62 protein-coding genes (2 of these 62 cut by a window edge) are annotated in these 57,671 nt (G+C 38.5%); 19 read left to right on the top strand and 43 right to left on the bottom strand.

Going from position 1 to position 57,671, the window contains the following annotated elements; all coding sequences use genetic code 11:
• From DV434_RS06310 to DV434_RS06345, 8 genes are all read left to right on the top strand, one after another.
• Window positions 1-1,951, top strand: partial view of a hemagglutinin repeat-containing protein gene (locus DV434_RS06310; RefSeq protein ID WP_118811556.1) — the end only. The gene continues 2,117 nt to the left of window position 1, outside the view; only the last 1,951 of its 4,068 coding nucleotides appear in the window; its start codon lies beyond the left edge, outside the window; the stop codon is at window positions 1,949-1,951.
• On the top strand, window positions 1,948-2,289 hold the full coding sequence (locus tag DV434_RS06315) for a stage III sporulation protein AF (RefSeq protein WP_118785665.1): 342 nt from the start codon (window positions 1,948-1,950) through the stop codon (window positions 2,287-2,289). Before DV434_RS06310 ends, DV434_RS06315 begins: the two co-directional genes overlap by 4 nt.
• A 128-nt stretch (window positions 2,290-2,417) precedes the next feature.
• Window positions 2,418-2,789: an SMI1/KNR4 family protein gene (locus DV434_RS06320; RefSeq protein WP_118785666.1), complete on the top strand. Its 372-nt coding sequence runs from the start codon at window positions 2,418-2,420 to the stop codon at window positions 2,787-2,789.
• A 1-nt stretch (window position 2,790) separates the two neighbouring features.
• Entirely contained in the window at window positions 2,791-3,336 is a 546-nt protein-coding gene (locus DV434_RS06325; RefSeq protein ID WP_114892258.1) for an RNA 2'-phosphotransferase, read from the top strand.
• A 247-nt stretch (window positions 3,337-3,583) separates the two neighbouring features.
• Window positions 3,584-3,778: a TreTu family toxin gene (locus tag DV434_RS11115; RefSeq protein ID WP_118785667.1), complete on the top strand. Its 195-nt coding sequence runs from the start codon at window positions 3,584-3,586 to the stop codon at window positions 3,776-3,778.
• Window positions 3,778-4,074, top strand: a complete 297-nt coding sequence (locus DV434_RS06335; protein ID WP_118785668.1) for a hypothetical protein — start codon at window positions 3,778-3,780, stop codon at window positions 4,072-4,074. The genes DV434_RS11115 and DV434_RS06335 overlap by 1 nt, the downstream gene beginning before the upstream one ends.
• The gene (locus DV434_RS06340) at window positions 4,064-4,603 is read left to right on the top strand and encodes a macro domain-containing protein (protein WP_118785669.1); all 540 of its coding nucleotides are present in this window, start codon (window positions 4,064-4,066) and stop codon (window positions 4,601-4,603) included. Before DV434_RS06335 ends, DV434_RS06340 begins: the two co-directional genes overlap by 11 nt.
• 287 nt (window positions 4,604-4,890) lie before the next feature.
• Window positions 4,891-5,391 carry a helix-turn-helix domain-containing protein gene (locus DV434_RS06345; protein WP_118785670.1) on the top strand — a complete coding sequence of 167 codons (501 nt, stop codon included), beginning with the start codon at window positions 4,891-4,893 and terminating at the stop codon, window positions 5,389-5,391.
• A 342-nt stretch (window positions 5,392-5,733) separates the two neighbouring features.
• On the opposite strand, the gene DV434_RS06350 is transcribed toward DV434_RS06345, so the two are convergent.
• Together DV434_RS06350 and DV434_RS06355 are read right to left on the bottom strand one after the other, a co-directional pair.
• Complete coding sequence (locus tag DV434_RS06350; RefSeq protein ID WP_239992773.1) at window positions 5,734-6,540, bottom strand: IS3 family transposase; 807 nt, start codon at window positions 6,538-6,540, stop codon at window positions 5,734-5,736.
• The gene (locus DV434_RS06355; RefSeq protein ID WP_118785672.1) at window positions 6,537-6,911 is read right to left on the bottom strand and encodes a transposase; all 375 of its coding nucleotides are present in this window, start codon (window positions 6,909-6,911) and stop codon (window positions 6,537-6,539) included. Before DV434_RS06355 ends, DV434_RS06350 begins: the two co-directional genes overlap by 4 nt.
• Window positions 6,912-7,135: 224 nt before the next feature.
• On the opposite strand from DV434_RS06355, the gene pntA reads away from it, so the two are divergent.
• Window positions 7,136-8,674, top strand: coding sequence for a Re/Si-specific NAD(P)(+) transhydrogenase subunit alpha (gene pntA, locus DV434_RS06360; protein WP_118785673.1), 1,539 nt, complete (start codon window positions 7,136-7,138; stop codon window positions 8,672-8,674).
• 10 nt (window positions 8,675-8,684) lie between these two features.
• Window positions 8,685-10,109, top strand: coding sequence for a Re/Si-specific NAD(P)(+) transhydrogenase subunit beta (pntB, locus tag DV434_RS06365; protein ID WP_118785674.1), 1,425 nt, complete (start codon window positions 8,685-8,687; stop codon window positions 10,107-10,109).
• A gap of 60 nt (window positions 10,110-10,169) precedes the next feature.
• Here the strand turns inward: pntB and DV434_RS06370 are convergent, their stop codons facing one another.
• Window positions 10,170-11,087 carry a LysR family transcriptional regulator gene (locus DV434_RS06370; RefSeq protein ID WP_118785675.1) on the bottom strand — a complete coding sequence of 306 codons (918 nt, stop codon included), beginning with the start codon at window positions 11,085-11,087 and terminating at the stop codon, window positions 10,170-10,172.
• Between the two features lie 95 nt (window positions 11,088-11,182).
• Here DV434_RS06370 and topA point away from each other — a divergent pair, with 95 nt between their 5' ends.
• A complete protein-coding gene (topA, locus tag DV434_RS06375; RefSeq protein ID WP_118785676.1) occupies window positions 11,183-13,789 on the top strand; it encodes a type I DNA topoisomerase in 2,607 nt (868 codons plus the stop codon).
• Between the two features lie 70 nt (window positions 13,790-13,859).
• Here the strand turns inward: topA and DV434_RS06380 are convergent, their stop codons facing one another.
• Window positions 13,860-14,444 (bottom strand): FMN-dependent NADH-azoreductase, encoded by a 585-nt coding sequence (locus DV434_RS06380; protein WP_118785677.1) that lies wholly within the window; start codon window positions 14,442-14,444, stop codon window positions 13,860-13,862.
• A gap of 284 nt (window positions 14,445-14,728) precedes the next feature.
• Here DV434_RS06380 and thrS point away from each other — a divergent pair, with 284 nt between their 5' ends.
• Entirely contained in the window at window positions 14,729-16,660 is a 1,932-nt protein-coding gene (gene thrS / locus DV434_RS06385; protein ID WP_118785678.1) for a threonine--tRNA ligase, read from the top strand.
• A gap of 122 nt (window positions 16,661-16,782) precedes the next feature.
• On the opposite strand, the gene DV434_RS06390 is transcribed toward thrS, so the two are convergent.
• The 6 genes from DV434_RS06390 to ttcA form a co-directional block, all read right to left on the bottom strand.
• Window positions 16,783-19,563, bottom strand: coding sequence for a M16 family metallopeptidase (locus DV434_RS06390; protein ID WP_118785679.1), 2,781 nt, complete (start codon window positions 19,561-19,563; stop codon window positions 16,783-16,785).
• A 103-nt stretch (window positions 19,564-19,666) separates the two neighbouring features.
• Window positions 19,667-21,973, bottom strand: a complete 2,307-nt coding sequence (locus DV434_RS06395) for a TonB-dependent receptor plug domain-containing protein (RefSeq protein ID WP_118785680.1) — start codon at window positions 21,971-21,973, stop codon at window positions 19,667-19,669.
• Window positions 21,948-22,115 (bottom strand): hypothetical protein, encoded by a 168-nt coding sequence (locus DV434_RS10805; RefSeq protein WP_192881501.1) that lies wholly within the window; start codon window positions 22,113-22,115, stop codon window positions 21,948-21,950. Before DV434_RS10805 ends, DV434_RS06395 begins: the two co-directional genes overlap by 26 nt.
• A 241-nt stretch (window positions 22,116-22,356) precedes the next feature.
• Window positions 22,357-22,566, bottom strand: a complete 210-nt coding sequence (locus DV434_RS06405) for a TOBE domain-containing protein (RefSeq protein WP_005631673.1) — start codon at window positions 22,564-22,566, stop codon at window positions 22,357-22,359.
• Between the two features lie 115 nt (window positions 22,567-22,681).
• Window positions 22,682-23,011: a TusE/DsrC/DsvC family sulfur relay protein gene (locus DV434_RS06410; protein ID WP_118785682.1), complete on the bottom strand. Its 330-nt coding sequence runs from the start codon at window positions 23,009-23,011 to the stop codon at window positions 22,682-22,684.
• Between the two features lies 1 nt (window position 23,012).
• Window positions 23,013-23,954 (bottom strand): tRNA 2-thiocytidine(32) synthetase TtcA, encoded by a 942-nt coding sequence (gene ttcA, locus DV434_RS06415; RefSeq protein WP_005634611.1) that lies wholly within the window; start codon window positions 23,952-23,954, stop codon window positions 23,013-23,015.
• Window positions 23,955-24,103: 149 nt separating this feature from the next.
• On the opposite strand from ttcA, the gene mukF reads away from it, so the two are divergent.
• The 7 genes from mukF to ftnA (DV434_RS06450) all read left to right on the top strand — a co-directional run bounded on the left by mukF (window position 24,104) and on the right by ftnA (DV434_RS06450) (window position 34,927).
• Window positions 24,104-25,438, top strand: coding sequence for a chromosome partition protein MukF (gene mukF / locus DV434_RS06420; RefSeq protein WP_118785683.1), 1,335 nt, complete (start codon window positions 24,104-24,106; stop codon window positions 25,436-25,438).
• A gap of 148 nt (window positions 25,439-25,586) precedes the next feature.
• Window positions 25,587-26,321 (top strand): chromosome partition protein MukE, encoded by a 735-nt coding sequence (gene mukE / locus DV434_RS06425; RefSeq protein ID WP_048953190.1) that lies wholly within the window; start codon window positions 25,587-25,589, stop codon window positions 26,319-26,321.
• Complete coding sequence (mukB, locus tag DV434_RS06430; RefSeq protein ID WP_118785684.1) at window positions 26,321-30,853, top strand: chromosome partition protein MukB; 4,533 nt, start codon at window positions 26,321-26,323, stop codon at window positions 30,851-30,853. Before mukE ends, mukB begins: the two co-directional genes overlap by 1 nt.
• A 70-nt stretch (window positions 30,854-30,923) precedes the next feature.
• Entirely contained in the window at window positions 30,924-31,799 is an 876-nt protein-coding gene (locus tag DV434_RS06435; RefSeq protein ID WP_118785685.1) for an EamA/RhaT family transporter, read from the top strand.
• Between the two features lie 12 nt (window positions 31,800-31,811).
• Window positions 31,812-33,233, top strand: a complete 1,422-nt coding sequence (sbcB, locus tag DV434_RS06440; protein ID WP_118785686.1) for an exodeoxyribonuclease I — start codon at window positions 31,812-31,814, stop codon at window positions 33,231-33,233.
• Window positions 33,234-33,926: 693 nt separating this feature from the next.
• On the top strand, window positions 33,927-34,412 hold the full coding sequence (gene ftnA / locus DV434_RS06445) for a non-heme ferritin (RefSeq protein WP_005634630.1): 486 nt from the start codon (window positions 33,927-33,929) through the stop codon (window positions 34,410-34,412).
• 17 nt (window positions 34,413-34,429) lie between these two features.
• Window positions 34,430-34,927 carry a non-heme ferritin gene (gene ftnA, locus DV434_RS06450; protein ID WP_005637808.1) on the top strand — a complete coding sequence of 166 codons (498 nt, stop codon included), beginning with the start codon at window positions 34,430-34,432 and terminating at the stop codon, window positions 34,925-34,927.
• 122 nt (window positions 34,928-35,049) lie between these two features.
• On the opposite strand, the gene DV434_RS10810 is transcribed toward ftnA (DV434_RS06450), so the two are convergent.
• The 33 genes from DV434_RS10810 to DV434_RS06615 form a co-directional block, all read right to left on the bottom strand.
• Window positions 35,050-35,193: a hypothetical protein gene (locus tag DV434_RS10810; RefSeq protein WP_192881502.1), complete on the bottom strand. Its 144-nt coding sequence runs from the start codon at window positions 35,191-35,193 to the stop codon at window positions 35,050-35,052.
• Window positions 35,194-35,704: 511 nt separating this feature from the next.
• On the bottom strand, window positions 35,705-36,364 hold the full coding sequence (locus tag DV434_RS06455; protein WP_118785687.1) for a hypothetical protein: 660 nt from the start codon (window positions 36,362-36,364) through the stop codon (window positions 35,705-35,707).
• A complete protein-coding gene (locus DV434_RS06460; protein WP_118785688.1) occupies window positions 36,364-36,690 on the bottom strand; it encodes a hypothetical protein in 327 nt (108 codons plus the stop codon). Before DV434_RS06460 ends, DV434_RS06455 begins: the two co-directional genes overlap by 1 nt.
• Before the next feature lie 174 nt (window positions 36,691-36,864).
• On the bottom strand, window positions 36,865-37,266 hold the full coding sequence (locus DV434_RS06470; protein ID WP_239994345.1) for a hypothetical protein: 402 nt from the start codon (window positions 37,264-37,266) through the stop codon (window positions 36,865-36,867).
• Window positions 37,199-37,483 carry a DNA helicase UvrD gene (locus tag DV434_RS06475; protein WP_118785691.1) on the bottom strand — a complete coding sequence of 95 codons (285 nt, stop codon included), beginning with the start codon at window positions 37,481-37,483 and terminating at the stop codon, window positions 37,199-37,201. The genes DV434_RS06470 and DV434_RS06475 overlap by 68 nt, the downstream gene beginning before the upstream one ends.
• A complete protein-coding gene (locus DV434_RS06480; RefSeq protein WP_118785692.1) occupies window positions 37,462-38,076 on the bottom strand; it encodes a hypothetical protein in 615 nt (204 codons plus the stop codon). The genes DV434_RS06475 and DV434_RS06480 overlap by 22 nt, the downstream gene beginning before the upstream one ends.
• Window positions 38,073-39,323, bottom strand: coding sequence for a tail fiber protein (locus DV434_RS06485; protein WP_239992775.1), 1,251 nt, complete (start codon window positions 39,321-39,323; stop codon window positions 38,073-38,075). The genes DV434_RS06480 and DV434_RS06485 overlap by 4 nt, the downstream gene beginning before the upstream one ends.
• Before the next feature lie 9 nt (window positions 39,324-39,332).
• Window positions 39,333-39,908: a DUF2612 domain-containing protein gene (locus DV434_RS06490; RefSeq protein WP_118785693.1), complete on the bottom strand. Its 576-nt coding sequence runs from the start codon at window positions 39,906-39,908 to the stop codon at window positions 39,333-39,335.
• Window positions 39,908-41,050: a baseplate J/gp47 family protein gene (locus DV434_RS06495; RefSeq protein ID WP_118785694.1), complete on the bottom strand. Its 1,143-nt coding sequence runs from the start codon at window positions 41,048-41,050 to the stop codon at window positions 39,908-39,910. The genes DV434_RS06490 and DV434_RS06495 overlap by 1 nt, the downstream gene beginning before the upstream one ends.
• Window positions 41,051-41,093: 43 nt before the next feature.
• Window positions 41,094-41,612 (bottom strand): phage antirepressor N-terminal domain-containing protein, encoded by a 519-nt coding sequence (locus DV434_RS06500; RefSeq protein ID WP_118785695.1) that lies wholly within the window; start codon window positions 41,610-41,612, stop codon window positions 41,094-41,096.
• A gap of 148 nt (window positions 41,613-41,760) precedes the next feature.
• A complete protein-coding gene (locus DV434_RS06505; protein WP_338142009.1) occupies window positions 41,761-42,591 on the bottom strand; it encodes a P22AR C-terminal domain-containing protein in 831 nt (276 codons plus the stop codon).
• A gap of 353 nt (window positions 42,592-42,944) precedes the next feature.
• Window positions 42,945-43,406 carry a type II toxin-antitoxin system YafO family toxin gene (locus DV434_RS06510; RefSeq protein WP_118785697.1) on the bottom strand — a complete coding sequence of 154 codons (462 nt, stop codon included), beginning with the start codon at window positions 43,404-43,406 and terminating at the stop codon, window positions 42,945-42,947.
• Window positions 43,390-43,920, bottom strand: a complete 531-nt coding sequence (locus DV434_RS06515; RefSeq protein WP_118785698.1) for a hypothetical protein — start codon at window positions 43,918-43,920, stop codon at window positions 43,390-43,392. The genes DV434_RS06510 and DV434_RS06515 overlap by 17 nt, the downstream gene beginning before the upstream one ends.
• Before the next feature lie 234 nt (window positions 43,921-44,154).
• Window positions 44,155-44,508 carry a contractile injection system sheath initiator gene (locus DV434_RS06525; RefSeq protein WP_118785700.1) on the bottom strand — a complete coding sequence of 118 codons (354 nt, stop codon included), beginning with the start codon at window positions 44,506-44,508 and terminating at the stop codon, window positions 44,155-44,157.
• Window positions 44,509-44,762: 254 nt separating this feature from the next.
• Window positions 44,763-45,407 carry a Gp138 family membrane-puncturing spike protein gene (locus DV434_RS06530; RefSeq protein ID WP_118785701.1) on the bottom strand — a complete coding sequence of 215 codons (645 nt, stop codon included), beginning with the start codon at window positions 45,405-45,407 and terminating at the stop codon, window positions 44,763-44,765.
• On the bottom strand, window positions 45,404-46,288 hold the full coding sequence (locus DV434_RS06535) for a phage protein (RefSeq protein ID WP_118785702.1): 885 nt from the start codon (window positions 46,286-46,288) through the stop codon (window positions 45,404-45,406). The genes DV434_RS06530 and DV434_RS06535 overlap by 4 nt, the downstream gene beginning before the upstream one ends.
• 14 nt (window positions 46,289-46,302) lie before the next feature.
• Window positions 46,303-46,428: a hypothetical protein gene (locus DV434_RS11070; protein WP_275045295.1), complete on the bottom strand. Its 126-nt coding sequence runs from the start codon at window positions 46,426-46,428 to the stop codon at window positions 46,303-46,305.
• Window positions 46,429-46,466: 38 nt separating this feature from the next.
• Window positions 46,467-46,775, bottom strand: coding sequence for a phage baseplate plug family protein (locus DV434_RS06540; RefSeq protein WP_118785703.1), 309 nt, complete (start codon window positions 46,773-46,775; stop codon window positions 46,467-46,469).
• A 5-nt stretch (window positions 46,776-46,780) separates the two neighbouring features.
• On the bottom strand, window positions 46,781-47,557 hold the full coding sequence (locus DV434_RS06545) for a phage baseplate protein (protein ID WP_118785704.1): 777 nt from the start codon (window positions 47,555-47,557) through the stop codon (window positions 46,781-46,783).
• A 5-nt stretch (window positions 47,558-47,562) separates the two neighbouring features.
• Complete coding sequence (locus DV434_RS06550; RefSeq protein ID WP_118785705.1) at window positions 47,563-49,653, bottom strand: phage tail tape measure protein; 2,091 nt, start codon at window positions 49,651-49,653, stop codon at window positions 47,563-47,565.
• 150 nt (window positions 49,654-49,803) lie between these two features.
• Window positions 49,804-50,214 (bottom strand): phage tail assembly chaperone, encoded by a 411-nt coding sequence (locus DV434_RS06555; protein ID WP_042600671.1) that lies wholly within the window; start codon window positions 50,212-50,214, stop codon window positions 49,804-49,806.
• Entirely contained in the window at window positions 50,214-50,645 is a 432-nt protein-coding gene (locus DV434_RS06560) for a phage structural protein (RefSeq protein ID WP_118785706.1), read from the bottom strand. Before DV434_RS06560 ends, DV434_RS06555 begins: the two co-directional genes overlap by 1 nt.
• Before the next feature lie 59 nt (window positions 50,646-50,704).
• Window positions 50,705-51,298, bottom strand: coding sequence for a DUF4236 domain-containing protein (locus DV434_RS06565; protein ID WP_118785707.1), 594 nt, complete (start codon window positions 51,296-51,298; stop codon window positions 50,705-50,707).
• Window positions 51,299-51,359: 61 nt separating this feature from the next.
• Window positions 51,360-52,868, bottom strand: a complete 1,509-nt coding sequence (locus DV434_RS06570; RefSeq protein WP_118785708.1) for a DUF3383 domain-containing protein — start codon at window positions 52,866-52,868, stop codon at window positions 51,360-51,362.
• 115 nt (window positions 52,869-52,983) lie between these two features.
• On the bottom strand, window positions 52,984-53,376 hold the full coding sequence (locus DV434_RS11015; RefSeq protein ID WP_239992776.1) for a phage neck terminator protein: 393 nt from the start codon (window positions 53,374-53,376) through the stop codon (window positions 52,984-52,986).
• Complete coding sequence (locus DV434_RS06580) at window positions 53,300-53,671, bottom strand: hypothetical protein (RefSeq protein WP_118785709.1); 372 nt, start codon at window positions 53,669-53,671, stop codon at window positions 53,300-53,302. The genes DV434_RS11015 and DV434_RS06580 overlap by 77 nt, the downstream gene beginning before the upstream one ends.
• On the bottom strand, window positions 53,668-54,114 hold the full coding sequence (locus DV434_RS06585; protein ID WP_118785710.1) for a hypothetical protein: 447 nt from the start codon (window positions 54,112-54,114) through the stop codon (window positions 53,668-53,670). The genes DV434_RS06580 and DV434_RS06585 overlap by 4 nt, the downstream gene beginning before the upstream one ends.
• The gene (locus tag DV434_RS06590) at window positions 54,115-54,477 is read right to left on the bottom strand and encodes a DUF4054 domain-containing protein (RefSeq protein WP_118785711.1); all 363 of its coding nucleotides are present in this window, start codon (window positions 54,475-54,477) and stop codon (window positions 54,115-54,117) included.
• A 9-nt stretch (window positions 54,478-54,486) separates the two neighbouring features.
• Complete coding sequence (locus tag DV434_RS06595; protein ID WP_118785712.1) at window positions 54,487-55,401, bottom strand: major capsid family protein; 915 nt, start codon at window positions 55,399-55,401, stop codon at window positions 54,487-54,489.
• 10 nt (window positions 55,402-55,411) lie between these two features.
• Window positions 55,412-55,852: a structural cement protein Gp24 gene (locus DV434_RS06600; protein ID WP_118785713.1), complete on the bottom strand. Its 441-nt coding sequence runs from the start codon at window positions 55,850-55,852 to the stop codon at window positions 55,412-55,414.
• 12 nt (window positions 55,853-55,864) lie between these two features.
• Window positions 55,865-56,965: a DUF2213 domain-containing protein gene (locus DV434_RS06605; RefSeq protein WP_118785714.1), complete on the bottom strand. Its 1,101-nt coding sequence runs from the start codon at window positions 56,963-56,965 to the stop codon at window positions 55,865-55,867.
• 60 nt (window positions 56,966-57,025) lie between these two features.
• Window positions 57,026-57,382 carry a DUF2513 domain-containing protein gene (locus tag DV434_RS06610; RefSeq protein WP_118785715.1) on the bottom strand — a complete coding sequence of 119 codons (357 nt, stop codon included), beginning with the start codon at window positions 57,380-57,382 and terminating at the stop codon, window positions 57,026-57,028.
• Window positions 57,379-57,671 carry the 3' portion of a hypothetical protein gene (locus DV434_RS06615; protein WP_118785716.1) on the bottom strand. The gene runs 16 nt beyond the window's last position, so 293 of the gene's 309 nt are visible here — the last part of the coding sequence; the start codon falls outside the window, past its right edge; it ends in the stop codon at window positions 57,379-57,381. The genes DV434_RS06610 and DV434_RS06615 overlap by 4 nt, the downstream gene beginning before the upstream one ends.

Here is a 57,671-nt window from a genome sequence, read left to right on the forward strand (position 1 = left end):
TATGGATGCCCATATCCACAACCATACCCAACTGAATGGTGCCATTATTGAAAGTGACGCTGATGCAAGTAAAAACCACTTCAAAACAAAATCGCTCACGCATACCGATATTGAAAATAAAAGCGAGATTAAAACCGAAAGTGCGAGCATGGGGGCAGGCACGGGAGGCATTAACCCGATGCAAGCGATAAGCAGTGCCTTGAGCTTATTGGGCAACACCAATGAAAGCGCGCGCAGCACCACCCAATCAGCTATCAGCGGCAATATTCAGATAGAGACCGAAACACCGGAAAAACTGACCGCACTTTCACGTGACACCAAAAATGCGAATCAACGTGTTGAAAAGCAAGATTTACAAAAAGTGCAAGAGCGCCAAGAAATGGCTAAGGTGATAGGTGATATCAGCAACAACGCGATAAGCATCGCCACGTATAATGAGCGTGAGAAAATTAACAAGCTAGGGCTTGAGAAGTTTAAGCTGGAAGAGCAAGAAAAAGCCTTGAAAGGACAAGCGGGTAATGAACAACAGCTTGAAGCCATTAAGCAACAGCTAACAAATGTTCAAGCCGAAATCACGAAAACGCAAGATAAAATCGACCGCACTTACGGCATTGGTAGTGAAAAAGGCATGGCGATTCGAGCAGTGACAGCAGCATTACAAGCGGCAGCACAAAACGATACCGCAGGCAGTCTTGTTGCGCTGGCTTCGCCTTATCTCAATAAAACCATTCACGAGATGACGGCAGGTGACACGGCAAAAGACAAAGCTGCGAATCTCATGGCACATGCTCTGCTTTCTGCGGTGGAGTTCCAAGTGACAGGCAAAGACCCATTGACGGGCGCAATTGCTGGGGTGACAGGAGAAGTGACTGCACAAATCCTCACGCAGGCAATCTATAATAAAACGCCAAATCAACTTACGGCCAATGAGAAGGAAAACATTAGCACGTTAAGTCAATTGGCGGGCGGATTGGCTGCAGCATTGACAGCGAAGGCGAATGGCACCACAACAGAACAAGGTGGTAATTTCCTTGCGGTGACTTCTGGAGCTGAGACGGCTAAAAGGGCGGTGGAGAATAATTATCTAAGTATTGCAGATGTTCAGAACTTCATTCGAGAACTGAGTAAAGCGCAAAAAGAGGGCCGTGATACTAAACCGATTTTAGAGAAATATAAAGGGATTAGTGAAGAAAACCGTCAGCAACTCATAGCGTGTAAGGGTAATGTGGCTTGTGAAACGGCACATTTACATGAAATGAACACAGGGGCTGAAGAGCTTGAGAGAAATTTAGGGTTCTTTAGTCGTATGACGGTGTATTATCCAAATGATTTAAATACAGCGAATCGTATTGCATTATCTAATTTAGTTGAAAGTGAGAATGCAGAAAGTTTTAGCAAGCTTTCGGATAAAACAAAATTTGGTTTGAATTTGATGGAAGCTGGTACAGCAATGGGTTTGGGTGCAGCAACAGGCTATGCAAAAGTTGGATTTAGCAATGTTAAAAGTTTAATTAGTGGAAAAAATAAAGCTTATCCGACATCGGGAATGGATGGGTATAAGCGTACTAATGTTGGGGATGAGGATTATCCTTCTACAAATAATATTTCTCGCTCATTACTCAGGACTGAATTAGCATTTAAGGATGCTCGAATTTTAGATCATAATGGCTTTCTAACTCAGAATGCAATTGAAAGATCTAAAGTGTTAAAATTAAAAGATGGGTATATTCGCAATCCAGAGATTATTAGAGTTTTAACTAAAGATGGCTCAAGAATAGAAGATTGGGAGAAAATGACTACGGAGTCAATAAAATTACCTAATGGACAGTCTAATCAGATCCATTTTTATAAAAACTCTAAAACAGGAAAAATTGATTATGAGACAAAAGATTTTAAAGTTAAGGGGGAAGTTAATGACTTTAAATTTAAAATGGAGGAAAATAAGAGATGATATTGGAATCTAAAAAAACAGATTTTGAATTCAAAGTTGGTGAGATGTATTTTGGTTTTGGATTGTTTATTAATTTATATTTAAATAAAATTTATGTATTAATAAGGAGGCCGTCAGACTTAACTCCTGTTTTAGAGGAGCTGTCTCAATTTAATGTAATAAATTCAAATGATATTTTAAATTGGGATAAAAGAATTGAAAGTAATGGATTGTATATAAATATTCAACCAATGGAATTAAATGATTTTGATTGGGAACTTTATCATAGCGGAGATGAAGAAATTAATAATATTTTTGAGGAAATATATAAAAATATTAAAGATAAGTATGGTGAATGATAATTTTTATAAAATATTAATAAATTAAATTCTATAACTTTATTTTATAGGGTTGATAAGAGCTGGTCTGCTAAGTTATCGCATGGTTCCCGGTATGATCCAAAAGTCATAAAATAAAGGAAGTGATTATGCAAACTAAATTTAATTTATATCCTAAAGAACAATTACCTGAAAAATTTAAATTTCCCCAGTCTTATATTGATTTATCGAGTAATATGGAAAAGATAAATGAATTGGAATATTTTCCTTGGTGGTTTGAGGATTCTGAGTTTGAGGATAATGTTTATCTTTATAGTAAGGCTATTGAAGAGCTTACAGGTGTGGCTGATTTAATTGCATTTGCTAGAGATGGCGATTGGGCAGCTTGTTTCAAATTAACGGATTACTCTGGAAATCTGAGAGTTTATGTTCATGATCTTGGTAATGAAGCCAATAAATATGAATGTAAGGATTTTGATGAGTGGTTAGCAGAAGAAATTAAAAGTGCAAAAGAGTATTAAAATGGACTATTTAAATTTAAGTAAAGAAGTTTCCTATGCGCTTCGTCATGCGCCATGGGAATATGAATTAGAACTGGATTCTGAAGGTTGGGTTTCCGTCGGGCAATTAATTTCATCATTTAGAAATAGTGATGAAAAATGGAATACGTTAACCGAAGACGATTTAGTTAAAATGATCAACCTATCAGAAAAGAAAAGACATGAGATTAAAAATGGAAAAATAAGAGCTTTCTATGGTCATTCAATTCCAATGAAAATTTCTAAAGAAATTGGTTATCCACCAAAGTATTTATACCATGGGACAAGTATAAATTATTTAGATGATATTAAATCAAATGGATTGAAGCCGATGTCTCGTCAATATGTACATTTATCTGAGGATATTGAGACAGCAAAATTGGTCGGGGATAGAAAAAAAGGAGAGACAATTCTTTTGACTATTGATACAGAATTAGCTCAATCTAAAGGCATTAAGTTTTATATAGGTAATGAGAAGGTATGGTTATCAGATGGTATTCCAGCTGAATTTATTAAAGATAACTTCTAAATGAAACCAATAAAGTGCGGTTAATTTTCAAAGAGTTTTTAAAACTCTCAAAATTGACCGCACTTTTTGTATTTTCAATGATGCGTATTTTAAGCAAATTTTGATATCCCCCCAGATAGCGCGCGTCTCCTGACGCGTGCTTATATCTATCTAAAAATAAACAAAATGAAGTTGTTAATGAAAATAGTATAAATCTGAATTAAATGAAATTGATGCTTTGGGCACGCGTCAGGAGACGCGCGCCATCTTGGGGGCAGCAAAGCCAGGCAGTGTTTATGTGGAGTTTAATGTTCCTAAAACTAGTCTTTTACAAGGAGGAAAGGAAAGATGGTTTAAAATGGTAAATGATGATGTTAGTAATAGTCAAAAGGACTTCTTACAAAAGAAAGGTGGAATATTATCCCCAGATGTTAATGATATAAGAGTGTTAGGAGAGAAGTAATGGATATATTTAATTTCTTTGAAAATGTTGTTTATCCAAGAGTTATAGAAAATTTTGGAGTTGTTCAAGTTGATTTTGATAAAGAGGGAGATTTTGGTTATTTAACTAGATTTGACTTATATTCAAATAAAAAAACAGCAACTATTGAGCTCTGGAGTAGTCATTGGGTAGGATTGGAAATATATAAATTAGAAAATAGAGATATAGATATTATATATAACAAAATGATTTCTCCTGAGGAAGTATCAGAAAAAGATTTTTTTGAATTTATGGAGGTTTTATTTAATGGTAATTAGTGAAAATCTGTTTTTATACCTTGGAGATATTACTGAAATTAAAACTGAAGCATTAGTTAATCCAGCCAACACATCTTTATTAGGTGGTGGTGGAGTTGATGGATTAATTCATAGGAAGGGAGGGGGGCAGATTTTAGATGATTGTATGAAAATTAGAGCTCGTCAGGGAGGGTGTAAAGTGGGTGAGGCTGTGATTACCAGAGCAGGAAATTTACCCGCTAATTATGTTATTCATACCGTTGGGCCTGTTTGGAATAATGGTAAACATGATGAGAAAAAATTATTAGAGAAGACGTATTTTTCATGTTTAGAGCTTGCTGAGAAGAATGATATTAGTGAAATTTCTTTCCCTAATATATCAACAGGTAGGTATAGATTTCCTAAAAAGTTAGCAGCGGAGATAGCTATAAAAACAGTTATAAGTTATTTGTCAATCCATGATGTTATAAAGAAAGTTAATTTTGTATGTTATGATTCCGAAGATTATCGTTTTTATCAAGATTACTTAGCAGTATTAAAGGTGTATTAAATCATTCCTTTTGAAAATTTCAGACTTTCAGACACTTTTGATTTCTATGATCCCCCATAGATGACACAAGCGTCCACGCTTGTGCTATCGTGTGGGTGAGTAAGCCGAAAAGCTAGAAAATAAGCCTAAAAATAAAAATTATAGGAATGTAAATAAATAATTATTCATTATAAATCAATTATTTAATAAATTTCTATGTGCTTAAATCAATATATTAACTTCCTGTATATTGATTTTCCCCATTAGGGAGAGTATTATTCACTTAAGAGTAGGAGGGGGAAAGAAATATGGGGACTAAGAAAATAACAAAATTTACGACAATTCTACTACTTATACTTAAAGAATGTCGATTAGAAAGGAATATACATCAAGCTGTAATTGCTGATGGAATGGGAAAATCAGCTAATGCATTTACGAAAATAGAAACAGGAAGTACAGCATTACAAATGGATACTTTCTTATCTTATTGCAAGACTTTGAATGTAAGCCCTTCTGCTGTAATGGCTACAGCTGAAAGATATGTAGTTTTATTTTCTAGTTTAGGTTGGTATATTTCAGGAACTTCTGAAGCTGTTACTGAGGATGGAGATGCTTTATTGATACATTCTCAACAATACTATATTTCTGATTTATTTAAAAATCGTTCTATGCAAGACCTATGGGTTCTTAATAGTCCAATTTATCAATATGATCAATTGGGGAAAACTATTGTTAATGGAGCAAAAGTATTTTTATCTGCCCTTTATCCAGAACACTATCCTTTAAAACAACCTTTACTCATAGCTTAATAAAAAAGGTATTAGAAGTAACTAATACCTTTTGGGAGTCTGAATTAAGGTTTAAAGAGTGTCTTAATTCATAAATGCTTTTAATTAATTCAAGCATTTGTTGTTTCCTGGCCGAAACATACATAGTTTAAATCAATTATTGCATATAGACAATCTCACTCTCTTAATATAGGAGAATATGCGATGATTTCTTGTAATTGCATAAAACCCATTCATGTACGACCTTACCGAAGATTTCGTTTAGGTAAGTGGGAGCTAGTATGCGAACATTGTCGTTCATATCCTAAAATTTAATTTAGGATAAAAAATTATGATCTGTCCCCCAAAAGTTGGATAGGTTAGTTAACTTAAATATTGAGCTCGGTATTGCACTGGGCTCAATTCTTTGAACGCTAGTTTAATTCGTTTTTGGTTGTAATACACTAAATATTCTTCAATTTCAGCCTGTAATTCAGCAATTGAATGATAAGTCCGAGAGTAAAAGCACGCTGATTTTAATATTGCAAAAAAACTTTCAATCACCGCATTATCATAGCAATTTCCTCGGCGGCTTATACTTTGCACCGCTTTACCCTCCAACATATTTACCCATTCCGCCGAGCCATACAATACACCTTGGTCACTATGAATAATCGGGCATTCTGTCGGGTTAAGCCGACTAAGCCCTTGTTCTAACATCTTTTTTACCAATGAAAACTTCGGGCGTGTCGAAAAGTTATAGGCAATAATTTCTCGGTTAGCCAAGTCCATCAACGGTGAAAAATAAAGCTTTTCTTGCCCAACATGAAATTCCGTTACATCCGTTACCCATTTTTGATTGAGTGCCGTTGCTGTAAAATCACGATTCAGCAAATTCGGAGCAATATGCGATATTTTTCCACGTTTTCCATGTCTTTTCTTGCGTAAAATGGAATGAATACCTAACTCGTTCATCAGCTTTAACACCGTTTTATGATTCAAATTAAAACCCATTTGGCGTAATTTAAACGTCATGGGGCGATAACCATCTCGTTTTCTGTTCTTTTTATACAGCGATAAGATAGCTTCTTTAGCTTCGTGATAATTTCGCTTAATCTCTTTATAGTAAAAGCTTGAGCGAGGCATTTTAGCCATATGAAGTAAATCATTTAACGCATGGTCTGGCTTCAATCTTTCAATGATTTTTCTTTTTTCTGTCGTTGTTTTTGACGGTCGAGCGCCTCCAACTCCTTTAGATAAGCAATCTCCGCACGAGCCAAGGCGAGCTCTCGTTGTAACTTTTTAAACGCTTTAGCTGAAAAGTCTGTAGTTTCTGGAATTTCAATGTCTTTCTTTTTCATCTTTGGCTTCACTATTTTCGGTGTTTGAAGGTTTGTATAAGGCGATTTTACGCCATCAAGCCCTCTTTCCCGAAATGCTTTTAGCCAATAAATGACGAGAGCATGGGAAATTTGATGAAGTTTAGCCACCTCACGGATACCATAATCCTGTTCGGTGACGAGTTTGATAATTTTCAAACGAAATTGATAAGAGTAGGACATAATCTGCACCTCAAAATCTGGACACTTAATTTGAGATGTTTTTTATATGATATTTTTCGTGATCCCTATCACAATATCTTGTAAAACCACTTAAAAACGTTACCTATTTTCATTCAATCAATGATACAGTTGTATCCGTTTGACTTTTTGTCATTTTAACGATGAATAGGCGAAGGTTTGTTCATTAATCTCATCAACCCAATCATCAATCAGAGGGAAACAGTATGTTAATTGGTGTACCTAGAGAGCTGCTTGAGAACGAGAGCCGTGTGGCGGCAACGCCGAAAACGGTTCAGCAAATATTGACATTGGGCTTTGACGTGATCGTGGAACACGATGCAGGTTTTAAAGCTAGTTTTGAAGATCAAGCATTTTTAGAGGCAGGCGCGAAGATCGGTACGTCGGCTGAAATTTGGCAATCGGATATTATCTTCAAAGTAAATGCACCGACAGATGAAGAAATCGCTCAAATGAAGGAAGGCGCAACGCTTGTGAGCTTTATTTGGCGTATGCAAAATCCTGAGTTAATGAAAAAACTCACCGCGAAGAAAATTAATGTGTTAGCAATGGATGCGGTGCCTCGTATTTCTCGTGCGCAAGCATTGGATGCGCTTTCTTCTATGGCGAATATTTCTGGTTATCGTGCTGTCATTGAAGCTGCGCATGAATTCGGTAGCTTCTTTACCGGACAAATTACTGCAGCAGGTAAAGTTCCACCAGCAAAAGTGTTGGTGATTGGTGCTGGTGTGGCTGGTTTGGCGGCAATTGGTGCGGCAAATAGCCTTGGGGCGATTGTTCGTGCTTTTGACTCTCGTCCTGAAGTGAAAGAGCAAGTTCAAAGTATGGGTGCAAGCTTCTTAGAAATTGATTTTAAAGAAGAAGGCGGCAGTGGCGATGGTTATGCGAAAGTGATGTCGGAAGAATTTAACTGTCGTGCAATGGAGCTTTATGCAGAACAAGCTAAAGAAGTCGATATTATTATTACTACAGCAGCCATTCCGGGTAAACCAGCGCCTCGTTTAATCACCAAAGAAATGGTGGATTCAATGAAACCAGGTTCGGTGATTGTGGATTTAGCGGCTGCAACTGGCGGTAACTGTGAATATACGCAAGCAGGGAAAGTTGTTACAACTGAAAACCAAGTGAAAGTGATTGGTTATACAGATTTCCCAAGCCGTTTACCAACGCAATCTTCTCAACTTTATGGCACAAACTTAGTCAATTTATTAAAACTTTTGTGCAAAGAGAAAGATGGCAATATCAATATTGATTTTGAAGATGTGGTTCTTCGTGGTGTGACTGTTGTTCGTGATGGGGAAGAAATTCCACCAGCACAAATTCAAGTATCTGCACAACCAAAACAAGAAACCAAAGCTGCACTAGTAGCAGAGAAAAAAGAATCTAAACCAACAGATCCTCGTGTGAAATACGGTGTGATGGCTGGTGTTGGTGTGTTATTCCTTTGGTTAGCTTCTGTTGCGCCCGCTGCATTTTTATCACATTTCACCGTATTTGTTTTAGCTTGTGTGGTGGGTTATTACGTGGTTTGGAATGTTAGCCATGCACTTCACACACCATTAATGGCAGTAACAAATGCAATTTCGGGCATTATTATTGTAGGCGCGTTATTACAAATTCGTCAGCCAACAGGCAATCTATTTATCGATGCGTTAGCTTTTGTGGCGATTTTGGTGGCAAGCATCAATATTTTTGGTGGTTTCCGTGTCACACAACGTATGTTAGCAATGTTTAGAAAAGGTTAAGGAGCGCACAATGTCTGAAGGTTTAGTACAGGCTGCGTATATTTTAGCAGCATTACTTTTCATTATGAGCTTGGCAGGACTTTCTAAACATGAAACTGCTAAAGCGGGTTGTTGGTTCGGTATTGTTGGTATGACCATTGCCCTTATCGCAACCATTTTGGGGCCTCATTCAGAAGGAACATTTTGGATCATTATTGCGATGATCATCGGTGGTGCAATCGGTGTTCAACGTGCATTAAAAGTAGAAATGACTGAAATGCCAGAACTTGTGGCGATTCTTCACAGTTTCGTTGGTTTAGCGGCTGTACTTGTAGGCTTTAATAGCTATGGTTTACACCATGATGCATTAATGCCAGAAGGATTAGATGCAGCAGCACAAGCCGCATTTGTAGCTGGACAAGCGGTATTAACGAATATTCATAATGTCGAAGTATTTTTAGGTATTTTTATCGGTGCGGTAACTTTCACTGGTTCTGTTGTTGCATTTGGTAAATTAAGCGGAAAAATTAATTCAAAAGCATTAATGTTGCCGCATCGCCATAAATTAAATTTAGCTGCACTTGTGGTATCTGCATTATTGATGGTTGCATTCTTAAATAATCCAGAAAGCATTTTTCCTGTGTTATTAATGACAGCGATTGCGCTTGCATTTGGATGGCATTTAGTGGCATCAATTGGTGGGGCAGATATGCCAGTTGTGGTATCAATGCTTAACTCATATTCTGGTTGGGCAGCGGCTGCAGCAGGTTTTATGTTGAATAATGATTTACTCATCGTAACTGGTGCGCTTGTTGGTTCTTCTGGTGCAATCCTTTCTTACATCATGTGTAAAGCGATGAACCGTTCATTTGTGAGCGTAATTGCGGGTGGTTTTGGTAACGATGTTCAAGTTTCTTCAAGCGAAGAACAAGGCGAACACCGTGAAACTACGGCAGAAGAAGTGGCTGAATTATTGAAAAATGCAAGTTCTGTAATTATCACACCGGGATATGGTATGGCTGTTGCACAAGCACAATATCCAGTCGCTGATATTACGGCTAAATTGCGTGAACGTGGTGTGAACGTTCGTTTTGGTATTCACCCTGTTGCAGGACGTTTACCAGGCCACATGAACGTGCTTTTAGCTGAGGCAAAAGTGCCTTACGATGTTGTACTTGAAATGGATGAAATCAATGATGATTTCGCTGATACCGATGTGGTATTGGTTATCGGTGCGAACGATACGGTAAACCCAGCTGCGATGGAAGATCCAAATAGCCCAATAGCGGGAATGCCTGTGTTGGAAGTATGGAAAGCACAAAATGTGATTGTGTTCAAACGTTCAATGGCAGTGGGTTACGCAGGCGTACAAAACCCATTATTCTTCAAAGAGAATACGCAAATGCTCTTTGGTGATGCAAAAGATCGTGTTGAAGACATCTTAAAAGCATTATAAAAACACGCATAAAAATAACCGCACTTTGGGTTGCCTAAGTGCGGTATTTTTTTATGGCGTTTAGTGACTATCTTCAGGATTTTCCAAAATTTCTGAACACAAGCCTAAACCAGATAAAAATTCAATAAATGCCCGTACTTTTATTGGTAAATGTCTTCTGTTCGGATAGACCACATGAATTTCTAATTTTTGTTGTTTATATTCTGGTAATATTTCAATCAGTTCACCTTTTTCAAGAGATTGACCAATAATAAATCTCGGTAAATTCACAATACCTAGTCCTGCTTTTGCCATTTCTAATAAGGCTAAACCACTATTGCTTACTACTTTGGATTTGATTTTGAAACGTTGTGTTTGATTTATGCGTGAGCCAACCCAATTCACTTGATTCATTACATTTTTATAAAGTAAGCCATTGTGATGTTCTAAATCATCAGGTGTTTGTGGGATGCCATTAGCTTCAAGATAGCTTGGTGATGCCACAAAGTGTAGCGTATTTGTGCTGATTTTGCGTGATACAAGAGAACTGTCCGTCATATGGCCGATTCGTAATGCAAGATCATAGCCTTCTGCCACAAGGTCAATTTTTTTGTCATTAAACTCAATTTCAACATGTAGATTAGGATGTTCGGCAATAAACAGTGGTAAATTCGGTACGATGAAAAGCAAACCAAAATCACGAGGAACAGAAATGAGTAAATTTCCTTGTAATGAACTGGTAAGGTGGGTGATGCTGGAATCAGCCTCATCTAAATCAAGCAAAATTCCTTGGCAGCGTTGGTAATACATCATTCCTGCTTCAGTAGGCATAATTTTTCTGGTGGTACGTTGTAACAATCGTGTTTTTAAATGTTCTTCTAGCTGTGAAACTAATTTGCTTGCCATCGCCACAGAAATATTTTGTTGCTTTGCTGCCAATGTAAAACTTTGGGTTTCAATGACTTTGCAGAAAATAGAAATCGCGTTGAGTTTATCCATTTATAGACCTTTTTTGAAAAAATGCTTGATTTTGCCTACATAACTTTGCACTATACCCCCAATTTTACAAAATTCTAGTGATATTAGGTAATCAAATGAGTAAATCCTTGGTGATTGTGGAGTCGCCGGCAAAAGCAAAGACCATCAATAAATATTTAGGTAGCCAATATGTGGTGAAATCTAGTGTTGGACATATTCGTGATTTGCCGACGGTTGGTTCTAGTACAGGTGAAAAAGCTAAACCAATTTCAACCAAAGGTATGGATGCCGAAGAAAAAGCAAAAATTAAGGCTGAAAAGGAACGTAATGCCTTAGTTAAACGTATGGGGATTGATCCTTATCACGATTGGAAAGCAAATTATCAGATTTTGCCTGGTAAAGAAAAAGTGGTTTCCGAATTAAAATCACTTGCTAAAAAAGCAGATCACATTTATCTCGCAACCGACTTGGATAGAGAAGGGGAAGCGATTGCATGGCATTTACGTGAAGTGATTGGTGGAGATGATGATCGCTTTAGTCGCGTAGTGTTTAACGAAATCACTAAAAATGCCATTAAACAGGCTTTTGAAAAGCCTGAACAATTGAATATAGATCGTGTTAATGCTCAACAAACTCGTCGTTTTTTAGATAGAGTAGTGGGCTTTATGGTATCTCCGCTACTTTGGAAAAAAGTCGCGCGCGGACTTTCTGCTGGTCGAGTTCAATCGGTTGCGGTTAAATTATTAGTAGAACGCGAGCGTGAAATAAAAGCCTTCCAGCCTGAAGAATATTGGGAAGTTGCCGTCCTTACGAATAATCAAAATAAACAAGCTATACGCTTGGATGTCACGGATTATAAAGGCAAGAAATTTGATCCAAAAAATCAAAAAGAAGCACAAAGTGCGGTAGATTTTCTGAATGTTTCCGATTACGTTGTCACAGATTTAGAAACTAAGCCAACAAGTTCTCGCCCTCGTGCACCATTTATTACATCAACGCTTCAACAAACTGCAAGTACTCGCTTGGGATTTGGCGTTAAAAAAACAATGATGTTAGCCCAACGTTTATATGAAGCGGGTTACATTACTTATATGCGTACGGATTCAACCAATTTGAGTCAAGATGCGCTAAATATGGCACGTAGCTATATTGAAAATCATTTTGGTGCACAATATTTACCAGAAAAACCAAATTTTTATTCTAGTAAAGAAAATGCGCAAGAGGCACATGAGGCTATTCGTCCATCGGACATTAGAGCATTGCCTGAATCCTTAGAGGGAATGGAAAAAGATGCGGTGCGCCTTTATGATTTAATTTGGCGTCAATTCTTAGCATGTCAAATGCCACCAGCGCAATATGATAGCAGTACATTGACTGTTTCAGCCGGCGATTATACCTTGAAAGCAAAAGGCCGAATTTTACGTTTTGATGGTTGGACAAAAGTATTGCCACAGATAGGCAAAAATCCTGAAGATCAAGAATTGCCTTTAGTTGCTGTTTCAGAAAAACTTGCTTTAAAAGAAGTACAGCCCACTCAACATTTTACTAAACCACCCGCTCGTTTTACTGAAGCGGCTTTGGTAAAAGAATTGGAAAAACGTGGTATTGGTCGACCTTCCACTTATGCGGCAATTATTTCCACCATTCAAGAACGTGGTTATGTTCGCACTGAAAATCGTCGTTTCTATGCAGAAAAGATGGGCGAAATTGTCACTGATCGCCTCAATGAGTCTTTTGGTGAATTAATGAATTACGATTTCACCGCGAATATGGAAGATACTTTAGATAAAATTGCCTCTGGTTCGGTGAATTGGAAAACTGAATTGAATCAATTCTTCAAGGATTTTTCTAGCCAGCTTTCTAAAGCTGAATTGGATGAACTTGAAGGTGGTATGCGCCCAAATAGCCTTGTGGAAACAGATATTAAATGCCCAACCTGTGGCAGAAATATGGCAATTCGTACGGCGAGTACGGGGGTATTTTTAGGATGTACAGGTTATGCATTACCACCAAAAGAGCGGTGCAAAACAACGATTAATTTAATTCCTGAAGCGGAATTATTGAATGTTTTAGATGAATCTTCAGAAACCAAAGCATTAATGGATCGTAAACGTTGTACAAAATGTGGAACGGCAATGGACAGCTATGTAATCGATGCCCATCGTAAAATCCATATTTGTGGTAATAATCCAAATTGTGATGGATATTTAATTGAAGAAGGCTCATTCAAAATTAAAGGTTATGATGGCCCTGTTGTTGAGTGTGATAAATGCGGTGCGGATATGCATTTAAAACTTGGCCGTTTTGGCAAGTATATGGGATGTACAAATTGTGATAACACACGCAAAATTTTGAAAAATGGCGAAGTCGCCCCACCAAAAGAAGAGCCTGTACATTTCCCTGAGTTAAAATGCGAAAAATCTGATGCATATTTTGTATTGCGTGACGGTGCGAGTGGTGTATTTATGTCAGCACATAATTTCCCGAAATCCCGCGAAACACGCCCAGTTAAAATCGCTGAACTTGTGCAATATCGCGAGCGTTTACCTGAAAAATTAGCTTATTTAGCCGATGCACCACAAAAAGACCCAGAAGGGAATGAAGCGATTGTTCGTTTTAGTCGTAAAGAGAAGAAACAATATGTGACTTCTGAAAAAGAGGGAAAAGCGACGAAATGGATTGTTGATTTCACCAATGGAAAATGGGTTGAACGAAAAAAATAAGAAGAAAAGTGCGGTAAATCACCGCACTTTTTTGTAATAAATCTTCTTATGTTTTGTAGGTTATCGAGGATTAAGGGGTGGCTAAAATTTCATTAATTTTATTTTTTGCGGACGCTTGGGCTTTTTCAATCGCCTCTGGCCCGAATCCAATGCCTTGTGCATAAACAAATTGCACATCTGTGATACCGATAAAACCTAAAACTGATTTCATATATTGTGTCACTAGATTTTCTTCATCATACAACCCACCAAATGCACATAACACAATCGCTTTTTTACCTTTTAATAACCCTTCCGGTCCATTTGCTGTATATTGGAAAGTTACGCGTGGGCGTGCGATAAAATCAAAATAAGTTTTTAATTGTGTTGGAATGCCTAGATTATACATTGGTGCACCAATAACCAGAGTCTCTACATTTTTTAATTCGGAGACTAATTCATCGGAAAGTGCAAGAAGTTGTTTTTCTTCATCGTTTTTAGGTTCACCACGCACAGCTGTTGCTGCTGTGGCATCAAAATATGGAAGCGGTTGTTGGGCTAGATCGCGTACGATAATGTTATTACCTTGTAATTTTTCGATAAGATAATCGGCCAATTGATTGGTCTGGGCGTTATTTCCTGAAATGCTAGATTTTAATACTAATACGTTGCTCATTTTTATTCCTTAACTGGGTATTTAAAAGTGCGGTTATTCTAGCCTTTATTTTTAGGATATAAAGCCCCTAGCCAGAAAAACATTATTTCCTTTCTGTAAAATATGTGCATTTATTTAACAATACCTTAAGAAAGTGATAGAATTTACCACGCATTTTTTGCCTAATTTCGCTCGTTCAATGGTAGGAATGAAGCCTAGTAGGGCAAAAGTGCGGTTAATTTTTATAGAATTTTAAACGAGCACGTCACCTTTCGTATGGGTGACCACTGTATAAGGAAAAAACAATGCCAATTATTACTTTACCTGACGGTTCCCAACGTCAATTCGATCATCCTGTTTCTGTTCTTGAAGTCGCACAAGATATTGGTGCGGGTCTTGCTAAAGCCACTATCGCAGGCCGTGTAAATGGTGAGCGTCGTGATGCATGCGATGTTATCGACCAAGATGCAACACTTGAAATCATTACCGCTAAAGATGAAGATGGTTTAGAAATTATTCGCCACTCATGCGCACACTTGTTTGGTCATGCTATTAAACAATTATTCCCAGATGTAAAAATGGCAATCGGTCCAACCATTGAAAATGGTTTCTACTATGACATTGATTTAGACCGCTCTTTAACGCAAGAAGATTTAGATGCAATCGAAAAACGTATGTTGGAATTGGCAAAAACCAATTATGACGTCGTGAAAAAACGTGTTACTTGGCAAGAAGCGCGTGATACCTTTGAAAAACGCGGCGAGCCATACAAAATGGCAATTTTAGATGAAAACATTGAACGTACTGCAACGCCTGCGTTATACCATCATTTAGAATATATTGATATGTGCCGTGGCCCACACGTGCCAAATATGCGTTTCTGTCAGCATTTCAAATTACAAAAAGTTGCTGGTGCGTACTGGCGTGGTGACAGCAAAAACAAAATGTTACAACGTATCTATGGTACGGCTTGGGCGGATAAAAAACAACTTGCTGAATACTTAACGCGTTTAGAAGAAGCGGCAAAACGTGACCACCGTAAAATTGGTAAAGCATTAGATTTATATCATATGCAAGAAGAAGCACCGGGTATGGTGTTCTGGCACAATGATGGCTGGACAATTTTCCGTGAACTTGAAACTTTCGTGCGTACTAAATTAAAACAATACGATTATCAAGAAGTGAAAGGTCCTTTTATGATGGATCGCGTATTGTGGGAAAAAACAGGTCACTGGCAAAATTATGCGGACTTAATGTTCACCACTCAATCTGAAAACCGTGAATATGCGATTAAACCGATGAACTGTCCAGGACACGTTCAAATTTTTAATCAAGGTTTAAAATCTTACCGCGATTTACCAATCCGTATGGCGGAATTTGGTTCTTGCCATCGTAATGAGCCTTCAGGTTCTTTGCACGGTTTAATGCGTGTTCGTGGCTTTACTCAAGATGATGCACACATTTTCTGTACTGAAGATCAAATTGAGAGCGAAGTAACTAGCTGTATCAAAATGGTGTACGACATTTATAGCACCTTTGGTTTCACTAATATCGCAGTGAAACTTTCTACTCGCCCGGAAAATCGTATCGGTTCAGATGAAATGTGGGATCGTGCGGAAGCAGGTCTTGCAGCAGCATTAGCACACAACGGTCTTGAATATGAAATTCAAGAAGGTGAAGGCGCGTTCTATGGTCCGAAAATTGAATTTGCATTACGTGATAGCATTGGCCGTGAATGGCAATGTGGTACCGTGCAATTAGACTTCGCATTACCAAGTCGTTTAGATGCAACTTACGTGGCAGAAGACAATAGCCGTAAAACTCCTGTCATGATTCACCGTGCAATTTTAGGTTCTATTGAGCGTTTCATTGGTATCATTACTGAAGAATATGCAGGTTTCTTCCCCGCATGGTTAGCACCAACCCAAGCGGTTGTGATGAATATCACTGATAGCCAAGCTGACTATGTACAAAAAGTCGCGAAACAACTTTCTGATGTAGGCTTACGCGTGAAAACCGATTTACGTAACGAAAAAGTGGGCTTTAAAATTCGTGAGCATACTTTACGCCGTGTGCCTTATATGCTCGTTTGTGGCGATAAAGAAATCGCAGAAGGCAAAGTGGCTGTACGTACCCGTAAAGGTGCTGATTTAGGTACATTTACTGTGGAAGAATTTGCGGAAATCTTGAAAAATCAAGTAAGAAGCCGTGAATTAAAGTTATTGAATGAAGAGTAATACTTTTCGAAAATAACCAATATAATTTACTATTGAAACAGTGAATTCAATGTAACGGTGATCGTTTAAGCGATCACCGTTGTTTTTATCTATTTCATATCTATTGAGATTTAATTTATTTTCTAATAAGAAGCTGCTTTTAATATGCTGACAAATCTGCCTGATTTTTTTAGAGCTTTTTGCGCCAACGCATCTATTGTAGCTTTTGTCGCTAACTGATCTAAATGTTGATAGGTATAAATGGCATCTGGATTATCTTGTTGCCAGTAACTTTCTTCAATAATTGAAGCAATTGAAACTAAAGAATCAAATTCACGTCGAATCTGAGTATGTTGTTCCGCTAGTTTTTTACGTAATAAGTTTTCATCAATGCCATTTTTTACAATATCATCTAGTACCTGATTTGTAAGATGCGTAAGTTCCTCTACGCGTTTAGGGTCGCAACTAAATTCAATTTTTCCCTCAATTTGTGGTGCATGAACATCTTGCATAAACCAACTATTTACAGAATAAATACCAGAAACTTTTTCACGTAGAATTAAGCGTAATTTTTCTTGCACAATATCCGCAAGAATATTGAATAAATATTTTTGTTCCGCTCGCCAAGTATTATCTGCGGTAAGGTATATTTCTACATCAGCTCTCGGTTCTTTCAAGCCATTCATCATAAATGATTGAGTTGGTGTATGAATAATAGTTGGGACAAGATGGCGTATCTGAGTTTTCGATTCAACAGAAGCTAAATAATGTTCTGCCAATTTCTTTACTTGATTAAGTTCAATATCACCAATAATAAAATAGGTAAAATCTGTTTTATCTAAAATATAATGTTGATAAGCGTTACTTAATTGGTTTTTATCAAATGCTAATTGCTGTGCTTGTTTTTGAGTATAGACAGTTTCAATATTTGGAAAACGTAGTTTTGAAACGGCTTGCATAAATTGTGTTTCTAAATCAATCTGTTTGAAATAATCACGGGTTTCACGTCGATATTTTTCTAAGGCAAGATCGGATATAGGGGATGAACGTAATTTTAAGCGGAACAATGTCAGTAAATTTTCCAAATCCTTAGGTTTAGATACACCAGTAAAACCTTGTTTATCATCATCAATCACAGTTGCAATCACCAATGGATCGCGCGAAAAAATTTGATTAACTGCAGAAAGAGAAAGTTCTCCAACACCCGTTTCATCAACTACACTGACGGCAGCACGTAATAAGTGATAGTCCTTATTTGGGATAGAACGTAAACCACCTTGAGTAACAGCACGAAAATGTACTTGATTTGGAGTTTTGTCACTATAGTGGTAGATCAATTTACTTCCATTACTTAAACGAAATTCATAAATATCGCCGCGATCCCAGTATTTTTCTTGAGAAAGTGAGCCCGTGTTAAATGTTAAGTGCGGTAATTTTTCGATTTGTTTTTTTTCATCCCATTGGTGTTGTTGCATTTCCATTGCATTGTTCCAACGAGTTTCTATTTCTGCTACATCAAAAGGCAAGGCTTTTTGTGGCAAAGGTTGAGTGATTAATAATAATTTTGCTTTTAATGCTAAGGTTTGATTTAACGTGCGTTGTAAATCAGCTAATGTAATTTGAGATAAAAAATGTTTATTGAGTTCATAACGATCATTTACGCTCAATACCACTTGCTTATTTGCCACAGAAGTAATGAGATCATCGGCAATTTTTAAGCTACCAGAACGAATATTTAATTGTTTTTCATTGAGTTGAGTTAAGCGTTTAATCTCGCCGCTTAATTCATTTTGAGTAAAACCTTGTTGTTTTATACTGGCAATAAAGGCAAATAATTTATCTATCGTTTTTGAATATTGTGTATCTATAAGCTGGAGAGAAAAAATGCTTTGTAGTGTTTCTTTACCTAAATGAGTGCGATAAAAATTTGCAGAATCTACGCCATTTTCTGTTTCCTTTTCCCATTGCTGTAAACGTAAGTTAAGCAATCGAGTGGTAATTTGCTGAATTAATTCCTGCTTATAACTCGCTAATGTATTGGTTTCAATTGTATTTTCAAAAAAACTTAATTCAATACTCGGAATTGTTGTGCCTTGTTCAGAAATAGAATCTAATCGCCATTTGTTGATAAGAGGAATATTAAAATCAATTTTTTCCAATGTTGTTTTAGTAATTGGGTTTTCTTGAGATAGATTTTGTTTTAATAGTTTTACTACTTGTTTTGTATCAATATCGCCTACAATAATTACTGACATATTATCTGGTCGATACCATTTGTGGTAAAAATCAGCGACGCGTTTAGCTGAAATTGTTTTAATAATATCCATATCTCCAATAGGATCACGCAACACATAACGAGAACCCGCCATTTCAATAGCACTTTTCTTATTGCCAATACGTAGCATTGGGCTTAAACGTCTCCGCCATTCTTCTTGTACTACGCCACGTTCGCCATCCACATCTTTAGGCAAAAAAGTAATATTATTCATCCATTCATTGATGACATCAAACGCCAATTCTAATTTTTGCTGATTGTTGCTATCTAAATTTAAAGTATAGACTGTATTTTCAAAATCAGTGAAAGCATTAATATCTCGTGCAAACTTCATTCCAAGTTTTTCTAACGCATTAATAATTTGATTTTCTGGATATTTCTTTGAGCCATTAAATGCCATATGCTCAACTAAATGAGCAATGCCTTTTTGATCGTCATCTTCGTGCATTGACCCAGCATTGATCACTAATCGAATATAAACGCGTTCTTTGGGTTCAGTATTTTTTAATACAAAGTATTGCAGACCATTTGATAGTTTACCGTGCTGAATATTTGGATCAAAAGGTAAATCACTATTGGGCGATAGTTCCAAGGATTGACAAGCAATTAGTGAAAAGATAAGCAAAAAAAGTGCGGTTGTTTTTTTCATTATTTTTACCTAGAAAAAAGAAAACTCTACGCTAAGTAAAACGAGCGTAGAGTAGGGCTGGTGGACATTTCAAAAGCCCATAAGCCCTATACATTGAAGAATATTAGAATTGATAGCCAACTTCTAGCCAAAATTCACGCCCAGGCGTATAGACACCATATTCATCGCTAGTAGAAATAGTAGCGACTTTATTTTTACGTGTTTTATTAAGTACATTTAAAATATCTACTTGCAAATAAACGCTATGTTTACCACGAATGGTTGGTTGCCAACGGATACTACTGTCCCATTGTGTATGTCTGCCGTAGTGATAGCTACGATAGCGTGGAGGAGCATCGTCGTCATCATTATTTTCATTAATTGGATCATAACGACGAATTGGTGCTTTCATATACACTTTATTTGACCAAGTAATATTGTAATCTGGTATCGTCATATCAATACCTAAACGAGCAATCCAATCTTCAGTGTTACTATTAACTTGTCGTAACATTTCACGATAAGTCATTAATTTACCATCTAAAGAAACAAGTTTATTCAGATCAAATTCTTCTCCATCGGATCGTTTTGTATTTAACCAATCAAAACCAAGTGAGGTAGTCCAATAAGTTTTACCTAATTTCCAAGGTTCTATATTGTTAAGTTGGAAAGTATAAATATCAACACCGAATGGACGCCCATTAATATAACTACTTTTCTTTATTCCCCTTACAGTCTCTCGTTTCAATATGATACGATTTTTATTATCACGATGAATATAACCGAGTTTCAGTGCTAAATTACCCATATTTTGGTCAAAACTTAAACTTAATTCATCTGCATAAGGGCTTTTTAGGGATGAAAAGTTTTGATGCTGACGTGTTTGATCATTATTAAGCTTTAAAATGCCATTCGCTAATTTTAACGAAGCAAAAGAACGACCGTAATAACGATTTAAACCTAGTGTAAATCCTGTATTATCCCAAGGTCGGTAACGTGCAACAAAACGCGGGGCAAGATTATTGTTTTTTAAATAGTCATTACGTTCAATGCGAATGCCCGGTCGAAATTCAAATTTACGCCATTTAATTAAATCTTCAGCATAAATAGCGATATTTTGATAGCTGGTTTTAACACGACCTTTTGATGTTGTACTTTCTATCGGATCTAAACTATCCATAGTCCCATCATTTTGCAAAGTAGATAATATTATTTTTGAATGAACATCTTGTGGACGATAGAATTGATATTTAGTTGCCTGATAAATTCCACCAATAGAAATAGAATGCTCCGTAGAAGCCAAATAAAAAGGATCCATTACATATTCAGTTGAAAAATGCAAATTATCTTGAGTTAAATGGCTATTACCATAGCCGCCTTTTTCGAAATTATAAAGTGAATTATAATCTTCATCTGACACCGATGTTGTTTCAACACTATTTGAGGATGATTTACGTTTATCCTGAAAACGATCGTATGCTAAGGTATTTGTCCAAACGCCAGAGTTGAATGAATGTACCCAAGCAAGTGTTGATCCCAATGCTTGATGATAATCACTTACATTGTTATCTATATTTTCCCTAAAATATTTTATTTCTTTATAATTTGAATAACGTAAACCGAATTCAATTCGTTCCTTTTCCTGTGGTGTCCAATTGAGATTTAATAAAATGTTATCAGAAAGTCGTTGATGATTTTGTTTGTCTAACTGTGCTTTATTATTGGCATTTTTATCAAAGCCAATTAAACGATTTTGTTCAATAGATGATGTTCTACGGCTATAGCCAAAAACCATTCCTAAATTATCATTTAGCCTTTTTTCAGCCAAAATATTGAATGTTTGTTTATTGTATTTAGGTTGTAATTCCGTCGTACCAGAATTATCAGGTCTTACTTGTTTAAGTATTTTTTGTACTGAGTCGCCAGCTTCCATTTTTGCCCAAGAGGAATTTGTTGTGCGATATTTAAGTTTTATGCTATCAGTGCCGCTATATTGTTTTGTTTTGGCGATAACTGCCCCTCCCATAAAGCCACCTAAGCTAGCAGAAATATTACTATCTTGTACTTCCACTTTAGAAAGCATAGTTGCATCAAAAAAATAAGCTTGAGTGTGACTAATTCCAGGTACAACTTGCATAGAACCATCAAAAACGTCGCTATCAGCAGTAAGTTCATTATTTATATTGACATTATCAACAAAGTAGGCGGTTTGATTTGGATCGGCGCCGTTAATTGAAATATTTTCAGGTTTGATTTCACCACGTTGAAAACCATTTTGGTCGCTATTTTCATAACGAATATGGGGGTTAGAACGAAGATAATCAGTGATGTTACCGTTTGATGTTGGTGTTTTACTTATCTCATCAGAAGAAAGGGTTTTAACAGAAGAAAGCGATTTATTATTGTCACCATACACAACAATTTCGGGCAATATATTTTTGTTGGTTGTTGGTTGTTGGTTGTTGGTTGTTGGTTGTTGGTTGTTGGTTGTTGGTTGTTGGTTGTTGGTTGTTGGTTGTTGGTTGTTGGTTGTTGGTTGTTGGTTGTTGGTTGTTGGTTGTTGGTTGTTTCAACAGTTTGCCCCATAATAAATGGACTGACAAATGTTGAGCAGAATAATAACATTAATGGTTTCTTTTGATGCATAGTATACTCCCTTACTAAATAAAACATAAATAATAACTATTATCATTATATTTTCATATGTTATTAAATGCAAGGTGTACTTCAAAATAGGTATAAGCAAAAGAGAAAGCATAAAAAAACCGCACTTTAAAAGTGCGGTTATATTCAATTCTGTTTTTATGGAAGAAATTATTCTACCCCAACCATTACAGAAGTTGCTTTGATGATTGCGTATGCTTCTTTACCAACTTCTAAGTTCAATTCTTTAACTGCTGCTAAAGACACAGTAGAAGAAAGCACGTTACCGCCACCGATATCGATGTGAACGATCGCATTTACTGAACCGTTTTCGATTGAAACAACTTTACCTTTTAATTGGTTTCTTGCACTAATTTTCATAACATTTCCTTGTTAGTTAGGGTTTAAAAGAGTGTGCATTTTATCTATTTTTTCAAAAAAAAACAAGTCGTTAATAAACCCAGAGTTTAAAATTTTCAAAAAACTGACCGCACTTTTATAGGCATTTTGCAGGTTTCGGCAAGCCAGCTAATTTTGTGGCTTGTTTTGCTGGGCCTTCAGGAAATAAGCGTTGCAAATAACGACTATTACCTTTATCCGAACCAAGCTTTTCCGCCATGGCTTTTACCAACATGCGGATGGCTGGGGATGTGTTATATTCTTGATAAAAGTCTCTCACAAAATAAATCACTTCCCAATGTGCATCAGTTAATTCAATATTTTCTAACTGTGCAATAGCGCGAGAGACATCTTCGTTCCATTGTTGGCTATGGAGTAAGTAACCGTCTTTGTCAGTTTCAACTTCAATTCCATTGATATTCAACATATTAATTCACTTCTTTAAAGTTAATCATTTCGTTGTTTGAAAAATCGGTTTGATCTTCGTCCTCAAATTGCATTGGCGTGATTCGTTCTTCATCAAATGCGGTATCGCCTTCAATGCCATCAATTAGTTGGCCATGTTTGATTCCTTTGAAATCAAATAATTTCGGATCACACATATGTGACAATGTAATGTTTTGCATTGCGCTGAACATAGTTTCTAAACGTCCAGGATATTGGCGATCCCAAGTATTAAGCATTTCTTTCACCACTTGGCGTTGAAGATTTGGTTGTGAGCCACATAGATTACAAGGAATAATCGGAAATTCTTTCGCGATGGCATATTTTTCAATATCTTTTTCTTTGCAGTAAGCAAGCGGACGAATCACAATTTGTTTGCCATCATCAGAAATTAATTTAGGTGGCATGGATTTCATTTTGCCGCCATAAAACATATTTAAAAATAGTGTCGCTAACATATCGTCTCGGTGATGTCCTAAAGCGATTTTGGTTGCACCCAGTTCTGTGGCGGTACGATATAAAATACCACGGCGTAGGCGAGAGCAGAGTGAACAAGTGGTTTTTCCTTCTGGAATTTTTTCTTTCACAATTCCGTAAGTATTTTCTTGTACAATTTTGTAATCTACGCCAATACTTTCCAAATATTCAGGCAATACGTGCTCTGGGAAACCCGGTTGTTTTTGATCGAGATTCACTGCCACAATATCAAATTTAATCGGCGCGCTTTGCTGTAAATTCAACAAAATATCGAGAAGCGTGTAACTGTCTTTGCCTCCAGATAAACACACCATGACTTTATCGCCATCTTCGATCATTCCAAAATCTGCAATGGCGTTGCCTACATTACGGCGAAGACGTTTTTGTAATTTATTGAAATTATAGGTTTGTTTCTTTTCTTGTTGGGCTAACTGGGTTAATTCGCTCATTCTGTTATCTTTAGTTATTCATGAAAGGGGCACATTATACGTGAAAAATAGGAAAAGTGCGGTCAATTCAAAAGAAGATTTTTAAGATCTGCAAAAAATCCTGTATAATCTTTCCAATTTTTTGTTCAATTTTAACGCATTGCAATTCAATGATTGAAACATCCCAAACTATTCCTGAACTCGTCTCTTGGGCAAAAGATCGCGAGTTTTCTTTGAATTTACCTACTGAGCGCTTGGTTTTCCTGCTAGCGATTGCAATTTATAACAACGAACGTTTAGACGGCGAAATGTTAGAAGCCGATCTTGTGGATATTTTCCGCCACACGATGAATGCTTTTGAGCAATCCACCGATGCCATTGCAACACGAGCGAATAATGCAATTAATGAATTAGTGAAACAACGTTTGTTAAATCGTTTTAGTAGCGAATTTACTGAGGGCTTGGCGATTTATCGTTTAACGCCATTAGGTGTTGGCGTGTCTGATTATTACATTCGTCAGCGTGAATTTTCCGCATTGCGTCTTTCTGTACAACTTTCCATTGTGGCAGATGAAATTCAACGAGCTTCTGATTCAGCAGAAGAGGGCGTGGAGAATAACGAAAGCGAACATTTTTGGCGTCGTAATGTGTTTGCACCATTAAAATATTCCGTTGCGGAGATTTTTGATAGTATCGATCTTTCACAACGCATTATGGATGAAAACCAGCAAAGCATTAAAGATGAAATTGCAGAGCTTCTCACTAAAGATTGGCAAGCTGCGATTTCAAGCTGTGAACGTTTATTAGATGAAACATCTGGGAATTTGCGCGAATTGCAAGATACGCTAAATGCGGCAGGGGATAAACTTCAGGCGCAATTACTGCGTATTCAAGATTGTGTGATTGGACGAGATGATTTGTATTTTATCGATCAATTAATTACCGATTTACAATCTAAACTTGACCGAATTATTAGCTGGGGACAACAAGCCATTGATTTATGGATTGGTTATGACCGCCATGTGCATAAATTTATTCGTACAGCCATTGATATGGATAAAAATCGCGTGTTTTCACAACGTTTACGTAATTCTATTCATCATTATTTTGATCATCCTTGGTTCTTATGGACTGCGCAAGCTGAGCGTTTAGTCGATCTGCGCGATGAAGAAATGGTGTTGCGTGAAGATGATGCTTTAGGTGAATTACCAGAAGAATTGCAATACGAATCCCTTTCTGATTTACACGATCAAATTGTAGAGCATATGCAAGGCTTACTGATTGATTATCGTGAAAATAACCGTCCGATTGATTTGAGTTTAGTGTTAAAAGAACAACTGAAAAATTATCCACTTTCTCGTCATTTTGATGTGGCTCGAATCATTGTTGATCAAGCCGTACGTCTTGGTATGGCAAATGATGATTTATCGGGTATTTACCCAGATTGGCAAGCAATTAATAAACGTGGCGCAGAAGTGCAAGCGCATGTGATTGATAAGTATTGATTTTAAGATAATTTAAAAGCTAATTTCGACGGAATTACTTCTGTTAAATATGCCCAAACCCTCTTTAGCAAAGAGGGGCTAGGGGAGATTTGGCAATAATGATTAACGAAGAAAGTAACTGAATAAAGTTTTAATAGAGAAATAACCTATGACAGACAACCTTCAAGATGTAATTTCCCCAAAACTCGCTGTGGCGATTGCAAATCCAATATTTCCAGCGGTGGATAGCCTGTTACGTTCCGGTCGCCATATCAGCACGGAGCACTTAGATAATCACGCATTTTTAATGGATTTCCAAAATGAATTAGACGGATTTTATCGCCGCTATAACGTGGAACTAATTCGTGCTCCAGAAGGATTTTTCTATCTTCGCCCGAAAGCAACGACATTAATTGCGCGTTCTGTGCTTTCTGAGTTGGAAATGCTTGTTGGTAAAGTGCTTTGTTATCTTTATTTAAGCCCAGAACGTTTAGCTCAACAAGGCATTTTTAGCACGCAAGAAGTGTATGATGAACTATTAAATCTTGCCGATGAAGGAAAATTATTAAAAGCAGTTAATCAGCGTTCAAGTGGTTCTGACTTAGATAAACAAAAATTGGCAGAAAAAGTGCGGGCTGCAATTGGTCGTTTACGTCGTTTAGGTATGATTCAAACTGTTGGCGAACAAAATAGTGGGAAATTTACGATTTCTGAATCTGTATTTCGTTTTGGTGCGGAAGTGCGTAGCGGAGATGATCCATTAGAGGCACAAGCTCGACTCATTCGTGATGGGGAAGCGGCAACACCAGAATCCTTAGCGTTGGAAAAACAAGCGCAATTAGTAGAAAACGATGCAGAAAGTGCGGATGAAATTGACGAAGAATTTGACGGAGAACAAGAATAATGTCTGATGTTTTTGAATTAGAAAATGAAATCGAATTAGAGAGCGATGAAGTCATTATGGAAAATGAAAACGTCGAAGAAATCGTTGAAGCACCTATGCCTTTTAGCATGACGGCCAATAATGGTGTAGAGCGTGGTAAATTCCGTTCTTTAACCTTAATTAACTGGAATGGTTTTTTTGCGCGTACTTTCGATTTAGACGAATTAGTTACCACACTTTCTGGGGGGAACGGTGCAGGGAAATCAACCACAATGGCTGGATTTGTGACAGCATTAATTCCCGATTTAACTCTTTTACATTTCCGTAATACAACAGAGGCTGGCTCTACAGGCGGTTCTCGCGATAAAGGTTTACATGGTAAATTGCGTCCAGGTGTTTGTTACGCGGTATTAGATACCATTAATTCTCGCCATCAACGTATTCTTGTTGGTGTGCGTCTGCAACAAATTGCGGGTCGTGATAAAAAGGTTGATTTAAAAACTTTCTCAATTCAAGGTGTCGAATTATCTCAAAATCCAACCGCACTTTTCACTGAAACAGTGGGCGAACGTCAAGCACGCGTCCTTAATTTAAACGAACTCAAAGATAAAATTGAAAATATCGGTGCGCAATTTAAACAATATCATTCCATCACCGATTATCACGGCATGATGTTCGATTTAGGTATTATTCCAAAACGTTTACGTTCAGCATCAGACCGAAGCAAATTCTATAAACTTATCGAAGCATCTTTATACGGTGGTATTTCCAGCGCAATCACACGTTCTTTACGTGACTATTTATTGCCAGAAAATTTAGGTGTGCGCAAAGCTTTCCAAGATATGGAAAGTGCATTGCGTGAGAACCGTATGACTTTAGAAGCGATTAAGGTCACGCAATCAGATCGCGATTTATTCAAACATTTAATTACTGAAACCACCAACTATGTTGCTTCGGATTATATGCGTAATGCGAATGAACGCCGTGGCAATATTGAGGCTGCATTAGAATCTCGTCGCGAGTGGTATAAAGCAAAAGCAGAGCAGAATTTATCTCAACATCGTTTAGTTGATTTAAGTCGAGAAGCGGCTGAATTGGCAGAAAATGAACGTACTTTAGAAGTTGATCACCAAAGTGCGGTTGATCATCTTAACTTAGTGTTAAACGCTTTGCGTCACCAAGAAAAAATTACGCGTTATCAAGAAGATATTACAGAACTCACCGAGCGTTTAGAAGAACAAAAAATGGTGGTTGAAGATGCGAATGATGCGTTAGAAGAAAGCCAAGCTCAATTTGAGCAAACTGAAATTGAAATTGACGCTGTTCGAGCCCAATTAGCAGATTATCAACAAGCATTAGATGCCCAACAAACTCGCGCACTTCAATATCAACAAGCCATTGCAGCCCTTGAAAAAGCGAAAACATTATGCGGTTTAGCGGATTTAAGTGTTAAAAATGTAGAAGATTATCACGCAGAATTTGAAGCCCATGCAGAAAGTTTGACGGAAACCGTGCTTGAACTCGAGCACAAAATGTCTATTTCTGAAGCAGCGAAATCTCAGTTCGATAAAGCGTACCAGTTAGTTTGCAAAATTGCGGGTGAAATGCCTCGTTCTGCGGCGTGGGAAAGTGCCAAAGAATTATTACGTGAATATCCAAGCCAAAAATTGCAGGCACAACAAACGCCACAACTTCGCACAAAATTACATGAACTTGAGCAACGTTATGCACAACAACAAAGTGCGGTCAAATTACTTAATGATTTTAATCAACGTGCTAATTTAAGTTTACAAACAGCAGAAGAATTAGAGGATTATCACGCCGAGCAAGAAGCGTTAATTGAAGATATTTCTGCTGAACTTTCAGAACAAGTGGAAAACCGTTCTACGCTTCGTCAAAAACGTGAAAATTTAACCGCACTTTATGATGAAAATGCGCGTAAAGCCCCTGCATGGCTGACAGCTCAAGCTGCATTAGAACGTTTAGAGCAACAAAGTGGCGAGACGTTTGAACATAGCCAAGATGTGATGAACTTTATGCAATCACAACTGGTGAAAGAACGTGAACTCACGATGCAACGTGATCAACTTGAACAAAAACGTTTGCATTTAGATGAACAAATTTCTCGTTTAAGTCAGCCAGATGGTTCAGAAGATCCTCGTTTAAATATGCTGGCAGAACGTTTTGGTGGTGTGCTGCTTTCAGAGCTTTACGATGATGTAACTATTGAAGATGCACCTTATTTCTCCGCACTTTACGGGCCTGCACGTCATGCTATTGTTGTGCGTGATCTCAATGCTGTGCGTGAACAACTTGCACAATTAGAAGATTGCCCTGATGATTTGTATTTAATTGAAGGCGATCCTACCGCATTTGACGACAGCGTATTATCCGCCCAAGAACTTGAGTTAGGTGTTGTCGTGCAAGTTTCAGATCGTGAATTACGCTATTCAAGATTCCCTGAAATCCCATTATTTGGGCGTGCAGCACGTGAAAAACGTTTAGAAGAATTACAAAGTGAACGTGATGAAGTGGCCGAACAACATGCCCAAATTGCGTTTGATGTACAAAAATGCCAACGTTTACACGAACATTTCAGCCAATTTGTTGGGTTGCATTTGGCGCTTGCGTTCCAGCCAAATCCAGAAGAGTTAATGTCTGAAATTAATCGCGAACGCAATGAAATTGATCGTGAATTAAACCAATTTAATAGCGGAGAACAACAATTACGCATTCAGTTAGATAATGCAAAAGAAAAACTACAGTTACTCAACAAGTTAATTCCACAACTCAATGTATTGGTTGATGAAGATTTAATTGATCGTATTGAAGAATGTCGTGAGCAATTAGATATTGCAGAGCAAGATGAATATTTTATTCGTCAGTATGGCGTAACGTTGTCACAATTAGAGCCGATAGCCAATAGTTTACAAAGTGATCCAGAAAATTACGAAGGCTTAAAAAATGAATTAACTCAAGCGATTGAGCGTCAAAAACAAGTTCAACAACGCGTATTTGCGTTAGCTGATGTTGTACAACGTAAACAGCATTTTGGTTATGAAGATGCTGGGCAGGCTGAAACTTCTGAACTAAACGAAAAACTTCGCCAACGTTTAGAACAAATGCAGGCACAGCGAGATACGCAACGTGAGCAAGTTCGTCAAAAACAAAGTCAATTTGCTGAATATAATCGCGTATTGATTCAGTTACAAAGCTCTTACGATAGTAAATATCAACTCTTAAATGAGTTAATTGGTGAAATTAGCGATCTTGGCGTGAGAGCTGATGATGGCGCCGAAGAACGTGCACGTATCCGTCGTGATGAATTACATCAACAACTTTCAACGAGCCGTCAGCGTCGGTCTTATGTAGAAAAACAACTGACATTAATTGAAAGTGAAGCTGATAATTTAAATCGTCTTATCCGCAAAACTGAACGCGATTATAAGACTCAACGTGAATTAGTTGTGGCGGCTAAAGTGAGTTGGTGTGTAGTTTTACGCCTATCACGTAATTCTGATATGGAAAAACGCCTCAATCGCCGAGAACTCGCTTATTTATCTGCAGATGAGTTACGTTCAATGTCGGATAAAGCATTAGGTGCATTGCGTACAGCGATGGCGGATAATGAATATCTACGTGATAGTCTAAGAGTGTCGGAAGATAGTCGCAAACCTGAAAATAAAGTGCGGTTCTTTATTGCGGTGTATCAGCATCTACGTGAACGTATTCGCCAAGATATTATTAAAACGGATGATCCAATTGATGCGATTGAACAAATGGAAATTGAGCTTTCTCGTTTAACGGCTGAATTAACTGGCCGTGAGAAAAAATTGGCAATCAGCTCTGAAAGTGTAGCGAATATTATGCGTAAAACGATTCAGCGCGAACAAAATCGTATTCGTATGCTTAACCAAGGTTTGCAAAACATCTCGTTTGGTCAGGTGAAATCTGTTCGTTTGGTAGTGAATATTCGAGATACCCATGCCATGTTGTTAGATGCGCTTTCTGGTCAGCAAGATGAATATCAAGATTTATTCAACGATAACCGTATCACCTTCTCGGAAGCCATGGCGAAGCTCTATCAACGCATCAATCCACATATTGATATGGGGCAACGCACAGCGCAAACAATTGGTGAAGAATTGTTAGATTACCGTAATTATCTTGAGCTTGAAGTGGAAGTATTCCGTGGCGCTGATGGTTGGTTACGTGCCGAAAGTGGCGCGCTTTCTACGGGTGAAGCTATCGGTACAGGTATGTCAATTCTCTTAATGGTTGTTCAAAGCTGGGAAGAAGAAAGCCGTCGAATTCGTGGTAAAGATATTGTGCCTTGTCGCTTGTTGTTCTTAGATGAAGCAGCACGTTTAGACGGTAAATCTATTTCTACCTTATTTGAGCTTTGCGAACGTTTGGATATGCAGTTACTTATCGCTGCGCCAGAAAACATTAGCCCGGAAAAAGGTACAACCTATAAACTCGTGCGTAAAATCTCAGGCAACCAAGAGCACGTACACGTTGTTGGTTTACGCGGATTCGGTGCGACAGAATAAAAAAATAGAAGGGAAGTGCGGTTAAAATTTTAAGATTTTTGACCGCACTTTAATTATATAAGGAATTTAAATGCACAATCTTATTCTTGCCATTCTTTGCAGTGTAGCGGTTTCAGTTTTACTTAAAATCGCCCGTAAAAAAAATATCATTATTGAACAAGCTATCGCATTCAACTACATCACAGCCATCACTTTCAGTTATTTCTTACTCAAACCTGATTTTAAAGGCCTAGAATTTACTGATTACATTGTACAAAGCGAAAACTCACCCATTTTTTTAGCGCTAGGTTTATTGTTACCTAGTGTATTTATTATTATGTCAAAAGCGGTGGAGTTTGCTGGAATTGTACGTTCAGATGCAGCACAACGTCTTTCGTTGTTTCTTCCCATTTTAGCGGCGTTTTTAATTTTTCATGAAACACTAAGTCAATCTAAAATCATTGGCGTTGTATTAGCCTTTATTGGTTTATTTTGTTTATTAACTAAGCCAACTCAAGTGCAAAGTGCGGTCAATTTTAAAGGTGTTTTAGGATTAATCGGCGTCTGGTTTGGTTACGGCATCATTGATATTTTATTCAAACAAGTGGCGAAAAGCGGCGGTGCATTTCCTGCAACATTGTTTATTTCTTTCTCGCTTGCAGCTTGCGTTATGTTTATCTATTTATTCTTAAAACGTGCGCAATGGACATCATCAAGTGTAATTGGCGGCATCGTTTTAGGTGTATTGAATTTCTTTAATATTTTATTCTATATAAAAGCACATCAAAGTTTTGCTGGAAATCCAACGCTTGTTTTCGCGGGAATGAACATTGGCGTGATTTGTTTAGGCACGATAACTGGTGCATTAGTTTTTAAAGAAAGAATTAGCAAGCTAAATTGGCTAGGTATTATTTTCAGTTTGTCGGCTATTTTTTGCCTATATTATTTAGATAAAATCATCGCGTAAAAGAGAGTAGTCATGGCAAAAAATTTCAGCTTTTTTATTTACGATTATGAAAGTTTTGGTGTAAATCCAGCAACAGATCGCCCTGCGCAATTTGCGGGTATTCGTACAGATGCTGATTTTAATATCATTGCCGAACCAATAATGTTTTATTGTAAACAAACCAACGATTATTTACCGGCACCTGAAGCTGTAATGGTCACAGGAATTACACCACAAGAATGTAATGAAAAGGGGCTTTCAGAGCCTGAATTCGCCGCAAATATCTTAGCAGAATTTTCCCAACCCAATACTTGTGTCATGGGTTATAACAATATTCGCTACGATGATGAAATGACGCGTTATACGTTTTATCGTAATTTTATTGATCCTTATGAATACAGCTGGAAAAACGGGAATTCACGCTGGGATTTGTTAGATTTAGTACGAGCTTGTTATGCCTTGCGTCCAGAAGGGATTAATTGGGCTTATGACGATGATGGAATGCCAAGTTTTCGTTTAGAAAAACTCACTAAAGCAAATGGTATTGAGCATGAAAATGCTCACGATGCTATGGCGGATGTATATGCAACTATTGCTATGGCGAAATTAATTAAAGAAAAACAGCCTAAATTATTCCAATATTTCTTTGAAAACCGAGGTAAAAAAGAAATCGAAAAATTGGTTGATACAGGCGCAATGGCGCCTTTAGTGCATGTCTCTGGGATGCTAGGAAATTATCGTGGAAATTGCACTTGGGTTGCACCTTTAGCTTGGCATCCTATAAATCAAAATGCACTCATTGTTTGTGATTTAACTGGCGATATTGATAATTTATTAACCAAAAGTGCGGACGAATTACGGGCAGATTTATATACAAAAAAATCGGAATTAGAAGAAAGAGGAGTTTCATCTGTTCCGTTAAAGTTTGTGCATATCAATAAATGTCCTATTTTAGCGCCAGCTAAAACCTTGTTGCCAGAAACAGCAAATCGTTTGGGTATTGATCGACAATTATGTTTGGATAATCTTGCAAAATTACGAGCATCTTTTGATATTCGTGAAAAAGTGGCGGATATTTTTAATGAAGAACGTCAATTTGAATCGAATGATAATGTAGAAACTGAGCTGTACAATGGCTTTTTCAGTAATGCTGATAAAAATAATATGTCTATTTTACGTAGTTTACCTGCAGAAAAATTAGCTGAACATGGTTTAGCTTTTGAAGATAAACGTATCCCTGAATTATTGTTCCATTATCGCGCTCGTCATTTTTATAAAACCCTCACACGCGCTGAACAAATTAAATGGCAAAAATATCGACAGAATAAACTTGAAAAAAGTGCGGTAGATTTTGAATCAAGTTTACAACGTTTAGCTGAGGAACATTCAGATAATCCTGAAAAACTATCCTTATTACAACAAGTATATGAATACGGTATAAAATTACTAGGCTAGTCGATGCGTTGTCACATTTTGTCAAAAGCACGTTTTAAGAAAAACGTGCTTTTTTGTGTTTTTTTCTGGGAAGAATTATCCCCAAAATTATTCAGATTTTACGTAGCGTAATCACATAGATTTAGTTTATTTTACCTTTACATTGTCTTTGCATTTAAATTCATCCATTCAATAACTCTATAAAATGACGCGTTACAACGTGTTATCTAGCCTTATTTTGTCTTGTTTTGCTAGTACTTGTGACTTGTGCATAACTGTGTGATTTATTTAATCCATAGTTTCCGCTAACCTGATAACTAATTTCGCATAATGTATATTATGTTAAATTAAATAAGTACAAAAGTAACTTTTGTGATGTGGTCAAAAAGGGATACTCTGCTTCTTCTCTATTCAAAAGTTAAAGCAATAATATTTAATTCTGGATTTGGATTGCGCTAGGTGAAATCTGAATAAATTGATAGAAGATTTGCTAGTAGATTTAACATCTTTAGTTTTAATTGTGACATTGTAATTATTTTATGCACCTAGGTTACTCAAATGAGAATAATTTTTTTTAATTTTTCTTTTTAAAATTAATTGGTTATATGAGATTTATTTTAATAAAAAACTTGCAATTCTCATTTGTAAGCTTAAAATGAGAATTGCAAGTCAAGTTTTATTGCACTTTATCAATCAAATGGAAAGGAATTAGTTATGCTTAACCAAATCATCACAAACAAGCTGAATGATCAAATAAATTTAGAGTTCTACTCTTCTAATGTATATTTACAAATGAGTGCATGGTGCTCAATTCATGGTTATGAAGGTGCAGCAGCATTTTTACTTCGTCATGCAGATGAAGAATTAGAACATATGCAAAAATTGTTCAATTATGTAAGTGAAACTAGCGGTATGCCGCTTCTAGGAAAAATCGATGCACCTAAACACGATTATTCTTCATTAAGAGAAGTATTTGAAACAACTTTAGAACATGAAAAATTAGTAACTTCCAAAATCAATGAATTAGTTGAAGTTACTTTTGAAAATAAAGACTACTCTACTTTTAACTTCTTGCAATGGTACGTAGCAGAACAGCACGAAGAAGAAAAATTATTTAGTGGAATCATTGATAGATTTAACCTTGTTGGCGAAGACGGTAAAGCCTTGTTCTTTATTGATCGTGAGTTAGCAACTTTATAATAGATAGGAGAAATAAAATGTTATCAGCAAATGTAGTAAAACTATTAAACGACCAAATGAACTTGGAATTTTATTCTTCTAATTTATATCTACAAATGAGTGCTTGGTGCGAGCAAAAAGGTTTTGAAGGGGCTGCAAAATTTTTATCAGCTCATGCTGCTGAAGAAATGCAACACATGCGTAAATTATTCACTTATTTAAATGAGACAGGCTCAGTTGCTCTAATTTCTGCAATTGAAGCACCATCACACGAATATAAATCATTAAAAGAAGTGATTGAAATTACCTATGAACATGAGAAATTGATTACCAGTAAAATCAATGAATTAGTAGGCAAAACTTTTGAAGAAAAAGACTACTCTGCATTTAATTTCCTACAATGGTATGTAGCAGAACAACATGAAGAAGAAAAATTATTCAGTGGTATCTTGGATAAATTGAATCTTCTTGGCGAAGATGGTAAAGGTTTATTCTTAGTTGATAAAGATTTAGGTAATCTTGCTACTGAAGCTTAGTCTAAGAACATAATTTATGAGCCTAGTATTACACTAGGCTTATTTTTTATTTGAGATATGGATTTTATAAAGAAAAACCCCGAATAAAATTATGCAGGGTTAAAATAATTGTGGAGCCTTACTTACGACTGCAATTCCATTTTCTTTTCTTCCTCTGCGCCCCACAATGTGGCCTCGGCTTTCGTTGCGCAGGTTTTAGATTTACGCACACCGTTTTTATAGATTTCTACCCGCCATTTATCACCACGCTTGAGAATTGTTGCCATTTTTTGCTCCTATTTTTTTGCTAGGGTACGTCAAAATTTAAAGGTTAGTTGGCGTAATTTTGGCGTAATCGATGCATAAAAATATATAAAAATACTTAAAAAATGGCAATATTTGAGATTGGAATTGCTGAGAGATTTATAATGAATATGAGCGTAAAGTATTGATTTTACTGGTTGAAATGTATAAAAGAAAAACCCCTGACCAATGGTCAAGAGTTTGTATGTGGTGCCTAGGGTCGGACTCGAACCGACACGTTTATTCAACGGCGGATTTTGAATCCCATAATTCATCAGTAAAAAATACATTAATTAATAATTAAATCAAAGACTTGCACATCATTTTTTGATTTACCATTTTCATATTTTGCCCCTCTTTTTTATATTTTAAGTCAAAGTTACGTCAAAGTTTAGTTACAATGTCACTCAATTCCAGTTGCATACAAACGATACTCTACTTACGATAGGTTAAATTATAAATAATAAACAACGGCGGAATTACCCGCCGTTTATCTTAAACCCTATCTGGCCATGGATCGGATGTTGTCCACATCATCGCTTGCGGTCTTAAGTTTTTTGGCCCAATGTCAGGTATTGCATCATTGCCTTTTACTTTTGGATCTGCGTGGTATGGGGTAAAGCGCATAAAATTAGCATCGCCCACGCCTCCCACATAGACACCTGCAACCGCTCGATTGGTGTCATCATCAAACAAGCTAAATCCACAAGAGTCATCAGCTCTAAAGCCAAGAGGAATACCATCTTGACTGATAACCTCAACTCGACCTGCTTGTCGTGGTTTAAATCCTGATTCAGTTTTACCTAGATAGCCAAATAATCCCCATTGTAATCCACCCATATGGCAAGTTACAAAATTACCCTGCCTTCTAAGCTTTATGTACGCTCCTGGTTTTAAGTTCTTGGTTTGTGGTCTAACTAAACCTGTATCACCATCGATGACTATCCATTTTTCGTCGCGTTTTTGCCATTTCCAAGCTCCGACTTTACCGCCATTTGATGACTCATAAATGGTGCCGTTCGGCTCATTTCCTGTTATTTTTCCGTCCGTTGTATCGGGTTTATCTGGGCGACCACTACCAAGCACAACTGTTATGGCTTTCATGTCTCGCCCGATTTGCTCGATGACCTCGGGTAATTGTTCTAAAAGGCTCATTAGCTATTTTTCCCACGTTGATAAGCCGCCTTTAAGTCCATTGCTTTTAGGGCGTTAATTTGCTCAATCACCTCATCTAGGCTTGATTTAAATTCCGTGAATTTAGCGGTTAATGCCTCGGGGGCACTGCTCCCACTTGCTTTGAGTTTGCGTAACTCTTCTGCCAGCTCTCTAAACGTGTCTAAATCGGCTGACACTTCCCCGCCTAACAGGTCGTTTTTAAGCTGGGTGACCTTAGCATCAATTTGAGCCAAAATCGCTTTGTCTTGTTCCCCCAAGTATTGAGCAAACTCGGTTAATAATTGCTGGATAGTTTGTGTTGTCATAGTCGTCCTATTTTGTAGTTGAGGATTAAATCAGGTAGCGTGGGGACAATGGGATTTTCTGTATTTATCACCTTAAATCCTTTAGCCACCGTGATATTAATTTTGGTTTTGGGTTTGAGTGCAACGGAAACAATGGGCTTGGATTGCAGTTGCACCTTGATTTTGTTTTTGGGTTTAGCGTTGAGACACGTCATAGGTAATATCCTTACGGAGAGTTATCTTCCCCCCACACAGGGTTTTGACGAGCCCTTGCCCATTGGTTTGTTGCAAATCCCACTTCGCTTGCATCCAATCGACTTGCTCGGTTTTATCGTGTGAGATGATAAGCGTCACTTCGTTATTTTTTACCGAGATGCTCCCATTTGTGCTAGATAGACGGATTCGCTCACCTTTGCTTACCGGCACAATATCGCAATCAAAATGGCAATCTGTAAAATCGACAGGTGCATTGTCGTCATCGGTAAAAATTAACGTTTCTGTTTCGTCATCGCCGCGAATCCAATCAAAATTAATTTCTTGCATGATGCACCTCACTAAACCGATCATCATGCTGTTTGCCAGACACCTCGCTTTCATAGGATGCTTTACAATGGTTTACATCAAAAAAGAGGGCGTTAATCACACGATACAACACACGCCAGCGTTTTTTCGGTTTATCTGCTAATATCGCACCTCGATAAGTTCGGCTGGAAAGTGTCTCGTCCGCTGCCCCGCCCGTTATAGCGTTAAACAACTGGTCTAAGGCGATAATAATGTGATAGCCATAGCGTTTTAGTTTGCTTGGAATTGCCATTGCTCAATCTCCCGTTCAAGTGCGGTTAATTCTTCAGGGGTTTTTAAAGCCAGTAAGCGATCTTCAAATGCCTGACGTTGCCCAATAATGATGCCAATCGCCACAGCAAACTGAGCGGATTTTTCAATCACTTTGCTAATTAGTATATCCAGTGGAACACCACGCATACGCGCAATTTGTGAAAGCATCGGTGTTGGGGTGTTGTGGTCAGCTTGCCATGCGAGAGCTTCTTTTTCTTGTCGATAAAAACTTTCGATTTCCGTTTGTGGATAGCCTGTCAGTAAGCTATTTTTAAGTTGGTCGGCTTTGTTCGCTAACTTATTGAGTAAGCCTTCTTTTTGTTGTGCAAATAGTGCGGTCTGTTTTTCACCTGAAATTTCCCAAGTCAGCGTTTCAAGATTTAACTCGTGTGCCGCACTAGGTTGTGGGTCAATTAATACAGGGTTGCCTGTTTTGTCTGCGATGATTTGTTTGCCTTGAGCTTGTCCGTTAAGTAGCTCAATATATTTATCTTGGCTAATTTCCACCGCACTTTCGGGTACAAAACCGCCATAAGAATCATCAAAAAAACCGTCTTTAAAATACATGGTCATCTTTTCCATCTCCCGATTGCGACGACATTAACATATGCTATTTCGCCGCTATTATTGTACGTCTCACCGCACACTAAGTGGCATGCGCTGTTACTAGTGCCTTGCACAAATGTAATAATAGTATCGTGGTCGCCAACACTGTCTAAATACTGAGCAGTTGCAGTCAAAATCGGCATATCCGCAAATGCAATTGCCCAATTAAAATTAACTTTGCTGTAATCGTTAGTTAACATACGCTTGCGACAAGTTTGTATCATCGTCCCATCGGGATATTTTCGTACCTCAATATCGCCGATTTTTTGGTAGCTAAAATCAGCTAAATCAGCTTTTTGAGCAACCAATTGTCGTACTGGCTCTATATCATTGAGTTTGCCCCAGGCCGACCAACTATCTGTCTGATAATTTGTCTGATGTCGCTCGTACATATCTGTGCTGTACGCAATATAGGCAATTTGACGACACCAACGGCCATCGCCTCCAGCAATAACTTGGATGTGACAACCATTGCCAGCTACAGGGAGATTCTGCGAACGACTTGCTTGTGTAACTGCATAAATGCCGTCTGTTTGTAGCGTATTTACATTGCCAACAAAAGGCTCAATTTTAAAGTTACCTATGCCATAGCCCGCTAAGGTTGTGGCTGGGGATTGTTTGCTATTGGCAAGGTCATAAGCCGTTTTAACCGCCGCACTGGTTGCAACGGTGTCTGAGCTATTACTATCTACCGCAGAGGATTTTTTGCTGTTTGGGATAACATTGCCAAGCGAGCGTGTGTTGGAGTCAATAAGCTGTTTTAGCTGATAGGCGGTTTTAGGCGTCAATGCTAAATCTTCACTTTGGCTATCGTAGCCAGTGTAGAGTTTGGTTATCCCATATTGAGTTAATGTCGCCTGAGCAATCTCACTCAACGCAAACCCCCAACGTACCCAATATTGCGAGTCTGATTCATTCGGGCTGTTATTTTTGCTATTTTTTAATGCTCGGTAGCTTAGCCCTTCAAACTGGACGCAAGAGCCTTTAGTATAGTCTTGTGTAGCAGACCATTCGGGTAGCCCTCGTTGCATCAAATAAGTGTGTTTTTCGTCAAGTCGTTTAAACAAAAAGTTAAACCACTCCATAGGAGGGATACCCTGTGTTTGGTCAAACGTAACCCCCCAACCACGCAATAAGTCAGGGAAATTATCGACCTCACCTTGTTTTGCAGATGATGCAAAAATGCTTTCATCTGGCTTATTTACTAATGCCATATATGACCTCTATATTAGGTTGAAAAGATATTGCACACCTGCTTGGCGTGGCAGTATATCTAAGTGGTTGATTGCGAATTTCTTAAAATCAGATGTGATAGTGCTTGGTACAGAGATAGAGACGGTCATATCGTAGTTATCCACGATGTGACAACCTTCGCCAAAAATAAATAGGCACGCCTCAATTAAGTTTGGTAGCGTGCCTATTTGGTAGTTTTTAAGGATTCTGCATTTAATCAGGAAGCGATAATCATCATCGGATAATCTGACGGAATCAGACAGCGGGTCTCGTTTACGATACCATTGCGCACCGCCTAGTCTTTTTTGGCTAAATCCAAGTGCATTGGGCGAATTGCGGAAACCGAAAAATTTGCGTAATTGATAGCCATTAATAACCCGAAATTGCCCGACGTGTTTACCGACCAAATCAAGCTGATGCCCTGTTGCTGTTTCAATATTCAACACATCTTGCAATCGATATAAATCAATAAAGCCTTGCCCGATAATGCTTTCAAATAGCTTAATCGTTGAGACGGCTTTAGGCTTGTTTCGGTATTGCCAAATCAACAAATCAGAATAGCCCATTATTCCACCTCAATGGTTATATCCGTTGCTAAAATTCGGATTAATTCACGTGGTTGTGCGGTAATATTTTCCGTGGTAAGAGACTGCCCTTTACGCCCGATTTTTAGTTCTTTCACCCAGAAACCACCCACTTTATTAATTGGTGAATAAAGTCTAGAAAGCGAAAGATTTTGCCCGATGCCAAAGCGTTGAATGGATAATAATCGTTTGATTTCATCCTTATCCACTTCAGTAAAATCTTCATATCGAACACAACGCATAGATACTTGCACATCAACAGGCGTTGCACGGTCAAACCGTAATGCTCTACGCTCGCCATTTACCGTTAAAGTTGTTTCTGTCGCACCTTGCAACCCGACCCCTGCCCCTTTGTTTTCATAAATAACGTGGGCGATTTGCTCATCTGCCCCACCATCTACAATAATATTCAAGGAGTTAGGCTCTACACCATATTTATCACGCTGTTTAGTGTTATTTTCTAGCACTTTAACTTGTCTAACATCAGGCAATGCGGCTATTTTTGACTGGATAGCATCGGCAGAGTTTTGCGCATTTTTGGTTCGACTAATGAAAAAACGTTCTCGTAATTGCAAGTCGGTTTCTTCTTCCTCACCAATTTCTGCATTTTCGAATGTGGTTGCCGAGGTAAGCCCAAGCGTAACGGTCTCAATGGTCAAATTTGTGTTTTTTATGAGGTTAAACGCACCCAATTCTTCGCTGCGGAAGTCCGCACGGGCGGAGCCATTACTATCTAGCTGCACATCTGCCGTTAATACCCACCGCACTTTATGTGGGTCAGACACTACAATCCCCGCATAAAGATGAGTTAATGGCTCTCCTGTCAAAATCACTGAGCGTAAATAGCTATAACTTGCCGCTCGTCTTATTAATCCTGCATAAGCAACACGCTGATCGAGCCAAGTACCTGTCGCAACATCAGGATCTAACTGTCGATACACATTCTCGGCAAGCTCCTCAATATCCATCTTCATCTGAGCAAGCAAGCCAACCATTTGCCCATCAGGTGAGTTAGGTGATAGGTCGATATTCTGCCCATAGATTTGTCTAAATCCATCTTCAAATCGTGCCACGATTTCGTTTAATCGCTCAATTTGAATGCCTGTTTCAATCAGTTTTGCCATATTTTCTCCAATAAAAAACCGCACTTTCTAAAAGATTGTGCGGTTATAAGTTCACGAAAAGATCTAACTGTTTAATTTGCAAAAACTCTCGATTAAGGGCTTGCTTCTCTGACTTGCATTGTTGCAGCAACTTCCCACGCTCAGTGGCGCGTTGCGTATATTCGGCTTTCTTCTGCTCCCATAATGCCATTTTATTTTTGACTTCATCTCGGCGAGCAATGCCTTCCGTCCAGTAATCCCACAACGCTAAGAAACATTCCTCTTGGTAATTTTCCAAGCGTTCTTTTAAATCGGCACGCACTTTGTTTGGGTTAAGCCCAAATAACCACCCATTGAGTTTTTTAATCGGAATACATAACATTTCACGGTTTTTGCCATCTTTGGCAACCGTGGTGATATGTCCACAGTTGAATTTCTCACTCTGTTCCATCAGTTTTTTATGCTGACCTTTCCAGTCTAACCCAATTCCCTCAACAATCTCACGCATTGCTACATAAGCCACGCCGTTGTTGTCCACTAAAGTAACTTCTTTACCTAAAAATTCTGCAGTTAATGTTTGCATATTTCTTCCTTGTTTTCTCCACCAAAGAGAGCCTGTAAGAAGCAGTGAGTGGAGAAAGGAAACACCGCTTGTCACGTGTACATCGCTATCTTACAGGTAATAAAAAACCGCACTCTGTTTCCAAAGTGCGGTCAAATTTTGTTGTGTTTTAGAGAATATCTAGCTGAAAGCCTGTTGCTTTATGGTTATAGGCTCGAAGATATTTTAAGACACGCCAGTTATCGCCTTGTTTGCACTCAAATTTTTCAGTGATTCGCTCTAATACTTTTTGCGCCTGACGGAGAGTGCTGCGATATTCGTAAGCAATGTCATGAACGGGCGCAGCATAATGTGAACCAATTTGTTTTAATGCAGGGTGAAGATTTTGGCAAAGTTCCGTGCCACGCAATAAAGCGAACCACGCCCAAACGAGATGTTGGAGTTCGCGTTCGGTAAATTCAAAATTAAAGCACTCATCTTTTTTCGGTTCAGTGATAAGCTCACCTTCAAGCACAATTCTATGCACATATTCCACCGCTTGCGGTAATTGCTCTAATGTTAAATCTTCGATTGATTCCACATTAAAGCGTTGGTGGATTAAATGATAGGCATCGGAATAAATTAATCCTTTTCTGCTGACGAGCATATTCACGGCATTGCGTAAACCTGTTCTATCATTGACGGATGTTTTGCTTTCATATTTTCCTGTTTTACGAATAGTAGGTAATACTTCTGCTGTTACCCATTTTCTAAAACGGTGTGGAATAGATCCTTTTTTCACTGCATCACGGCAACGTAAGATCAAAGTGTACATTCCGCTTTCGCTGACAATATTCACTTCTTGTTGTCCGCTAGGGGTGTAAATTAAACTTACACCCTTTTCATCTTCATCTAACGCAATTAAAGACATACGAGAGTTTGTTAGACCGATTGCGTCACAAACGTCCTTTGCAACGAACCAAGGTTCATTGTTATAGCTAAAGTGCGGATAGATTTTGATTCAAAGTTGAATATAGAGAGTTGAGATTGATTAGACATAGAATGTCTCCTTTTGGTGTTTCTTCGATATTGAGATTTACCCATATAGGGCGCCGAGCGGTTCGAAGGCTGCCAAAAGTCAGCTGGACGTATTCCCCTTGCGGGTATTGTATTAGTCACCCGCTCGGCATAGATGAAATTGGATTTATGCGTGTTAAGTCTTAATGGCAATAAAACTAAACGAGATCACAAATTTTACGCATAAAAAAGCCGCTATGCTGTCGGGAGCGGACTTGCCGCTTTTGGTTTCAGGCTTCGACACCTTGACACACAATATAAAGTAAAAACCCCGTCTTGTAAACGGGGTTTAAGTTATTATTTCTTATCCAGATGAAGATATTCAGCTAGGGGTTTTACTGTGTAATAGGGTAGCTTATCTAATTGTTCGCGATTTAGTTGATAAAACGCCTCTGCCTTCTCAACCAATACAGCAATAAACTTATCAATATTTTTATGTGCATCTGGTGTCACTATATCAAGTATCTGAAAATAATCATCATACATATAATGTTTCACATAAATCAGAAAATTATCACAAGTCCGGTTAAAACCACGGCAATTTTGCCATGTACGCAATTTAAAATCGGTTTCAGACAATGCAATATGTAGTTTACGTAATTGGCTATCGCGTGCGGCAGATGAATTATTCAAATCACCATAATGCCCAAGAAATTCAGGATAAACTTGTTGCCCTGACATTTCAAAAATTGCTAAACCTTGCGCAATTTTGTTAATATGTGGGAAATGAACTAAATCAGCATTAAGAGTGATTCGCATTGTAATATTCGCTTCTTAGTTTAGCTGCTTCAGAAATATCATCATATTCAGCTTGAGTTAAATTTAGATCAGCAAATTGTTCTACCTTTACCAAACCTCTACGTTCACGAATTTTGAAAATAGCTAAATCTAACTGTGCCACAGCATTAGAATAAGCGCGATACTGAGTGCGATATTTAAAGAAGATTTCTTGCTCATATTTACTAATCAGTAAAGATGAAGTGAAATCCAATAACTGGCGTAACATTAATAATGTATTAAATTTACTATCTTTAAGTTTAAATTTAACTGCTTTTAATGCACCTGTCGTTTTTTCCACAGAATGCGAAAGTTTTACCAGTGCAACAAATACATCATCAGCTTTCGCATCACTTTTTACTAACTGGTGAACGCAACCTGCATCATCCTGAACAGACTGCCATGGAGCATTTGCCGTTGCCGAACCTGAACCCAAAAGCCCGGTAAGCAATGTTGTTGCAACCGTTTTTTTCACAAAGTTTCTAAGTTTCTTCATTCTGCGTTATAGGAAAAGTAATTATATTTGCGGGAATAATAAAACAAAAATGCATTTTAGGCAAACTATAAAAAAGCGCGGTCAAATCTTACCTATTTATGGTAGCATTACACCTATTATGACGGACGCTGCTTTTTTATCGCATCAAGAGATAAATCAAGGCTTTTGGTTTTTAGCAAGGTTTTACGGATTAAATCCCAATCTCTTTTCATTGTTTATCCTTACGACCGCACTTTAAGCATCATAACGTGCTGTTTGTTGCTGTCCGTAAATATCTTGGTAATCAATCGATATGGTCAGCTTGCGTGTATCTGTATCAAAATTAGCTTGATAATCAGTTATTCTGCTTACGCCTTCAGTTTCTAACACATAGCGTTTTATTTTGATTTCCCAGTCAGCCATATTTACCCCACGCCCCATTTGTTCTAGCCAAGGTAAACCGTGTTCTAGGTCTAAAAACCAGTCATTAGCAAATGACCAAAGGTGAGTTTGCACATTTTGAGCAATGGCATCTGATTCTGTTGCGTAGTTAGAAAACCCTTGCCCAAATGTCCAATCGTGATTGTTATCTATTCTGCGTACTTTCATTTCACCACCATCTAATTGCGTTAATAAATGGCGTGAGAATGGATAAGCCTAAGCAAATGATAGCAAAAGCAATCGCAAAACGAATTAAAGGGGTTGTTTGCGTTTCCATATCTAATCCTTTTAAAAGATGAATTTGTAACTTTGTTTTGATATACTTCACAACGATTTATTCCTTTTAAATTTCGCTTAATTGGAATGAAAAAAAGCCAAGCACGCCTATGCTTGGCTTTTTACATTAAATATTAACCGCACTTTTATTGTGGCACTCCTGTTTTACCGCCACTGTCGCCTGTATGTTTATGGGTTTTCCCTGAAATACCGCCTGCTTTTACATCTGTATCGCTCGAGATAACGCCTGTGGAGCTATGCGAACCTGTTTGCGAGGTGTCGCCCTGATGTTCGATATTTCCCTTGATTTGGATTGTGCCATTCTTTATCCGAATGTACGTTCCACCGTCCAAGGTTTGCATTGAAAGCCCATCATTAAAAAATCCATTAATCGCCTTTGGAATAGAACAGATGCCGGGGATAAACATCGCATCGGATAAATCATGTAACCTAAAATCTAAAGGCGTTGATGCGCTGCCGTTTTGCCACCATCCGTCAATGCAACGCTCGGAAAATATGGCTATCCCCTCATCGCCTGCTTTAAGCGGAAATGTCACTGCAAAGCCACCACCACGAGGAAAACTTACGGGGACATCAAGAAGTGGCGGTATATCTGCCCCACTCCCATCGACTAACTGCATTTTTATTTGTATCGCAAGTGATACAGTTTGTTTGGCTGGGTCAAAACTCACGACTTTTGCGGGAAGTGCGGTATGTAAATTCAGTTGGTTTTGTTGGATTTGATGGTCGGTTGCAGTTTCTGGCGTTGCTAAGGTTTGTGAGTAGTTCATTTTTTCTTATCCTTGCTTTGCTTATCTGTTTTTTTATCTGATTTCTGACCGCTCTTTTCTTTTTCTACTTTCTGGAATTTGCCCCCGACAACCGTCATTTTGCTGTGCCAATCCCCACCGATGCCATCGCCAGAATGCGCAAGTTTTACAATCTTGTACTCCCCATTGAAGTACTCAATGATAGATTCAACTTTCACAAGTCCGCCAATTTGTAATGCAGGGTTGAGTAAACAAGTCAGCTCTAATCCCTCATCGGTTTGTTCTGGTGCATTAATCATTCCTGTATCTTGGGAAATCAGTACAGCATCATCACTTAACACTTTATCTTTCGGCAGGAAAATAAGCGAACCATCTTGGATAGACCAATCAGCCTTATTATTACGTGCAATTTTAGTGAGAATATCTCGACTATTGCCGTTTAATACTCTACCTCGAGGAAGTTTCCGTTGATTAGGAATGTCAATGGCACCAGACTGTACTTTAGGCATCGTCTTTTGCAATTCCTCAACAATCTGCTTGTCTGTTGCCCCTGCTTTTAATGTCGTTTTAGCTCTTGACTGAGTATAGGCTTGATGCCCGTCTGAACACTCAAGCGTAAGGACAAAATCCAATCCCTCTCGTTGGATTCTTGTCTTGGTAATATCTCCCGCATAGATTTGGCGTAACTCGCCATAACCAACCGATAAGACGACTTTCTTATAGTCTTGGCTTAATAATTGGTTGATATGGTCTCGATTTAAGTTCCACACTTGGATTTTAGCGGGATTAGGCTTTTCATTGATGGTTTTATCAATTTCAAACGCAACACGCAATTGCTCAATGCTTAACGTTTCTTGGTCGTTACTAATGTCCAGTTTCCACCGTCTGCCAAATTGTTTCATTGTCTCTCCTTGCGCTATTTAGCAAGCTCAATAAGGACATTTGCCAACGGTGTAATACATAAAGCAAACAAGCCAAGCGCAACGATAACAATAGAGAATGCGATTGCACCTCGCATAATCGAACTTGCATTTGTTTCCATTTCTAACCCCTCTTTTAAGAGTATTTTTATCTATTAATTTATGATGCCTTTTCGCCTATATACAAAAAGCATCGAGTGCCCAAATCTTCCATACTCATTGGGTCTAATTCAGTACCGCTTTCATCGTCCAAGTAGAAGAAATAAGGTTGTGTAGTGCGAGCCAATAATGGTACTCCGCACGCGAGCGCATGACCTCGGCAAATCTGCTTTTGGTTTACTGGCTCAAATACATCCATTGCCCAAAACTGTCCAATACTATTAAATCGCAAGGTTAAGTGGATTTTTATGCCGTTAAATTCAAAAGTTTGCTCCTGATAAGGATGTTGTGTTAATGAAATTTTAAGCATACGTCTTACCATTTAAAAAAATTGAAAAGCGAGGAGGTTCTTTTGGGCGTATCGCTCTTTGGTTGAGTAGAACCTTGCTGCGATTTTGTTGCGGATTGAGCTGCTGCTCGGCCGCTTTTATTCTTGCCCGATGCAGATGATTTAGATTGAGCTGTTTGTGTCTCAACAATAAATATCTCACGAGCCGTTATCGTAAATGTTGCGCTGCCATCTTGTGATTGATTGACGGCTACAGATTGGATTAGCATGTTTTTGTACAAGTGAATGCCTGTCTGTATGTCAATGGTTTCTCCCGATTTCTGGCAAGCAACAAGGTCGGCATAGCATTTTTGTACTCGACTATCCCCTGCACTGCTATCAAGCAATCCGCCTAGACCAAAATCAGGCAAAAAAGGGGCGATGGTTCGCGCTTGATTAAGTATGCTCTTCGCTTGACTATATGCTCCTGCAACTTGGCTAATCACTCTCCCCGCTCTTGCTATAGATTGCGATGTTTGAGTGATAACCTTAACTGGCAAAGGAAAGTTATTAAGAAAGTCTATCCCACCACGAATATTGCCGATAAACGGAAGGTCTAAACCAAAAGTCGAATGGTCGTGATCAACCATTACACCATTAATGGTAACTTGTTTAGGCTGAATAACCGCATGGTCAGCAATGGCAGCGCCTGATTCAATCGGGTTTTCTGTAATGGATAAATCCGACTGATGGTCTTCTGTTGTAACCACATCAAAGGTAATTTTGCCAATCTTACGATTGGATACTTGTGCAAAATTTAACATAGAGGCTACCCCACAACAGGTGAAAGTTGATTATTGATCGCTCGAGCCGATTGGTCTGCCACTGCTTTTGGATTGTCCGTACCTTGGATATTTTGCGTAATGGTGATTTTGTTGTTGCTGTTCTTTTGGCTATTGTCTGTCATGGCTCCATTTGTTGTTGCACCTGCAGCTGCAACTTGTGGTGCAGAAGCATAAGATGGATCAAACATCATTGTGTCATAGGCTTTCGTATTTTGACTTGCCGTGCCCACCTTTTCGCCATTATCACTAAACCACCCTTTCACCGTATCGATAATTGGTGCGATATATTGGTCGTAATAGCCCTTAACCCAATCAAATGCACTTTGGAATGGCTTTTTAATCCAGTCGGTAACTTGGGCAAACTTAGTCTCGATAACATCCAAATCTAACTGTTCGCCAGTAAATAAATTCCACAAACCAACAACAAGCGCAATCCCAAGTTTAAATGGCAACTCAAGCATATCCTTAACAAGGGATAATGTTGCACCAATTGGATCGACGCTAAAGTTATCAACAAAATTTTTCCAAGTGGATTTAACCCACAATAACGCTGTTTTAAATGGCTTCCAAAATTCACCTAATGCTGTTTCACCACCATCAAGATAAGTGATAAAGTCATCAACAAGTAAAAATAAGGCTGCAATTGCCGTTATAATCAATGTGACAGGGTTAGTAGCGAAAGCTAATAACATTCTGCGACTAAACCACAATAATGCCGCACCTAATGCGTAGATTAAGTTTTTCCACCCAACAGTATGCTCAACAACATTATCGATGGCTGCGGCTAACTCAAACAAGAATGAAAGAATTTTGCCAAAGTTGTTGAGTGTAGCCTTGATAAACTCATTATTCTCGGTGAACCATTTTGTAAACCGCTCTGCTAATCGCTGAATAGATGGCGCAACACGGAGTGATACATATTCGCCAATAGCTGTAAACGCCTGAGAAACTTGCGTCAACGCATCTTTAAAAGCGGCGGCGGTTTCTGCATTTTCTGCGTTACCTACCCCAAGTGTGAGCGCGCTTGCAAGGGCGATTTGCTCTTTCAGCTCATCATTACCAAGACGCAATGTTTGAATCATCGAACCATCAATACCGAGTTTCGTAAGCATCGCAATTTGCTCTTGCTCACCCATTGCTTTCATCTTGTCTGAGATTTCACCTAGCATTTCGCTTGAGGTTTTAACATCCCCATTCGCTTTTTTGGCACTTAGTCCATATTGCTCAAATGATTTCGCCCCTCGACCGATACCCGTTGCCGCCTCACCTATAACGCGAGACAATCCCTCAATAGACGATTGGGCCGCCTGTGCGGATGAGCCATTGACCTCTGCAACCTTACCTAAGTTGTAAATTTGGTCGGCTGATTCGCCCGTGACAGCCGAGAGTTGTTTTATTTCATCGAGTGCATCGAGATTAGCATCAACAAAATTCTTCACCCCGATTGTGGCAGCGTAGAAAGCTGCACCAAATGCCGCAACTTTAAGTGTGGTTTTATTGATACTAATGCCAAGCAATTCAAATTTATTCAATAATCCGACTGCACCATATTGGGCTGCCCACAAGTCAATGATATTGTCAGATAAATTTTCTGTGCTTTTAGCGTTATCTTCTACGGCTTTTGTATCTTTTTCGGTAGCATCGGTTTTCTGCTCAATCGCAGATTTGAGTTTGCCAATAACTTTCTCAACCTGCTCTGCACTTAATCCCGCCTCTTGTAACTCTTTCGAGAGCTGTTCGGTGTTTTGAAGAAAGCTCTCACCAAACTCAGATAAGAGCTTATCCCCCTCGATGAGTTTTTGTACCCACGCATCTAAGGCTTCATCTTCAGAAAGATTTTCTGTTTCAGATTGTAGTTTCTCAAGCGATGCAAAAAACTCGCTGAACTCGGGCATATCTTTGACTTGTTTAGCGGCCTCGTTAGCGGCATCTTCCAACGCTTGACCAAAGGCACCTAGACTTTCTGCGGCATCTTCAGTGCCGTCTCCAATTACATTGAGGAATTGCTCAAACTGTTGCATTGCTTGGCTATCCGCATCAATGCCGATTTTAATCAGTAGTTCATCGAGTAGCATTGCGTTGCTCCATTTGATTTAATTCAACAATGACTTCATGGAAAGATAAAAGGTCGGCTAACGAATAAATCGACCTTAATTCGTGTAGTGAACAAAAGTTTTTTACGATGGGCGTAAAAATAAACCAGTCAATTTTACTGTCTGACTGGCTTATTTCTTCGCTTTTAGATTGGCTTGAATATTGCTCAGCAATCCGCCCCCACCGATAAAAAAATCAGCGAACTGATACATCAACCCTTCTTTTAATACTGGGATTAAATGCCCACGGTGTTGGTTAAAATGACTATCAAAACGTTCAGATAGTCGGTATAGTTTGCCATCTTGCTCGCATGAGGTGTGTTTAAGCACGATATCTTCAAGCTCTTTAATGCTTGGGTCGCCTAAATTCGCCAATACAGTCGTCAATACGCTTGCACCGAGTTTTTTATTGTTACCTAATGATGATAAATCGACTGATTGCAATAATTTCATTGCATTTTTGAGTGCAGTCCATGCTGTCATAGCATTGGCTGGCGTCATTGTATAGGTCACATTTTCAATATTGATTTGTTTGCTTTCCATTATTGAACACCTTTTTCAAGATTCATCGTCATTTTCTCAAACACAATCGTCCAGGTTGTCGCATTGTGTCCATTTCCACGCACGTAAGGCGCAGGCGTGGTGAAATACCCTTTGCTTGCCGTGACAACATCATCATTGATTAAGTCGCGAATAGCGAGTGTCATCGGTAAATAGGTTTTAATACTGGTTTTTTGTTGATTAAACAACTTAGATAAATAGGCGTTATCCTCAGAATGTTGTTTAATTTTTAGGGTTAATTTGCCTGATTGGTCAGGGTTTGCGATAAATACGCCCGTGCCGTTCGCACCAATAACCATTTGCCCTGCATCAACTTGGTTGGTCGCATTAATCACATCTGAGCCGTCTGCCCAGTCACTAATTTCTTTGCCGTCTAATAACACGACAACTTGTTTTGGATCGAAAACTGCCATTGTTTTTCCTCATAAAAAAAGCCCCAGATGGGGCTTGTTAGTTTTTAGTGTGAAATAGTTCAATTATTTTTTTCTACAACCTGATCAATTGCAGTCATAAAGGATAGAAAATTCGCATTTCTCGCCTGACGACGAAAATAGAAAAGATCAAATATCAACCATAAAAGACCGCCAAATAAAGTCAGCATAGAAAAAAGTTTTAATAACGCAATACCATATTGTTTTGCTCTAAATCTATCTACTGCTAACCAACCTAACCAGCCAGAATAAATGCCTACATCAGAATCAGGATAAACTTTAACTTGTTTAAGCACAGATATTCTTTGAATGGGCGTTAATGCCTCAAAACGAGGGAGAAGGATTTCACGCTGTTGTCTGGTAAAGTTTGGGCGTGTTGTTATTGGCAAGCTGTTTAAATAATCGAAATGAAGATCAGGTACGCCATTAATCATCTTTATTCCTTTGTCAGCTTTGTAAATTGGGATTCTAGTCGACAACCCTGTGCCAGGCACCCCTAAATTTAGGTGCGCACTATCTTTCCCAACATTAACCGAAAGCCCTTTAGTACCGATTGTTGTTGATGCCCCTTTTTTGCCTAAATTGATATAGACACCTGGTGCAACTTTAACTCTCTTTCTAAAATTAATTGCCATAAGATCTCCTAAAAGAAAATATGGCAAATAGTATAAATGATAGAAAGCTAAAATTCACATATTATCGGTTATAGTTCACAATCACATCACTAGAATGGATTGCGCCTGCTAATTTCACTGCGGTTTGGATTGGGGTTGCACGGCGTTGCTCACGGTCGCTATCAGATAGCGTATCCATTGGTGCCGCCCATACATAGTAACCCTTTTCAAGGTAATCACCTGTCGTCAAGTTACCAAAGCTATCGCCCGTCCATTGACCTGGGGCGAAAGCACCATTGTTTACGCCCTCTAAGCATACTTTCTCCACGGCAGCAATCAATACCGCTTGGCCCTTGTCTGTTAATGGGATTTTGGTCGGTGATTTATACAAGCGAGCGAATACCTCTTTTTGCACTGCATCTGTAAACCAGTCTAAGATAACGATTTCATCCGCAAATTTACCGCCCATCACCGTACCTTCAGCAATCATCGCTACATCATCAAAATAAGTGTACACGTTAATGCCTAAGCGTTTAGCCTTAGAGAACTCCGTTGCCGTAATTTCATCAGCCGTAATAGTCGGCTGTTGTTTGAACTTAAGCGTTAAGGTTGAGTTGTTTGCCGCAAAGTTCGTTGATAATAAACGAGCCAATGCGGAAGATGCTGGGTACATATCGTTTTTATCGAACATCGCTAATGTATGATCTAAACCTGCATCATATAATTTCTTATAGATGTTATCAGCAGACCATTCAAGCTGTTCAACACGAATAACATTTGCACCAAACATTTTGGTATTAGCTTGCGCGTATTTTGCAGCAGATTCCACTTCACTATCAGTAAGCTGTGCAGCAAACGTAAAGCCATACCACGCATTATTCACTTCGGCTACATTAAATAATGCCTCTGCAACGGTTTCTTTTTTCAAAGAAATTGATGCCTTACCTACTTTTCGGCTTGCTTGACCATTTTCTAATTTAAGCAATGAGCCAATATACTCACCGTCACCGCCACCATTAAAGGCGTAATGGATTTCGGTTGTTTTATCTTCTCCAGCGTTGTTAGAGGTGATGATAAAACGTTGTCCTACGCTATCGTAAGAGATAGATAAAGATGACGAAAGTGCGGTCAATTTTGCTTGGATTTTGCTTGCAATCGCATTGAAATCTGATGCGTCAGCAAAAGATAGCCCATTTACTTTCTTGGTTTCGGTGCCAATAGTTAATGTAAATCGACCATTTACAACCGCTTTAAAACGCTCTAAATCATCCGATAAGGTTGCACCGCTTAATGTATTTTTGGTTGCATTAATGGTTGCGGGTTCTTTTTGCCAGCGCGCAATAATTAATTGTTTCGCACGAGGGCTTTGAGCAAAAAATGGCTGTGCTGCTTTTGCTGTTTCTGAATTTGTGCCGAACAACTGTTCTACATCACGTTGATTTTCGACATAAACATAACGCGTACTCGCATCAGCAAATGCTTGTCCTGCCTCTGGCGTGAACAATGCTACTATACCGAATGATTTACGCGCGGCAGATTTTGGCACAGTATTTAACTGCACATTGACAATCTGCGAGATAGATAATGCCATAAGGCTATCCTCCTATTTGTTGAATTAAATGGTTTGTGCGTTGTTCAACGTTTTCTATCGGCTCTAGAGGTGTATCAACAATGTGATGATGGCTAAATACAACATCAAACTGCCCTCATTCTTCATAATCTGCCCCAACGGTAGCTGTTAAATTGCGGACATCTGAAAAACGAATCACGCCCCAGTGATTTGATTTGAGAAAGGAAAGAAACGCCGAACTTTGGAAAATGGCTTTTAGCTTGTAACACTGCGCAAGGGAATTTCGACCGAAACAAGAGAGACTCACGGTGCTTTGCATTGACTGGGTGATACGCTCACGTTTGCCGTCAAATTCTCTCGTAGCCTGCCCGATTTCATTACTCGTCATCAAATCCACGGTAATAAAAGCAGGCAAAGGATTTTCAGGTAACCAACCACCAATAACAGCGCCATTAGGTAACTGTAAAGCCTGTTGAATCCACTTTCGCAGTTTGGCCGTGTCTAACGCCGATATTGTTGTAGTATCCATATTTCCCCCAATTTGCTACGGTTTTTATTTTGTAGGTTTCCCCTTCATAAATAACCAAATCACCTATTTTTAACGGCTTAATGGTGTAGATTTTGATTGATGGGATGAAACGCTCACCTTCTGGCAATAACAACACATCATTAGGAGAGGTCTGCATAACAATGGCAGTCACGTTTTCATCGGTATAACTCGCCCCAAACCCATCAGATGAATGCTCACCTTGCAGATGTTTTACAGTGACACTTTGGCGAAATTTGCTATTCAGAAAGCGAGGATATTGGTTGATTAAACTCATTTAACGATACCTTTTACAGATTGACGCATTTTGCCTGTATCAATCAATGGCTTGCTAGAGCCTTTTTGTTTGATTGTACTTTTAGCGTTGGCAACCCAGTTGCCACGAGCGATATTTAACTGGACATCACCTTGCGCAACTAGTGCGAGTTGCTCGTAAATCTTCTCAATCTGCAAGCCTTGCTTAAATAATTGCGTGAAAAGTGCGGTGTATTTCTCTTGGTTTTCTGAGAGCGTTTGGCGTAAAAAAGGACGCGGTTTAATATGTTCATTGCCAAGCTCCAATACAGCCGCCAAAGAGGCGAGATTAAAATTCTCAGCCCCCTCTACTGACTCGTCAAATTCAGCAGGAAACCCAACATAAACCGCCTTGTCTTTATCAGCCCTTAATCGCTCAATTAACGCTTTTACCTGCGCTAAATTCCCCGTAATTTGCACTGCCATTTACGCCACCATTACACCAATGCCAACCAATTTACGTAATCGCAAATACTCTTGGCCATACGCTGTTAATTGATAATCTGCATCGGTGCCTGTCAGTGTTGGCACAGCATAGCTAACAGATAACTCGCCAGCACTTTCACTGGCGAGATTCCGATTTGCCCCACCGCCACCTTCGGTTGTCCAAAGCGACAAACGCAATAGATGAGCAGTCAATGCCAACACGCCACGTTGGTAGAGTTTACCCCAACGAGATTGACTTACTTCCATTTCTGCATCCGATAAAAAAAGGTCGATTTTTTCATAATCGACCTCTTTAAATTCAGGATAACGCTCAAGGAATACATCCGTTTCAAATGTTGGCATAATGACTCCCTAGTAATCTACGTAGAGTGCAGAATCTGGCTCCATAAAGGTTACGCCACCAAATGCCATGCGTAAGCCAGACTCATAAGCTAATAAGCCTTTTGGTTGAGCAGCTAACACAGTTGGCGACATTGGCACATCAAAGATAACGTGCTCTTTGCTGTTCACATAAACCATTGCACGAGTTTTGCCACTTGTTACACGAGTGCCAAAGTTTGACGGCAAGGCTTTAATTGCCACTTCACGACCCGCAGCCGCAGACAAGCTCTTAGTCAAGAACTCTAATGCGGTTGTATCAGTGTTATTACGTTGAGTTAACGCCAAGTGCGCTAAATCAAGTAAATCAATCGCAAAGGTGTTTGGTGCTTCAATGCGTTTGGTTTTTTCCATACCAGCGAGGAACATCTCCTTAAAGAATGCTACTGATTTGTCAAAATCCATCGCTTGGACTTTGGTGTTTGCGGAAGTGCCTTTGATGTTGTACACCTCGACAGATGGATTATTGAGCAAGCCAGTTAATCGAGTATCTTCTGAATGACCCAAGAAAGCTACTTTTTGTAAGGTTTGTTGTGCGTTTTTGTTTAACGCCATGATTTTAGCGGTATCTAACGCTAAGCCTAACAGTTTGCCTTGTTCAAGTTCTGGTGTTGCCCATGTTACCGATTTAGCCCATTGTACGATATAAGAGCGAGTTGGCGTAAAGCCGACTTCTACTTGGTCTAATGTGCTTGTACCAGTGGTAATTAAACCATCATCAAGAGAACCGTGCTCATCTGCACCATAGTGAAGTTTTTCAGTATTGCCTACTGCTGCTTGTTGGTCAACATAGACAAATTGCGGGAACACAATTTCAGGATATTTGGTTTCTGAAATTTCTTTGCTTACAGCCGTTAAGCCGTTTTGTACATAAGTTAATAATGACATTCATCACCCCTTATAATTTTGTAATCATCGCTAATTGACCTTTAACGTCAATCACGGTGTAGCCTGTTTCAATCGCATTTGCATCGGTTTCCCCTTGGATTGCGCCAGTTTTACCTTCGCCACCCGTTGTTAATACAAACACTTTACTACCACGAGATACGGTTTTCTCTGGTGCAATATTCACCCAAATGGCATCGCCTGCACCAATGTGCATCACATCGACTAATTCGCCTTCAGGCCATTCATCACGAATGCGACTTGCTAATACCACGCCAGCCAATACATCTGTTTTAGCAGATAAAGCTTTCACACCACCTGCAGGATTTAATGCCACAAATTCACCTGCTTTTACTTTACCTGTGACTTTTTCTGCTGTAGTTTTTGCACTTGCAAGATTACCCTTGCCTAATTCACCTGCACGAGCAGGCGCTTGTTCGTAAGCGTAACTCATCTAATTACTCTCCTAACTATTGTAAGTTTTGTTGAAATCTATTTTTGGTGCAGCTTTAGGCTCTGCATCACCAAGCAAAATACTGCCGAGTGATTTACGTTCACCCGCTAATTTAGCCACGACCGCTTTTGCCGTTTGATATGCACCCGAAATTTCCTCATCGGATAATTTGGCCGCCTCATCTTTAGTAAAAATACCCTGCGCAACGACCGCACTTTCTTGGATTTCACGCACAGTAGCGTTATCCGCAAAATTGACTTCTTTAAATGCAGTTTTTGCATCAGCCAATACAGCGGCTTGTTTTACTTCTGCATCACGTTTTGCTTGCGCCTCTTTTAGCTGTTGGATTTCTTCATCTTTAGCTTTAAGGCGTTTTTCAAGTTCTTCTTTTTCCACGTCATCTTCCTTTTTATTTTCAGGTTCATGTTGTTTTTCTTTTGGTTCGGTCGAGGTTTCTGCTTTTTGCTCTTTCCCTTCTTCACCACCAGACTTTTCTTCTTCCTCAATTTGTTTTTTTTGTTCATCCGACAACTTGGTGCCGAACGCAACTAAAAACGCATCGATAATTTTTGCGGTTTTCCCCATAATGGTTTTATCCTCATCGGCAAGTTTTACACTTCCACCGCAGCGACCCTTTGCCACAATCGCTACGTGGTTGCCGATCATCGGCGACATCTCAAAATCTGCATCTTGTACCGTGGATGGCTTAATATCACAGTCATAACCACAAGATAATTGCTCAACACCATTCTCCTGCACGGTTTTAATCGCAGATTCATCATAAATCCAAGCCTCTGCCGTGAGTTCATCGCCCACTCGCTTAACATTACGCACGACACCGACAGAGAGCTGTTTCCAGTTTTTCGCATTCACCCCATCTTTAGGATGACCAACGGTTAATGTGGCATTTTCAAAACTCTTAATCGTTTCATCGCTAAACAACGATTTCTCAGTGCGAGCGACCTTTTTAATACCGTCTTCTTTTAAGCCTAGCTCTGTGGCGAGGTAATCAAATACCCCAACTTTCGAAATGGTTGCAGGCACAACTAAAAAACCATCTTTCGTAATGGTGCGCTGTGTTTTTACTTGCGCTGTGTTATCTGTAAATTTCATTTATTTACCCCAATAAAAAACCCGACCATTTCTGATCGGGTTGTTTGTTTCTTTACAATGTTACTCTAACATTTGGCTAATTAGTGTTTGTGCTACTTGTTTTATTGTATCAAGTGATAAATCAAGGCTTTTGCTTTTTATTGTAGTTTTTAAGCTATTCCAGACAGTATCATTACGAATTTTGTCTAAGAATTCATGACCTTGCCAAGTCAGCGACCGAGCAACAAGGCTCAATTCATTTAGAGAGGAGTAATCTATCGCTTCAATCAGCCCTGCACTTTGCAATAACTTAAAATGGTAGGAAACTGTTTCTGAATCAAATCCAGTAAATCCATCAGGGGATAAGCTCCCTCTAGCCTCTGCCTGACTTTCCAATTTAAGCAATATAGAGCGAATTAAATCCCAATTACGTTTCATTCTTTGTTATCTCTTGGCCAAAGCATATCCACAATCTCATCATAAGATTTAGATTGGCTTTCTGCTTTTTCAGCCTCACCAATAAGACGATCCATTTCTTTTACTGTGTCATCAAAAGACATTTCATCAGTAAATTTTTTATGGATGCGATACAAGACTGCATCTCTCATTCCAAATTCTACTGGCTTTGTCAGTAACTCATACATCCATAGCATCAGATATTCTGACAGTTTAATTTTTTCACCAGAATGACGGCGAGCTGTATTTTTCTTGAAAAGATCATCATCTG

The organism is Haemophilus haemolyticus, from assembly GCF_003493685.1.
GTDB lineage: Bacteria > Pseudomonadota > Gammaproteobacteria > Enterobacterales > Pasteurellaceae > Haemophilus > Haemophilus haemolyticus_O.

What these genes read in the sequence shown, in the direction of transcription:
- DV434_RS06315 (WP_118785665.1), top strand. Translation starts at nt 1,948, where the DNA reads ATGATATTGGAATCTAAAAAAACAGATTTTGAATTCAAAGTTGGTGAG.
- DV434_RS06320 (WP_118785666.1), top strand. Translation starts at nt 2,418, where the DNA reads ATGCAAACTAAATTTAATTTATATCCTAAAGAACAATTACCTGAAAAA.
- DV434_RS06325 (WP_114892258.1), top strand. Translation starts at nt 2,791, where the DNA reads ATGGACTATTTAAATTTAAGTAAAGAAGTTTCCTATGCGCTTCGTCAT.
- DV434_RS06335 (WP_118785668.1), top strand. Translation starts at nt 3,778, where the DNA reads ATGGATATATTTAATTTCTTTGAAAATGTTGTTTATCCAAGAGTTATA.
- DV434_RS06340 (WP_118785669.1), top strand. Translation starts at nt 4,064, where the DNA reads ATGGTAATTAGTGAAAATCTGTTTTTATACCTTGGAGATATTACTGAA.
- DV434_RS06345 (WP_118785670.1), top strand. Translation starts at nt 4,891, where the DNA reads ATGGGGACTAAGAAAATAACAAAATTTACGACAATTCTACTACTTATA.
- DV434_RS06355 (WP_118785672.1), bottom strand. Translation starts at nt 6,911, where the DNA reads ATGTCCTACTCTTATCAATTTCGTTTGAAAATTATCAAACTCGTCACC.
- pntA (WP_118785673.1), top strand. Translation starts at nt 7,136, where the DNA reads ATGTTAATTGGTGTACCTAGAGAGCTGCTTGAGAACGAGAGCCGTGTG.
- pntB (WP_118785674.1), top strand. Translation starts at nt 8,685, where the DNA reads ATGTCTGAAGGTTTAGTACAGGCTGCGTATATTTTAGCAGCATTACTT.
- DV434_RS06370 (WP_118785675.1), bottom strand. Translation starts at nt 11,087, where the DNA reads ATGGATAAACTCAACGCGATTTCTATTTTCTGCAAAGTCATTGAAACC.
- topA (WP_118785676.1), top strand. Translation starts at nt 11,183, where the DNA reads ATGAGTAAATCCTTGGTGATTGTGGAGTCGCCGGCAAAAGCAAAGACC.
- DV434_RS06380 (WP_118785677.1), bottom strand. Translation starts at nt 14,444, where the DNA reads ATGAGCAACGTATTAGTATTAAAATCTAGCATTTCAGGAAATAACGCC.
- thrS (WP_118785678.1), top strand. Translation starts at nt 14,729, where the DNA reads ATGCCAATTATTACTTTACCTGACGGTTCCCAACGTCAATTCGATCAT.
- DV434_RS06390 (WP_118785679.1), bottom strand. Translation starts at nt 19,563, where the DNA reads ATGAAAAAAACAACCGCACTTTTTTTGCTTATCTTTTCACTAATTGCT.
- DV434_RS06405 (WP_005631673.1), bottom strand. Translation starts at nt 22,566, where the DNA reads ATGAAAATTAGTGCAAGAAACCAATTAAAAGGTAAAGTTGTTTCAATC.
- DV434_RS06410 (WP_118785682.1), bottom strand. Translation starts at nt 23,011, where the DNA reads ATGTTGAATATCAATGGAATTGAAGTTGAAACTGACAAAGACGGTTAC.
- ttcA (WP_005634611.1), bottom strand. Translation starts at nt 23,954, where the DNA reads ATGAGCGAATTAACCCAGTTAGCCCAACAAGAAAAGAAACAAACCTAT.
- mukF (WP_118785683.1), top strand. Translation starts at nt 24,104, where the DNA reads ATGATTGAAACATCCCAAACTATTCCTGAACTCGTCTCTTGGGCAAAA.
- mukE (WP_048953190.1), top strand. Translation starts at nt 25,587, where the DNA reads ATGACAGACAACCTTCAAGATGTAATTTCCCCAAAACTCGCTGTGGCG.
- mukB (WP_118785684.1), top strand. Translation starts at nt 26,321, where the DNA reads ATGTCTGATGTTTTTGAATTAGAAAATGAAATCGAATTAGAGAGCGAT.
- DV434_RS06435 (WP_118785685.1), top strand. Translation starts at nt 30,924, where the DNA reads ATGCACAATCTTATTCTTGCCATTCTTTGCAGTGTAGCGGTTTCAGTT.
- sbcB (WP_118785686.1), top strand. Translation starts at nt 31,812, where the DNA reads ATGGCAAAAAATTTCAGCTTTTTTATTTACGATTATGAAAGTTTTGGT.
- ftnA (WP_005634630.1), top strand. Translation starts at nt 33,927, where the DNA reads ATGCTTAACCAAATCATCACAAACAAGCTGAATGATCAAATAAATTTA.
- ftnA (WP_005637808.1), top strand. Translation starts at nt 34,430, where the DNA reads ATGTTATCAGCAAATGTAGTAAAACTATTAAACGACCAAATGAACTTG.
- DV434_RS10810 (WP_192881502.1), bottom strand. Translation starts at nt 35,193, where the DNA reads ATGGCAACAATTCTCAAGCGTGGTGATAAATGGCGGGTAGAAATCTAT.
- DV434_RS06455 (WP_118785687.1), bottom strand. Translation starts at nt 36,364, where the DNA reads ATGAGCCTTTTAGAACAATTACCCGAGGTCATCGAGCAAATCGGGCGA.
- DV434_RS06460 (WP_118785688.1), bottom strand. Translation starts at nt 36,690, where the DNA reads ATGACAACACAAACTATCCAGCAATTATTAACCGAGTTTGCTCAATAC.
- DV434_RS06470 (WP_239994345.1), bottom strand. Translation starts at nt 37,266, where the DNA reads ATGAAAGCGAGGTGTCTGGCAAACAGCATGATGATCGGTTTAGTGAGG.
- DV434_RS06475 (WP_118785691.1), bottom strand. Translation starts at nt 37,483, where the DNA reads ATGGCAATTCCAAGCAAACTAAAACGCTATGGCTATCACATTATTATC.
- DV434_RS06480 (WP_118785692.1), bottom strand. Translation starts at nt 38,076, where the DNA reads ATGACCATGTATTTTAAAGACGGTTTTTTTGATGATTCTTATGGCGGT.
- DV434_RS06485 (WP_239992775.1), bottom strand. Translation starts at nt 39,323, where the DNA reads ATGGCATTAGTAAATAAGCCAGATGAAAGCATTTTTGCATCATCTGCA.
- DV434_RS06490 (WP_118785693.1), bottom strand. Translation starts at nt 39,908, where the DNA reads ATGGGCTATTCTGATTTGTTGATTTGGCAATACCGAAACAAGCCTAAA.
- DV434_RS06495 (WP_118785694.1), bottom strand. Translation starts at nt 41,050, where the DNA reads ATGGCAAAACTGATTGAAACAGGCATTCAAATTGAGCGATTAAACGAA.
- DV434_RS06500 (WP_118785695.1), bottom strand. Translation starts at nt 41,612, where the DNA reads ATGCAAACATTAACTGCAGAATTTTTAGGTAAAGAAGTTACTTTAGTG.
- DV434_RS06510 (WP_118785697.1), bottom strand. Translation starts at nt 43,406, where the DNA reads ATGCGAATCACTCTTAATGCTGATTTAGTTCATTTCCCACATATTAAC.
- DV434_RS06515 (WP_118785698.1), bottom strand. Translation starts at nt 43,920, where the DNA reads ATGAAGAAACTTAGAAACTTTGTGAAAAAAACGGTTGCAACAACATTG.
- DV434_RS06525 (WP_118785700.1), bottom strand. Translation starts at nt 44,508, where the DNA reads ATGAAAGTACGCAGAATAGATAACAATCACGATTGGACATTTGGGCAA.
- DV434_RS06530 (WP_118785701.1), bottom strand. Translation starts at nt 45,407, where the DNA reads ATGAACTACTCACAAACCTTAGCAACGCCAGAAACTGCAACCGACCAT.
- DV434_RS06535 (WP_118785702.1), bottom strand. Translation starts at nt 46,288, where the DNA reads ATGAAACAATTTGGCAGACGGTGGAAACTGGACATTAGTAACGACCAA.
- DV434_RS11070 (WP_275045295.1), bottom strand. Translation starts at nt 46,428, where the DNA reads ATGGAAACAAATGCAAGTTCGATTATGCGAGGTGCAATCGCATTCTCT.
- DV434_RS06540 (WP_118785703.1), bottom strand. Translation starts at nt 46,775, where the DNA reads ATGCTTAAAATTTCATTAACACAACATCCTTATCAGGAGCAAACTTTT.
- DV434_RS06545 (WP_118785704.1), bottom strand. Translation starts at nt 47,557, where the DNA reads ATGTTAAATTTTGCACAAGTATCCAATCGTAAGATTGGCAAAATTACC.
- DV434_RS06550 (WP_118785705.1), bottom strand. Translation starts at nt 49,653, where the DNA reads ATGCTACTCGATGAACTACTGATTAAAATCGGCATTGATGCGGATAGC.
- DV434_RS06555 (WP_042600671.1), bottom strand. Translation starts at nt 50,214, where the DNA reads ATGGAAAGCAAACAAATCAATATTGAAAATGTGACCTATACAATGACG.
- DV434_RS06560 (WP_118785706.1), bottom strand. Translation starts at nt 50,645, where the DNA reads ATGGCAGTTTTCGATCCAAAACAAGTTGTCGTGTTATTAGACGGCAAA.
- DV434_RS06565 (WP_118785707.1), bottom strand. Translation starts at nt 51,298, where the DNA reads ATGGCAATTAATTTTAGAAAGAGAGTTAAAGTTGCACCAGGTGTCTAT.
- DV434_RS06570 (WP_118785708.1), bottom strand. Translation starts at nt 52,868, where the DNA reads ATGGCATTATCTATCTCGCAGATTGTCAATGTGCAGTTAAATACTGTG.
- DV434_RS11015 (WP_239992776.1), bottom strand. Translation starts at nt 53,376, where the DNA reads ATGGATACTACAACAATATCGGCGTTAGACACGGCCAAACTGCGAAAG.
- DV434_RS06580 (WP_118785709.1), bottom strand. Translation starts at nt 53,671, where the DNA reads ATGAGTTTAATCAACCAATATCCTCGCTTTCTGAATAGCAAATTTCGC.
- DV434_RS06585 (WP_118785710.1), bottom strand. Translation starts at nt 54,114, where the DNA reads ATGGCAGTGCAAATTACGGGGAATTTAGCGCAGGTAAAAGCGTTAATT.
- DV434_RS06590 (WP_118785711.1), bottom strand. Translation starts at nt 54,477, where the DNA reads ATGCCAACATTTGAAACGGATGTATTCCTTGAGCGTTATCCTGAATTT.
- DV434_RS06595 (WP_118785712.1), bottom strand. Translation starts at nt 55,401, where the DNA reads ATGTCATTATTAACTTATGTACAAAACGGCTTAACGGCTGTAAGCAAA.
- DV434_RS06600 (WP_118785713.1), bottom strand. Translation starts at nt 55,852, where the DNA reads ATGAGTTACGCTTACGAACAAGCGCCTGCTCGTGCAGGTGAATTAGGC.
- DV434_RS06605 (WP_118785714.1), bottom strand. Translation starts at nt 56,965, where the DNA reads ATGAAATTTACAGATAACACAGCGCAAGTAAAAACACAGCGCACCATT.
- DV434_RS06610 (WP_118785715.1), bottom strand. Translation starts at nt 57,382, where the DNA reads ATGAAACGTAATTGGGATTTAATTCGCTCTATATTGCTTAAATTGGAA.